The sequence below is a fragment of the Erythrobacter sanguineus genome (genome assembly GCF_900143235.1).
Classification (GTDB): domain Bacteria; phylum Pseudomonadota; class Alphaproteobacteria; order Sphingomonadales; family Sphingomonadaceae; genus Erythrobacter; species Erythrobacter sanguineus.
Window position 1 is genome coordinate 54,119 of sequence record NZ_FRDF01000014.1, and the last position, 51,802, is coordinate 105,920.

The following is a 51,802-nucleotide window of genomic DNA, read 5'->3' on the forward strand; positions in this document are numbered from 1 at the left end:
GGCTGGCCTTCATGGCGGGCGAGGGGCCGAAATTGTCGCCCACCCTGCTGGAAACCGATCTTGCCAGTTTCACTCCCGCGCCCGACCGGTTCGAACCGGTCTATGAAACCGTGCGCCGCACCCGCGCGCTGATCGGGCCTGAGGTGACGATGCTCGGCTTTGCGGGCAGTCCGTGGACCGTGGCGACCTACATGATCGCTGGCGAAGGGTCGAAGGATCAGGGCCCGGCGCGGCTGCTGGCCTATCGCGATCCGGCGCACATGCAGGCGATCATCGATGCGATCATCGAAGTCTCCGTCACCTATCTGCGCGGCCAGATCGATGCAGGGGCCGAAGCGGTGCAATTGTTCGACAGCTGGGCGGGGAGCCTCGCGCCTGACCAGTTTGAACGCTGGGTGGTCGCCCCCAATGCCGTGATCACCGCGCAGCTCAAGGCTTCGCATCCCGATACGCCGGTGATCGGTTTCCCCAAGGGTGCGGGCGCGAAACTGCCCGCCTATGCCCGTGAAACGGGTGTCGACGCGGTTGGGCTGGATGAGACGCTCGATCCGGCCTGGGCGCATGCCAGCCTGCCCGAAGGCATGCCGGTGCAAGGCAATTTCGATCCGCTGCTGCTCGAAGCGGGCGGCCCCGCGGTCGCCCAGCGGGTGCGCGCCATCATCGCGGCCTTCGAAGATCGCCCGCATGTCTTCAACCTTGGTCACGGGATCGGGCAATTCACCCCGATTGCCCATGTCGAGGAACTGCTTGCGGCGCTCAGGGGTTAAGGCGCCATGCAATCGACCCTCCTCACCATCTACCCCTTCCTCAAGATCGGACACGTGATCTTCATGGTGTTCTGGCTGGCAGGCCTGTTCATGCTGCCGCGCCAGTGCATTTACATGCTTGATCACGCGCCGGGTTCCGAAGGCGAGGCCAAGTGGGCCACCCGGATGGACAAGCTGCGCAAGATCATCCTGACGCCCAGCCTGATCATCGTGTGGGTGCTGGGGTTGACGATGGCGATCGCGATGGGCTTTTTCAGCCAGGGCTGGCTGCATGCCAAGCTGACGCTGGTGGTGGTGCTGACCGGCTATCATGGCTGGCTGGTCGGGCAGACCAAGAAGATGGCCCGTGGGGAACGTCCTTTGACCGAAGCCCGCCTGCGGCTGATCGGCGAGGTGCCGGGCCTGCTGCTGGTGCTGATCGTCGCGCTGGTCTATCTCAAGCCGTTCTGACAGCGGCGTCACCCTTCGCATATTTCCGCGATTGACCGCGCTCGATTGCGCTTCTATTTCGCGTTTCACCTATCCGGTAAATCGGAGCGTTTGTTCGCTTCGGCAGGTCTGCTTTCTCCAAGCCCAGCCCCGTCCGTCCTGTATCGTCCAAGTGCAGGCATGATCCGTCGGGGCGCCTCTTTTCCCAAGAGGTACTGACCATCCGGCCACCCTTGCTTTCGGAAAAATTCACAATGCATTTGAAAGACCTCAAGCGAAAGACCCCGGCCGAACTGGTCCAGATGGCCGAAGAACTGGGCGTCGAAGGCGCCTCGACCATGCGACGTCAGGATCTGCTGTTCAGCATCCTGCGCGAACTGGCCGAGGATGAGGAATACGAAGAAAAGATCATGGGCATCGGCACCATCGAGGTGCTGCAGGATGGTTTCGGTTTCCTGCGCTCGCCCGAAGCCAACTATCTTGCCGGGCCGGATGATATTTATATCTCGCCCAATCAGGTCCGCCGCTGGGGCCTGCGCACCGGCGATACCGTGGAGGGGGAGATCCGCGCGCCGCGCGATGGCGAGCGTTATTTCGCGCTGACCAGCCTCGCCAAGGTCAATTTCGACGATCCCGATGCGGTGCGTCTGCGCACCAATTTCGATAACCTGACGCCGCTTTACCCGGATTCGAAGCTGACACTCGACAGCCTTGATCCGACGGTGAAGGACAAAAGCGCGCGAGTGATCGACATCATCGCCCCGCAGGGCAAGGGCCAGCGCGCGCTGATTGTCGCCCCGCCGCGCACCGGTAAGACCGTGCTGCTCCAGAACATCGCCAAGGCGATCACGGACAACCACCCCGAGGTGTTCCTGATCGTGCTTCTGGTCGATGAACGGCCCGAGGAAGTCACCGACATGCAGCGCAGCGTGAAGGGTGAGGTCGTCTCCTCCACCTTCGATGAACCCGCGCAGCGCCACGTGCAGGTCGCCGAAATGGTGATCGAAAAGGCCAAGCGTCTGGTTGAACACAAGCATGACGTGGTGATCCTGCTCGATTCGATCACGCGTCTGGGCCGTGCCTACAACACCGTGGTGCCGTCTTCGGGCAAGGTGCTGACCGGCGGTGTCGATGCCAATGCGTTGCAGCGGCCCAAGCGGTTCTTTGGCGCGGCGCGCAATATCGAGGAAGGCGGCAGCCTTTCGATCATCGCCACCGCGCTGATCGACACCGGCAGCCGCATGGACGAAGTGATCTTTGAAGAGTTCAAGGGCACCGGCAACAGCGAAATCGTGCTCGATCGCAAGGTCGCCGACAAGCGCATCTTCCCCGCGCTTGATGTTGGCAAGTCCGGTACCCGCAAGGAAGAACTGCTGGTCGAAAAGGACCGCCTGTCCAAGATGTGGGTGCTGCGCCGCATCCTGATGCAGATGGGCACCGTAGATGCGATGGAGTTCCTGCTCGACAAGATGAAGGATTCCAAAACCAACGACGATTTCTTCGATACGATGAACCAGTAGGATCGCGCGCGCCGGGGGGTGGGCGTCAGACAGACGGACAAGGGACGGGTCGGGACAAGTGCTTAGCCAGTATCTCTATATCAGCACCGCGCCGACATTGCTGCGCGAAGAGGTCGATTCGATTCTCGCCACCAGCGCGCGCAATAATCCGGCGCGCGGCATCACAGGGCTGCTGCTGTTCAACGGTCGCAATTTCCTCCAGCTGCTCGAAGGCGCGGAGGGCGAGGTTAACGCGCTGATGGAAACGATCACCGCCGATCCCCGTCACAGCGGGGTTTCGGTGCTCGATCGGCGCGGGATCCACGCGCGCACCTGTCCCGATTGGGCCATGAAACGGGTGATGATTGCTGAAAGCATCGCCAGCCGGCGTGAGATGCTCGAAAGCGATCTGCCCGAAGGACTCGACCCTGAAGTGCGCAAGATGATCGTCAATTTCGCGGTGCTGAATTAGTCTGACGCTCCACGCACGTGGTCACCATTGCCATCATCGTGTCACGGGTCGAAGCGATGGTGGCGGCACAGATGCTCGAAGGCTAAGGCATCCCGGTGCGGCTGCGCAGGCGCGCGCAGATTACGATCTTGCGCCGCCGGCAGAGCAATAGCGGCTATCGCGCCGCACGTTCCAACTGCGCGCCCATCATCTCCCAGACTGCGTTGATCGCCTTCAATGGGCGCACCATAACCTTGAAATCGCTGATTTTTCCGCCATCATTGAGGCGGATGATATCGACCCCGTTGATGGTGATGCCATCCAGCTCGGTGACGAACTCAAGCATCATCTCGTTGCCGTCCACCAGCTCGCGGATATAGCGGAAGCTGTCATTCCCCAGCACGTGGGAAGCGGCGACCAGATAGGCCATGACCACTGGCTTGCCGACCTGCGGCGTGTGCACCACGGGTGAATGGAACACGGCATCGTCGGCCAGCAGGTCGGAGAGGAGGGCCGGATCGCTCCCGCCCTCCATATAGGCGTGCCAGCGGGCGAGGCCTTCGTGTTCCCGAGCGGCGGCGCTCACCCCAGATGCTCGGCGAAAAAGGCGGCGGTGCGGCTGTCGGCGAGGGTGGCGGCGGCATCATCGCGGCGCTTGCCGGTTTCCGTGGCGAAGCCGTGGTCCAGCCCTTCGTAATCATGCAGCGTCACCCGCGGGTGATCGTCCAGCCCTTCGTGCATCGCCTGCTGGGTTTCAGGACCGACAAAGCCATCTGCGGTGGGGATGTGCAGCATCAGCGGATTGGCGATGGCGTGTTTTTCGCCCAGCAGCCCGTCGATGCCGACCCCGTAATAGCCGACGCTGGCGTCGATATCGGTGCGTGCCGCGGTCATATAGGCGAGCCGCCCGCCGAGGCAGTAGCCGACACAGCCGACTTTGGCGACGCCCAGCGTGCGGCGGATGTGGTGGATCGTCGCTTCGATATCGCGGATTCCGGCGTCCTGGTTGAACTTGCCCATCATATCGAGCGCGGTCTGGAACTCGGCTTCGACATCGGGATCGAATTCCACGCCCGGTTCCAGACGCCAGAACAGATCGGGTGCGACCGCCAGCCAGCCTTCGGCGGCCAGCTTGTCACATTTCTGGCGGATGCCGGGGTTCACCCCGAAGATCTCCTGAATGACGATGATCGCACCTTTTGGCCTGCCTTCGGGCCGCGCGACATAGGCTTGGAAGCTGGCGTCACCGTCAAGGGTGGGAATGGTTTCATTCAGGCTCATGGTGTCTCTCTCGCTTTCGGGGAAGGGATGTCGGGCGAGTCCTATCTATTGCCTTGCCCGCTTGCCAAGCCCAAATGGACTAGGTGGCAGGAGGATACCCCATGAAGATCAACATCGAAATCGAATGCACGCCCGAAGAAGCCCGCAGCTTCATGGGTCTGCCCGATGTCAGCGCGGCCAATAACGTCTATGTCGAAAACATTGCCAAGGCGATGCGCGGGGTTTCGAACCCTGAACAATTGCAGGAATATGCCTCGGCGCTCGCGCCGATGGGGCAGGTCGGGCTGAAGCTGTTCCAGAGCTTTGTTGAAGGCGGGATGAAAGCGGCATCGAAGCGCGACGAAGGGCCAAAGGACTCGGACTGAATTTTCTGGCGTGACTGACAACCCAACCATTTTCGCCCTGTCCAGCGGCACGGTGCCATCCGCCATTGGCGTGATCCGCGTGTCAGGCCCGCAGGCTGGCGCGGCACTGGCGGCGCTGGCCGGGCGGATGCCGACCGCGCGCCGCGCGTCGCTGGCGCGCCTGCGCGATGGGGCCGGCGCGCTGCTGGATGAGGCGTTGGTGCTGTGGTTTCCGGGGCCGAACACAGCGACTGGTGAGGACCTGGCGGAAATGCACTGCCATGGTGGCCGCGCCGTGATTACGGCGGTGGAGGGGGCCCTGGCCGCACTGCCGGGCCTCCGCCCTGCCGAGCCGGGCGAATTTACCCGCCGCGCCTTTGCCAATGGCCGGATCGATCTCGCCGAGGCGGAAGGCTTGGCCGATCTTCTTTCGGCCGAAACCGAACTGGCCCGCGCCGCCGCGCTCGCCAATGCGGGCGGGGCGCTGTCGCGGCAGGTCGAGGCGTGGCGCGAGCGGGTGCTGGTTCTCTCCGCCGAGGTCGAAGGCGTGCTCGATTTCTCCGACGAGGAAGATGCGAGCGGCTTGCCGGAATGTTTCACGTGGAACATTGCCGCGCTCGCCGAAGAATTGCGGACATGGCTCGCCCGCCCGCGGTCAGAGCGGCTGGGAGAGGGGTTCCGGGTGGTGATCGCCGGGCCGCCCAATGCCGGGAAATCAACCCTTTTCAACGCTCTGGTGGAGAGCGAAGCGGCGATCACCTCGCCGATTGCGGGGACCACCCGCGATGTGATTGAACGCACCGTGGCGATTGGCGGGGTGCCCTTTACTCTTGTCGACACAGCGGGCCTGCGTGACGCGGCGGTGGCCGACGCGATTGAAGCTATCGGCATTGATCGTGCGAAAGGCGCGTTGGCGCGCGCTGATCTGGTGCTGTGGCTGGGGCCGGAGGGTATTGGGCCTCACGATGCGTGGGAGATCGCCGCACAGGCGGACCGACCCGGCTTCACCCCCAAGGACTCAGCGCGCTTTACGGTCTCGGCGATGAAGGGAGAGGGCCTGTCTGCGCTCAAGACGGCGCTGGTAGACAGGGCGCGCGCAGCCTTACCCAAGCCGGGCGAAGCTGCGCTCAATGCCCGCCAGCACGCACGGCTTGGCGAGGCGGCGGCGGCGCTTGAAGCGGCGAAGGCGCTTTCCGACCCCTTGCTCATTGCCGAGGAACTGCGCCGCGCTCGGCTTGCTTTCGATCGGTTGATCGGGCGGGCGACGACCGAAGACATGCTCGACACGCTGTTTGGGCGCTTCTGCATCGGGAAGTGATGGTGCTGAAAATGTTTCACGTGAAACATTGGCGGCACTGAATCATCTTTGACCTTCCGCATCCTGCGTCCTATCTGCCGCCCTATGCATTCCTTTGATGTCATCATCATCGGCGGCGGTCACGCCGGGGTCGAAGCCGCCTGCGCTTCGGCGCGGATGGGTGCGCGCACGGCGCTGGTCAGTTTTGACCTCGATGCGATTGGCGCGATGAGCTGCAATCCGGCGATCGGGGGTTTGGGCAAGGGCCATCTGGTGCGCGAGGTCGACGCGCTGGATGGCGTGATTGGCCGCGCGGCGGATGCAGGCGCGATTCACTACCGGATGCTCAACCGTTCCAAGGGCAGCGCCGTGTGGGGCCCGCGCGTGCAGGCTGACCGGGTGCGGTTCAAGGCGGCGGTGCAGGCAATTGTGCGGGCGCAGACGAACTTGACGCTGGTGCAGGGCGAGGCGGCAGCACTGAAGCTTGAAGCTGGGCGGGTCGCAGGGCTGGAACTCGCGGACGGCACGATCCTTGACGCGCGGCGCGTGGTGTTGTGCACCGGCACCTTCCTCGGCGGGGTGCTGTTCCGGGGCGAGGAGCGCTTTGAAGGCGGGCGCATTGGTGAGAACGCGGCCAGGCGGCTGGCGCAGCAGTTGCGCGGGGCCGACCTGCCGATGGCGCGGCTCAAGACCGGCACGCCTCCGCGAATCGATGGGCGCACCATTGATTGGGCCGCGTTGGAGGAGCAGCCTTCCGATGGTGAGGCCTGGACCATGTCCCCGCTCACCCCGCGCCGGATCAACCCGCAGGTGTTCTGCGCGATCACCCGCACTACGCAGGCGGGGCATGACGCGATTCGTGCCAATCTCCACCGCTCGCCGTTATTCTCTGGTGCCATCGGGGCCGCTGGCCCGCGTTATTGCCCCTCGATCGAGGACAAGATCCACCGTTTCGGCGACCGTGAGGGGCATCAGGTGTTTCTGGAGCCGGAGGGGCTCGACACCCATATGGTCTATCCCAATGGCATCAGCACTTCGCTGCCGGTGGATGTGCAGGAGACAGTGGTGCGCACCATGCCGGGCTGTGCGCGGGTGGAAATCGTGCAGCCGGGCTATGCGGTCGAATATGATCACATCGATCCGCGCGCGCTGACGCCCGATCTGCAGGTGCGGGCGATCCCCGGCCTCTATTGCGCCGGGCAGATCAACGGCACCACCGGTTACGAGGAAGCCGCTGCGCAGGGCCTTGTTGCGGGTCTCGAAGCGGCCGCTGCTGCGCTCGGCAAAGCAGCGCCGGTGCTCGACCGGGCCAATGCCTATATTGCGGTGATGGTCGATGATCTGACCTTGCAGGGCGTTTCGGAACCCTACCGCATGCTGACCGCCCGCGCGGAATATCGGTTGCGGCTCCGTGCCAATAATGCCGCAACGCGCCTGACCGGGCTGGGCATTGCGGCAGGTTGCATCGGCGAGGAGCGTCGGGCTTGGTGGGAGCGGCGCGAGGATCTGCGCGAAATGTTTCACGTGAAACATTCGCAGAAGGTCCACGCCCGCGAACTCGCCGATGCGGGCTTGCCGGTGCGGCGCGATCATGGGGAGAAGGCGCTGGCGGAATGGCTCCGTTATGATGGGGTAACGCCCGAGACGCTGACCCCGTGGTTGGGAGAGGCGACGGCGCTCGACCCGCTGCTGGCCGAGGAAATGGCCGAGGATGCGGCCTATGCGCCCTATCTTGCGCGGCAGGATGCCGAACTGCGCGATCTGCGTGCGAGTGAGGCGCTGCCGCTCGCGGCGGATTTCCCTTTCGCGCAGGTGCCGGGCCTCTCCCACGAGATGGTCGAACGCCTGACCACAGCTGCACCGGCGTCGCTGGCGGCGGCGGGCCGGGTGCCCGGGGTGACGCCCGCGGCGCTCTCGGCGTTGCTGGTCCATGCGCGCCGCCTGGTTAGCGGGCAGGGCGCGGCGTGATTACCACCGAAGCCGAAGCCCGCGCTTATGTTGCCGGGCTGACCGACGAAACTGGGATGGCGCGGATCGAGGCCTTTGCTGCGCTGGTGCTGGCGGAGAACCAGCGCCAGAACCTGATCGCCAAAGCCACCGAACCCCACATCTGGCAGCGCCACATTGCCGATTCGGCGCAGCTTATCGAAAATGTTTCACGTGAAACATTGGGCCCTAATGCGGTCGGACCGTGGCTTGACCTTGGCAGTGGGCCGGGCTTTCCGGGACTGGTGATTGCGGCGCTGTGCCCGAACATGCCGGTGGTTCTGGTTGAATCGCGGGCGCGGCGGGCGGTGTTTCTCGAATCCGCGATTGCCGCGCTCGGACTCACCAAATGCCGCGTCGAAGGCCAGCGGCTTGAGCGCGTCACACCGTTTCCGGCTCGGGCCATTTCGGCACGCGCCTTTGCGCCCTTGCCAAAGCTCCTCAGCTTGTCCGCACCCTTCTCCACAAGGGCGACCGCCTATGTCTTGCCCAAGGGACGTTCGGCGGCGCAAGAGTTGGAAGCAGTGAAGCCTGCGATTCGGGCAATGTTTCACGTGAAACATTCCTTGACCGATCCCGAGGCCGGGATCATCGTGAAGGCCTGACACGAAAAGGCGCTTTGGATTCAACCGGAATCCGGCTGCGGGAAGGACGGGTTACGCCATGCTCACCATCGCGATTGCCAATCAGAAGGGCGGCGTGGGCAAGACCACCACTGCGATCAACATCGCCACGGCCATGGCCGCGACCGGGTGGCGCACGCTGCTGATCGACCTTGATCCGCAGGGCAATGCCTCGACCGGGCTTGGGGTGCATTCGTCGGCGCGCGAAGTGTCCAGTTATGATCTGCTGGTTGATGAGGTTGCGCTGGAAAGTGCCATCGTGCCCACCAGCATCCCACGGTTGGATATCGTTCCGGCGACGGTCGATCTGTCCGGCGCTGAGGTTGAGCTGGTTTCGGTTGAGGAGCGCACCGCAAGGCTGCGCCGCGCGCTGGAAAACCACACGGGCCATGATATAGCCTTTATCGACTGCCCGCCTTCGCTCGGCCTGCTGACGCTGAATGCGCTGTGCGCCGCCGATACGCTGCTGGTGCCGCTGCAATGCGAATTTTTCGCGCTCGAGGGGCTGAGCCAGCTGCTGCAGACCGTCGATCAGGTGCAGCAGCGCTTCAATCCGCAGCTCGGTATTATCGGGGTGGCGCTGACGATGTTCGACCGGCGCAACCGTTTGACCGATCAGGTTTCGGATGACGTGCGTGATTGCCTCGGCAAGCTGGTGTTCGACACGGTGATCCCGCGCAACGTGCGCCTGTCCGAAGCGCCGAGCCATGGCTTGCCCGCGTTGATCTATGATCAGCACTGCGCCGGCAGCCGCGCCTATATGGCACTGGCGCGCGAATTGATCGGGCGCTTTCCCGCAGAAAGGCAGGCGGCATGACCGACGATACAACGCAACCGATTGATTTGGGTGCTCCTTCTCGCATGGCGGCGGAAAAACCGCGGCGGCTTGGCAAGGGTCTGGGCGCGCTGTTGGGGGAAACCCGGCGCGAGGAACCGCTCGCTCGGCGTGATGAGCCTGAAGATGCGCCTGCATCGGGCGGTCCAGTGCTGCGGATGCTTGCGCTGGCCACGATCAAGCCGCTGCCGGGCAACCCGCGCCAATATTTCGATGAAGCGGCGCTGGAGGAATTGGCGGCCTCGATTGCCACGCGCGGGGTGATCCAGCCGATCATTGTCCGCCCGCATCCCCAGGGTCAGGGGTATCAGCTGGTCGCGGGTGAGCGCCGCTGGCGCGCGGCCCAGAAGGCGCGGTTGCACGAAATTCCGGCGCTGGTGCGGACCCTGACCGATCGCGAAGTGATGGCGCTCGCGCTGATTGAGAACCTGCAGCGCGAGGATCTCAACCCGGTCGAGGAAGCGCGCGCCTATCAGCGGCTTTCGGACGACGAGGGCATGATTCAGGCCGATATCGCAAAGATGGTCGAAAAGTCGCGCAGCCATGTTGCGAACATGCAGCGGCTGCTGACCCTGCCCGATATGGTGCTCGACCTGGTTGAGCAGAGCAAGCTGAGCGTCGGCCATGCCCGCGCTCTGGTCGGGCGCGACGATGCTGCGCAGCTGGCGGAAATTGCGGTCAAGGAAGGCCTCTCGGTGCGCGATATCGAGGTGCTGAGCCGCAAGCTGGCCAAGGGTGGTGATGCCACCGGCAGCGGCGCTGGCAAGAGCCGCGGCGAGACCGTCGAAAACGCCGATATTCTGGCGGTTCAGCAACATCTTGAGGAATTTCTTGGGCTTGGCGTGCGCATCAAGCCCGAGATTGATCCGCGCAAAGGGACGATTACGATCCGCTACACTACGCTCGATCAGCTCGATCTGTTGTGTCAGCGGCTTACCGGGGGTGAGTTCTGAACCCTTTCGCCGGGTAACCGGATAGCAAAGGCCTCGGAAGTCGCGCTCCGTTTTGGAGGCTGCTTCCGGGGCCTTTGCTTATCCGCCATCCAGCCCCAGGCCGGGGGCAAGGCAGGAGCTGGGGCGCCTTAACGGCCGGTCTTGATCATCTTGGGCGAAGGCCGCGGCGCGGGGCGCGCGGGCGGCGCACCGGGGACGGTATAGGTTTCCTCGCGCACGGTCTCGCGCACCACCACCCGCTGCTGCTGTTGGCCGCGCACCGGCACCATCACCATCTGCGGCGGCGGGGCATAGGAATAGCCATAATTATAGCCGCCCGGATAGCCATAGCCATAGCCCGGGCCTTGCTGATACGGGGCATAGGGAATCTCGCGCGCGGCGATCCGGGCGCCCGGCGCGCCATATTGCGACAGGTAGCTGTCCAGCGCAGCCTCGCAATCATAGAAGTTTTTGCGCTTGTTGCTGTTGAACAGGCTGCCGATCAGACCGCCGATCAACCCGCCGCCTCCAACCCCGAGCACGGTGCCAAGCACCCGGTCGCCGGCCCCGGCAATCTCATAGCCCCCAAACCCGCCCGCGATCGCGCCGAGCAATCCGCCGATGATGGTTCCGGTGTCGTTCTTGTTGCGCCCGCGGGTGCGGCGGCGGCATTCATCGATCCACTGGTCACGCTCGAACACGGGCGGGGCCGGGGCATAGGCCATCGGCGCGGCATGGGTGTGGGTATAGCCTTGCCCCATATGACCCTGCGGGGTGGCGGGGAGCGGCGGCGGGCCGTCAATCCGGCGGGTGCGGGTGATGGTTTCAACCCCGTCAGCGCCGATCGTGGTCTGGGTGGTCGGATTCGCGCTCATGGCCGGGGCAGTGCGGTACTCCAGCGGCAGCGTGCGCACTTCGTCCACGCTCATCGGGGCGAGCGGCGGCATGTCGCTGTAATTCTGGGCGGCCGCGGCGACCGGAAGGGCCAGTGCGGGCAGCGCAATGGCCAGCGCGGTGAAAGGTCGGATCCGAAGACGGGTGGACATTGGCAATTTTCCCTTAAACAGCCAATCCCGACAGGCGGCGCGGCTGATGGTTAGCAAATGCTTACCATCCACCACCCCTTGTTCCCAAGCGATGCTGTGGGCGCTGTCCCGTTTCGGGCCGGTCAGACGCGCGCATCTGTCAGATGCGGTCGGCCAGCAGCGCGGCGAGCGCCTCGATCCCGGTCGCATCGGCTTGCGTGAAGCGTGCCGGGGAGGGGCTGTCGCAATCGATCACAGCAATCACCGCGCCATCGCGCAGCACCGGCACCACCAGTTCCGATCGGCTGGCCGCATCACACGCAATATGGCCGGGAAAGGCGTGGACATCCGCGACACATTGCGTGGCGCGGGTTTCTGCCGCCGCCCCGCACACGCCTGCGCCAAAGGGGATGCGGATGCAGGCCGGACGGCCCACGAACGGGCCAAGCACCAGTTCGCTGCCCGCGCCGTCCTTGCTTGGCGCGACGCGGTAGAAGCCCGCCCAGTTGAGATCGGGCAGGAAATCCCACAATAGCGCCGCGACATTGGCCATGTTGGCAACCGCGTCCGGCTCGCCCGCGGTCAGCGCGTCGGCGGCTTCGCACAGCTGGCGGTGCGTCTCTGCCGGATCGAGCGCGGGATCGGGCTTGAAATCATACATCGGACAAGGGGCCTTTGCTGTCTTGCAGGTTGCCGCCGGGGCGGGGCGGCTCTATCTCCCTTCACATGGCATTATCCCGCAAAATCGCAATCGCTGTCCTTGTCGTCGTCCTGTTGGTCGGAGGCGGACTATTCTGGCTTTCCCGTGGCGACACCGCGGATCTGACGGTTGAGGAGGTCGCTGGCACCGATCCCGTTCTGCAGGAACCTGCGGCGGAAAGTTTCCCGACGGTCAAGATCGCCGAGCCGGTGGGCTGGAAAGCGGACGAGGCGCCAGTTCCGGCCGAGGGGCTTGAGGTTGTACGCTTTGCCGAAGGGCTGGATCATCCGCGCACCCTCTACACCCTGCCCAATGGCGATGTGCTGGTGGCGCTAACCCGTGCGCCCAAGCGAGACAGCGGGAATGGCGGGATCATGGGCACGATCCGCGGCTGGATCGAAGGCTTCCTGTTTTCCAAGGCCGGATCGGCGGGCGAATCGGCCAACCAAATCGTGCTGCTGCGCGATGCCGATGGGGATGGCACCGCCGAAACGCAGAAGGTGCTGCTTGAAGAAGGGCTCGATTCCCCTTCGGGGATGAGCTGGCAGGACGGCACGCTCTATGTCGCCAATCACAATGCCGTGCTGGCCTTTGCCTACACGCTTGGCACCGACAAGGTCACCAGCACCCCGCGCAAGCTAATGGATCTGCCCGGCGGGGGCGGCCACTGGATGCGCAACGTGGAGCTGGCGCCCGACGGCAAGAGCCTGTTCGTTGCGGTCGGATCGGTCAGCAATATCGGCGAGGCCGGGATGGAGGCCGAAGAAGGCCGCGCCATGATCTGGGAATATGATCTGGAGGCCGGTCGCCAGCGCCAGTTCGCTGTCGGCCTGCGCAATCCGAACGGGATGGATTTCAGCCCCTGGACCGGCGAGCTGTGGACCACGGTGAACGAACGCGACATGCTTGGTTCGGATCTGGTGCCGGATTATCTCACCAATGTGCCGGTGGGCGCGCAATACGGCTGGCCGTGGATCTATTTCAAAAACAATATTGATCGCCGGGTCGAAACGCCGATGCCGGCCTATCTGATGGAATATACCCGCAAGCCCGAATATGCGCTCGGCTCGCATGTCGCGGCGCTGGGCATGGTGTTCGCGCGTGAAGGCCATGTGATGGGCGATGATTTCGCCAGCGGGGTTTTCGTGGCGCGGCACGGATCGTGGAACCGCAAGCCGCCCTCGGGCTATGACGTGGTCTATGTGGCGTTTGATGCGCGCGGCAATCCGGTGGGCAAGCCGCAGCCGGTGCTGACCGGGTTCCTGACCGGCGAGGGCACCACCCGCGGTCGCCCGACCTGGGTCGAATGGGCGGGCGACGGCGCCTTGCTGGTGTCGGACGATACGGCGGGGATCATCTGGCGGGTGCGTTCGCCCTCGGCCTCGCCGGCCGCGGCGATTGCACGGCTGACCAGCGAACGCCTGCCGCCCCAGCGCGAGCTGCGCGATCCGCGCGCGGTGTTCGAGGAGGATTACCTGCGCCAGCAGGCCGGGCAGCAGAACTAAAGGGAAATACCAGCGCGCCCCGCCAGTTCGGTGGCGAATTGCAGCGCGGTGCGGCCTGACCGGTTGCCGCGCTGGATGGCGAAGGCCATGGCCTCCTCCGCGTCGAAGCTAAGCCCGAGCGGCGCGGTATAGCCTTCAAGGATCGCGAGATAGGTGTCCTTGTCCGCCGGGTGGAACCCCAGCGTCAGCCCGAAACGATCCGCCAGCGCCAGCGCATCGTCACGCTCGTCACGTTCGTGCAGCGCGGAGCTGGTATCTTCGCGCATGGTGATGGCGCGGCGGTTGGCGGTCACGATGATGCGGATATGCGGCGGCCGCGCGGCAACCCCGCCATCCAGCAGGCTGCGCAAGGCCAGCATCTCGGCCCGGCCATCCGCGCCGAAGCCAAGATCATCGATCAACAGCAGGACAGCGCGGCTCTGCCCGGCAAGCTCTGCGATCAGCGTGGGGAAGGTCGGCAGTGCGCCGGGGGCAAGCTGCACCAGCGCCAGCGCCTTGGGTTTTTCCGCCTGCACGTCGGCCACAGCGGCGCGCACCAGCGCGGATTTGCCCATGCCCCGCGCGCCCCACAGCAGCACATCATGTGCCGCAGCGCCATGCGCCAGCCGGGCGCAATTGTTGCGCAGCGCGACTTTCTGCGCGTCGATGCCGTGCAGCCGACCCATCGGCAATGCATCCAGCACCGGAACGTTGCGCGCCCACTCGCCCTCCCACACATAGGCGGGGTGGGAAAGCCAGTCTGTCGGCCGCACCGGGGCGGGGGCGAGCCGTTCGAGCGCGGCCGCGATCCGTTCCCAGACCTCGTCCCCGCCCGTCATGTCAGCCGACCAGCGCTTCGGCAGGGAGATCGTATAGCCCCTCGGCCCCGGCGGTTGCGCCTGCCTTGAGGCCCGCTGCTTCGGGCACGATCCGGTCGAGGAAGAAGCGCACGGTCACCGGCTTGGTCGATGCCAGCGCGGGCGCGGCGCCTTCGGCCACGGCTGCGGCCTGCTTCATCAGCTGCCATCCGGCGACCGTGACGGCGGCCATTGTGCAAAACGGCACACTGCCTGCGAGCCGATCATCGAGGCTCGCCTCGTCGCGCATCCACCGGGCGATCCCGGCGCAATCCTGTGCGAGGCTGGCCAGCGCGGCTTCTCCTGCGGCTTCGCGCGCGATCATGTCGAACAATGCGACCATTGCCTCACCGCCATCAAGGCCGAGCTTGCGGGTCACAAGATCGGCGGCCTGAATCCCGTTGGTGCCTTCGTAAATCGGGGCAATGCGGGAATCACGCCAGTGCTGGGCCGCGCCGGTTTCCTCGACAAAGCCCATGCCGCCGTGGATCTGGATGCCGAGCCCGGCCACTTCCACCCCGATATCCGTGCCCCACGCCTTGATCAGCGGCACGATGATGTCGGCGCGGTTCTTTGCCGCCTCGTCCCCCAGATTGCCGCGATCGACCTGGCCTGCGCAGTAATAGAGCAGCGCGCGGCTGCCCTCGGTCAGGGCCTTCATGCGCAGGATCATGCGGCGCACATCGGGATGTTCGATAATCGCCACGGGGGTCTTGTCGGGCGACCCGGCGCGCGCCGATTGCACCCGGTCGCGGGCATAGGCCATCGCCTGCTGGGTCGCCCGCTCTCCGATCTGCACGCCCTGGTTGCCGACATTGATGCGGGCATTGTTCATCATCGTGAACATCGCGGCGAGGCCCTTGTTCTCGTGGCCCACCAACTCGCCAATGCAGTCCCCGTTGTCGCCATAGGACATGACGCAGGTGGGCGAGGCATTGATGCCCAGCTTGTGTTCAAGGCTGACGCAGCGCAGATCATTGTGGGGGCCGAGCGTTCCGTCGGCATTCACATGATATTTCGGCACCACGAACAGGCTGATCCCGCGCGAACCCTCCGGCGCACCGGGCAGGCGGGCGAGGACGAGGTGGATGATGTTGTCGGCAAGATCATGCTCGCCCCAGGTGATGTAGATCTTCTGGCCAGTGATCCTGTAGTTTCCGGCGTGGGGGCCTTCCGTGATCGGTTCCGCCGTGCTGCGCAGCGCGCCGACATCGCTGCCTGCGCCCGGTTCGGTCAGGTTCATCGTCCCCGACCACCGTCCGCTGACAAGGTTGGGCAGGTATTTCGCCTGCTGGCCCTTGCTGCCGTGATGTTCCAGCGCCTCGATCGCGCCGACCGAGAGCATGGGGAGCAGCGTGAACGCCATATTGGCCGCGCCGAGGTTCTCCAGCACGTTGCACGACAGGGTGAAGGGCAGGCCCTGACCGCCGAAGGCTTCGGGCGAGGCAATCGCGTTCCAGCCTTGCTCGACATAGGCGTCGTAAGCTTGCCGGAACCCGTCGGGCAGGCGCACCACGCCGTTTTCAAGGCGAGCGCCCTCCAGATCACCGATGCGGTTCAAGGGCGCGAATTCTCCGGCGGCGAATTGGCCGACTCCCTCGACGATGGCTTCGACCAGATCAGGTTCGGCATGGGCGAAGCGATCCGACTGGGCAAGCTCCTCGATCCCGGCATTGACGCGGATGGCGAGCAGCTGGTCGGCGGTGGGCGGGGTAAAGGGGGTCACGGCAAGGAATCCTGTGGGGCTGGCGTGAAGGAGAGGCGATGCGCCGCACACTTGGCAGGGCGCGCGCCAGTCTATAGCGCTTGGCCCATGAGCGGCAAGAACGTTACGGAAGTGGTGCTGGCAGATGCCGCAGGAATCGCAAAAGCGGTGCAAATCCTCGAATCGGGCGGGCTGGTCGCGGTGCCGACCGAAACGGTCTATGGCCTCGCCGCAAGGGCCGACAGCGCCGAGGCGGTGGCGAAGATCTATGCCGCGAAGGGACGTCCGGATTTCAATCCGCTGATCGTGCATGTGCGCGATGCGGAGCAGGCGGCGGAATATGCCGAGTGGCTCGACGAAGCAGATCTTGCCGCAGGGATCCACTGGCCCGGCCCGCTGACGCTGGTTCTGCCGAAAAGGGACGAGGCCGTTCTGGCCGAGGCTGTGACGGCAGGCCTCCCGACAGTCGCGCTGCGCGCTCCGAGTCACCCTGTGATGCGCGCGCTGCTTGAGGCCGTGCCGTTTCCGCTCGCCGCGCCTTCGGCGAACCGCTCGGGCTTCATCAGCCCGACGACGGCGCAGCATGTGCTTGCCTCGCTCGATGGGCGGATTGATCTGGTGCTTGATGCCGGACCGACGTCGCAGGGGTTGGAATCGACAATTCTGGCGATCGACCGTCACGGGACGTGGAGGGAGCTGCGGCCCGGGCCAGTGGATAGCGACGCTCTCCACCGCCACCACTTCGACACGGGCCTGCCGGTGAGTGGTCAATCCGGGAGGGCCAAAGCGCGCATCGAAGCGCGGATAGAGGCTCCGGGCCAGCTCGCCAGCCATTATGCGCCGGGCAAACCCGTGCGGCTGAATGCGCAAGGGGCCGCGCCGGACGAATTCCTGATCGGCTTCGGCGCGGTTCCCGGTGACTGCACGCTGTCGGCGAGTGGTGACGTCAACGAAGCGGCGACGCAGCTCTATGCCTGCCTTCACCAAGCCGCTCGCGCCGATCAGCGCCGGATTGCCATCGCCCCAGTGCCGGACAAGGGCGTGGGCCGCGCGATCAACGACCGCTTGCGGCGGGCGGCCGCCCCGGCGGGCTAATCGCGGTCAGGCTCTACCGGCACACCCTGCATCAGCGCCTTCTGCTCGGCGCGGATCGCCTGAGCGCGCTCGCATGCCGCATCATCATCATTACCGCAGCGTTTCATCGCCCTGGTGTAATCGCGTTCGAGCGCGCCAATCCGCTCCTCGCGCTTGCGAAGCTTTCGCCCGCGCTTTTCATCCGCTTCGGACTGGCTGGTGGTCGCCGCATCCACCCCGGCGCTGACCGCCTTCACCGGCAGGGTGACAACATCGACCGCCGCACGGGCAAGACAGCCTTGCAGGGCAAGCGAGGCAAGCCCAAGGGCGAGAAGCTGAGGAGCGCGCATGCATGGTGTGTCGCGCGCTCCCCGGCGAAATGCAAATCTATTCTGCGGGTTCTTCGGCAGGCAGGGCGGACGGTGCGGTTTCTGCCGCTGCCGGATTGCAGGTCAGTGTGCCCGACCCGAAGGCGTTGACGGTGCATTTGGCGCTGCCTGTCACCTTCACGTCACCCGCGCCGGCGATACTGGCTTCGACCGTGCCGTCAGAGGCGAAGGCGACATCGCCTGAACCACCGATCGCCACTTCGGCGCGGTCGGCCTTGAGCCCGGCCAGATCGACATCGCCCGAACCGCCGATATTGATTTCCAGCCGCTGGGCCGTGCCTGCGCCCTTGATCTTGCCGCTGCCGCCGATGTTCACCTCGAAGGTCTCGGCAGCGACACTCGCGAATTCGACGGAACCCGAACCGCCGATATTGATCGACGAGGTGTTGGCGAGCGATTGCGCCTTCACGCTGCCACTGCCGGCGATCACCAGTTCTTCGGGCGGGGGCATGGTGATGCGGATCGTGGCCTGGCCGCCATCCTTCCAGCCATCCTCGCGGGCGATGCCGATCAGCTTGTCGTCGCGCACGAAGCGCAAGCTATCGGTGCTTTCGCCTTCGACCGTGAGATTGAACGCCGCGCCTTCGGTGAGGATCACCTGGTCGCCAGAGGACAGCACCAGTTCGGTCGGCGCCGGGCCGCTCATGTCGAGTTCGGCCAGCGGCACGCCTTCCTTGCCGTTGATCCGGATATTTGTGCCGTCGCATCCCGAAAGGGCAGTGCCGAGTGCGAGCGCGGCGAGCGGGGCCATGCGCTTGAAGAACGGGTTGATCATGATTTTCTCCGAGGCGTGTTTAGCGTGTTGCCGATATAATACACTAATCCGGGTGGCGCAAGCCGGACAAACAAAAAGGGCTGCCCCGGCGGGGGCAGCCCTTGATGTGTTCACAATGCGGTGAAAGCGTCAGCCTTCCTCGGCGCTCTCGTAATATTGCGGGGCGTGTTCGCGCAGCACGTCGAGAATCTTGTTCAGCGCGGCCGGCTCGTCCGTTTCTTCCATCGCTGCCAGTTCACGCGCGAGGCGGCTGGAAGCGGCCTCGAAGATCTGGCGTTCCGAATAGGACTGTTCGGGCTGGTCTTCGGGGCGGAACAGATCGCGGGTCACCTCGGCGATCGACACCAGGTCGCCCGAGTTGATCTTGGCTTCGTATTCCTGGGCGCGGCGCGACCACATGGTGCGCTTGACCTTGGGCTTGCCCTTCAAGGTTTCCATCGCCTGCTTCAGGGTCTTGTCGGAAGACAGCTTGCGCATCCCTATCGATTCGACCTTGTTGACCGGCACGCGGAGCGTCATGCGTTCCTTTTCAAAGCGCAGCACGTAGAGTTCGAGCTGCATTCCGGCGATTTCCTCGCTCTGCAGTTCGATCACCCGGCCCACGCCGTGCTTGGGGTAGACAACATAGTCACCAACGGTGAATGCGTTTGCGGTGCTTGCCATGCAAGTTCCTTTCTATGGGCCATACCGGCAGGGGGAGAGGGACGATCTGCCGGGCGGCGCGACCTTGTTCCGGATGGAACGAAAGCGCCGGGATCGGATCGTCCGGAGGGGGTTGCTGGTATGTGGCCTTCCTGGTTTCAACGCCTGCGCCAGCCCTTGATTATCGACCCAAGACCGCGCGGTGTGACTTCCATATAGCACGCCCGCAACAAAATTGCGAGTCGGCGTTTGCCTGCGCCTGCGTAAAGCTGCGGATTCGCAGCTTCGCAGGCAAAATCAATCACCCTCGCCGGGTTCGGTGCTGAAATACTTCTGGAACTTGTCCTTTTCGCCCTTGTGCTCGTCGGCATCGTCGGGCGGGGATTTCTGGCTGGTGATGTTGGGCCACTGAGCCGAATATGTCGTGTTCAGTTCGAGCCACTTCTCCAGCCCGTCCTCGGTATCGGGCAGGATCGCCTCGGCCGGGCATTCCGGCTCGCACACACCGCAATCGATGCATTCGCTGGGATTGATCACCAGCATGTTTTCGCCTTCGTAGAAACAATCGACCGGGCAGACTTCGACACAGTCGGTATATTTGCACTTGATGCAGTCTTCGGTGACGACGTAGGTCATTGCGGCTCTTTCACGGGAAATCTTCGGGTTGATCGGGCTGCACATCAGCCTCGTGAGGCGACGCTGCTAGGGACATTTGCCCTTTAGGGTCAAGATTGCCATCGTCAACCTCACGATAATGGGAACGGGCGTGCGCTGGCGGGCCGCGCCGGTCGGGCAGAGCGAGCAGTTCGATCACCCGCACACGGTCGCCCAGCGCAATCGTCAGCACATCCCCGGTACGCGCCTGTTCGCTGCCGCGCAGCACATGTTTTCTGTTGCGGCGCAAAGCGTGGGTGTCGATCAACGCCTGCGCGGCGGAGCGGGTGCGGGCAAAGCGCAGATAGACCAGCAGCCGGTCGATGCGGATCGAAGGGCCGCGAATCGGCCCCTCGCAGCCGGTCGCGCCGGCCCCGATCATCCGCGCAGCAGATCCGCCAGCTTGTCGAACGCGCCGCCCGCGCGCGCCGGGCCGGTATCGGGTTTCGGCGCCGGTCGCGCCGGCCGATCGGGGCGACGCTCGCCTTTGCCGGGCCGCTTTTCAGGGCGCTTATCGGGAATGCCATTATCCTTGGCCTTATCCTTCTCGTGGTCCCTGGAGCCGGGCGCGCGGGCCTCCGGAGCCTTGCCTCGCCTGTTGCCTTGCCGATCGCCGCGGTTCTGGCCGCGCTGTTCGCCGCGCTCGCCCGGGCGGCGCGGACGCCAGTGCCAGCGGTCTGGGGCCGGAGCGCCATGCGCCCCTTCGGGAAGCGGGCGGGCACGGTCGCAATGGAAGCCTGCGTTGCCCAACAGCCGCCGGGCGTTTTCGGCCTCCAGCCCGATCGAGACAGCCAGCGCCAGATCGAGCGGGAAGCGGACATTGCGGTCCTTGGGATGGGCCGCTGCAACGCCAGCGCGCGCGTCGAAGGCGGCGCGCAGGATTTTCTCGGCCAGATCTACCCGGATCGCCTGTGTCCCGGCAAACCGGTATCCGGCGGGCAGCCGGCCTTTTGTCCACGCACCTTCGGCCAGCACCGGTAGCATGGCTTCATTGACCGCCCGCTGGTCGAGGCCGAGTGCGTGCAGCAAGCGGCGCGGCGCGGGCTTGAGCAAGGGCGCGGCAAAGATATCGAGCGCGCCGAAGGTCACCCCCAGCTTGCGCAGGAAGGGACGCATTTCCTTGGGCAGATGCTCCAGTCCCGCTTCTTCGCGGCTGACCACGCCGCGGGCTTCGATCAGGGTGATGATCAGCGCGCGCGCCTGCGACCCGGCCTCGGGGTCGCGCGCGGCCTCGGCCAGCTTGCGCAAGGGGGCGAGCGGTTCGAGTTGCGCTTCCAGCCATGCAGCAAGGCCTGCCTCGAGGCTCGCGCGCGACACCTCGGGCAGCAGCGCCAGATCGCGCGATAGCGCCAGCCGGGGCGAACCGAACTGCCCCGAACCAGCTTGGCCCGAACCAGCTTGGCCCGGAAAGGTGATCTCGGCCAGCGCCCGTCCTTGTCCTTGGCCCTGCCAGCGGATCGCGCCGCCCGCAATTTCCAGCTCGCCCAGACCTTGCGTCAGCAACCATTCGGCGCGGCTGGCAAGCAGCGCGGGCAGGGCCTTTTCCCCCGCCGCCAGCAGCATCCGCCGGTCCGCCACCCCCGCCGAAGGATCGACATGGAAGCGGAAGCCTTCAAGCCTGCCGATGCTTTCGCCCTCGACCGTCAGATGACCATCGGGCTCAAGGGTGACTGGCAGCGCGCTTGCGTCCTGCCCCAGCGATTTCATCAAAAGTGTCGTCCTCCGGTTGACGAAGCGTTCGGTCAGCCGCGCGTGCAGCGCATCCGAAAGCTTCGCCTCGACCGCGCGAGCCCGCGCTGCCATTTCGTCGCGCGCCAGCACCCAATCGGGCCGCTGGCAAATGTAAGCCCAAGAGCGAACCGCCGCGATTCGCCCTTGCAGCGTGTCGATGTCGCCCTGCATCCGGTCAAGCTCGGCAATGCGCGCGGCGACGAAATCTGCGCCCAGATAGCCCTGGCCGAGGTCTTGCCACAGCCGCGCGACGAAGCGCGCGTGCTGTTCCACCCCAAGGCTGCGGAAATCGGGGAGTGAGCAGGCTTCCCAGAACCGCCGCACTGCTCCGGCGCCGCCCACGCCTTGCGCCACCGGGTCTTCGGCGAGGCGTTTCAGCACAGCCAGATCAATCGCCTCGGGCGCGCCGCGCAAGACTGCATGGTCGGGGCGGGATTCCAGATCGGCGATCAGCATTCCCAGCGTATCGAACCGGGGCTCTGCCTCGCGCCAGAACAGGTGGGTCAGCGGCGCGAACCTGTGTTCTTCGGTCGCGTAGATTTCTTCATCGGTGAAGGCGAGCGGTTCACCTTGTTGCACCGCACTCATGCCGGACAGCGTGCCGAAGGTGCCGTCGCGCTGGTGCCGCCCGGCACGCCCGGCGATCTGCGCCATTTCCGACGGGGTGAGCCGCCGCTTGCGCCGCCCGTCGAACTTGGCAAGCGCGGCAAAGGCCACGTGATCGAGATCGAGGTTCAGCCCCATGCCGATGGCATCGGTGGCGACGATGTAATCGACCTCGCCCGACTGGAACAACTCAACCTGTTTGTTGCGGGTTTCGGGCGAGAGCGCGCCCATCACCACCGCCGCCCCGCCGCGGAAGCGCCGCAGTGCCTCGGCCATGGCGTAGACCTGCTCGACCGAAAAGGCGACCACGGCGGAACGTTTGGGCAGGCGCGAAAGTTTGCAGATACCCGCATGGGAAAGCGTTGAAAATCGCGGCCGGGTGGTGATTTCGGCCTTGGGAATCAGTGCCTTGATCATTGGTTCGAGCGTGGCCGAACCGAGGATCATCGTCTCTTCGCGCCCGCGGGCATGCAGCAGCCGGTCGGTGAAGATGTGCCCGCGTTCGGGGTCCGCGCCCAGTTGTGCCTCGTCGATGGCGACAAAGGCGTGTTCGCCCATCGTCCTTGGCATGGCCTCTGCGGTGCAGAGGAAATAGCGCGCTTGCGGAGGCTCGATCCGTTCTTCGCCGGTGATCAGCGCCACGGCCTTGTCGCCCTTGATGCTGCGCACCCGGTCATAGACCTCGCGCGCGAGCAGGCGCAGCGGAAAACCCATCATGCCGGACGAATGGCCGCACATCCGCTCGATCGCGAGGTGGGTCTTGCCGGTGTTGGTCGGGCCAAGCACCGCGCGCACCCGATCATCCGCAGAGCTGCGATCTCGCGCTGTGGCGGGACGGGGATGGGCGGGGAAGGTCACGGCCCCGCGGTTGTGTCAGGCTTGGCGGGGCGGAGCAAGGCCGCGCACGAGCCGCGCCGGGGCATAAGGGAAACAACTTATCGCACCCTTGATGCGTTTGGTCGCTGGTTAACGCGGACTTTACTTTGATCGGTGTAGGAAATGCGACAAGCCTGAGCCCGGCACGCCGGTGACGGGTGCGGCTCTCGGGGCAATGATGTTGGACCATGCGCGCAATCTGAGCGATCTGCCCGAGGCAGAGGACGGCCCTGCCGAGGGCCCGTCGTCGCCTGTCGACCCGACCCCCGCGCTCGATCCGGAAACCGCGCGCGGTCTGCTGCCCTATCTGCGCAATTCGCAGAAGCTCGCCCAGCCAGGCCCGGCGCAGGAGGCCAGACGCAAGGTGGTCGCGCGGGTCAATGGTTTCAGCGAACGCCATGACGAATGGAAGCTCGCCGCCTCGCGCTGGTTTGACGGGATCGATCTCGCGCCTGATCTGGCCGAGGATATCGGCAGCCGCCGCTGGTTTCGCGGGCTTGGCACGATGATCGGCCTTGGCGCGCTGGCGCTGGCGTTCTGGCCTGACCTTACTCCGCTGGAAGCGCGCCCTGCCATGCCGCAGGACGAGGAAGTCACCAGCGAGTTGCGCAGCCAGATGATCCTGCCGCTGGCGCTGGGCGCGGATTCGGGCCGCCGCATGGGGCCGACGGGTCAGGTGATCCCGCTCAAGAACGCGCCCGAACGCCCGCAGATCCAGCTGATGGTCACGCTTGCCCCAGGGGACAGTTTCGCCACCATGCTGCGCCGTGCCGGTGTTGCGGCCAGCGACATTGATCGCGCCGCCGCACTGGTCGGTCAAACGGTGCCGCTGGCCGACATTACCCCCGGCACGCAGATCGACGTGCTGCTCGGTCGTCGTCCCGCTCCGGGTGAACCGCGCCCGCTTGACAGTCTCGCCTTTCGCGCGCGTTTCGATCTGGAACTTGAACTGACCCGCCCCGGTGTGGGTGAAACCGCCGAGGACGGCACCCCTGTCATCCCGAGCGGACCCCTCGCGCTGAAACGCAACATCATTCGCGTCGATGAAACCCCGCTGCGCGTGCGCGGCACGGTCGGTTCCAGCCTGTATCGCTCGATGCGGCAGGCGGGCGTCCCGGCCAGCGCGGTGCAGGAATACCTGAAGGCGCTCGATGCCCAGGTCGACATGGAGCGCGAGGTGCGCGCCAGTGACGAATTCGACATCATCCTTGCCTATCGCCGCGCCGCCACCGGCGAACGGCAGGCGGGACAATTGCTTTATGCCGGGGTCGATCGCGGCGGCAAACCGCGCGCGCAGTTGATGCGCTGGGGCAAGGACGGGCGGTTTTACGAGGCTTCGGGCGTGGGTGAACAGCGCAACGGCCTGCTGGCACCGGTGCCGGGGGCGATTACCTCGGGCTTCGGGATGCGCCGCCACCCGATCCTTGGCTATCGCCGGATGCATGCGGGGATGGACTTCAAGGCGCGTCATGGCACGCCGATCGTCGCAGCCAGCGATGGCCGGGTCAGCGCTGCGGGGCGCGCGGGCGGCTGCGGTATCGCGGTGCGGCTGGAGCATGGTGGAGGCCTTGCCACCCGCTATTGCCACATGAGCCGCATGGCGGTGAGCCGCGGCCAGCAGGTGCGGCGCGGGCAGGTGATCGGCTATGTCGGTTCCACCGGCCTTTCGACCGGCCCGCACCTGCACTACGAGATGTATCGCGGCGGGCAGGCGATCAATCCGGCCAGCGTCGCCTTTGTCACCCGCGCCGAGCTGACCGGCACCGAGCTGATCGATTTCCGCCGCCAGCTGATCCGCCTGAAGGAGGTGGAAACCGGCGCGGCGCTCAAGGATCTCGAACCGCTACCGACCGAGGTCGAGGAGCCGGTGCGCGAGATCGAGAAAATCGACCTCGCCAAGCGGACCGGACAGCCACGCTCGCTGTAACGAGAGCTTGTCGGGCGCGGCCGATTGCGCCTAAACCTTGCGCCCATGACCGGAAGCTATCCCAACACCCGCCTGCGCCGCAGCCGCGCCCATGGCTGGAGCCGTGCGCTCCACCGCGAAACCATGCTCACCCCTGCCGATCTCATATGGCCGCTGTTCGTGACGGCAGGAGAGGGCGTGGAGGAACCGATCGCAACGCTGCCCGGCGTCTCGCGCTGGTCGGTCGATGGCATCGTCGCCCGCGCGAAAGAGGCGGCGGCGCTCGGTATTCCGGTGGTGGCCTTGTTCCCCAACACCCCGCGCGAATTGCGCAGCGACGACGGGGCCGAAGCGCATAATCCCGACAACCTGATGTGCCGCGCGATCCGTTCGATCAAGGATGCATGCGGGGATTCGGTCGGCGTGCTGACCGATGTCGCGCTCGATCCCTATACCTCGCACGGGCAGGATGGGCTGGTGGATGATGCCGGCTATGTCGTGAATGATGAAACGGTGGCGGTGCTGGTCGATCAGGCGGTCAACCAGGCCAATGCCGGGGCGGACATCATCGCCCCGTCGGACATGATGGACGGGCGCATCCACGCGATCCGCATGGCGCTGGAGATTAACGGGCATTCCAATGTCCAGATCATGTCCTACGCTGCCAAATATGCCAGCGCCTTTTACGGCCCGTTCCGCGATGCGGTGGGTTCGGGCGGGTTGCTGAAAGGCGACAAGAAGACCTACCAGATGGACCCCGCCAATGGTGACGAGGCGCTGCGTGAAGTCGCAATGGACATTGCCGAAGGTGCCGACAGCGTGATGGTGAAGCCGGGTCTCGCCTATCTCGACATCATCTACCGGGTGAAGCAGCGGTTTGACGTGCCGGTTTTCGCTTACCAGGTCAGCGGCGAATACGCGATGATCGAGGCCGCGCAGGCGGCCGGGATTGGCGATCGTGATGCGCTGGTGCTGGAAAAGCTGATCGCCTTCAAGCGCGCCGGATGCAGCGGGATCCTGACCTATCACGCCGCGCATGTCGCGCGTCTGCTGAATGGGTGAGGTGGTTCTCGTCACCGCGCGGCTTGAACTGCGGCGCATCGTGCCGGACGACATCGACCGCCAGCTGCGATTGCTCAACACGCCATCGGTGATGAAGCATCTGGGTGGGGTGAAGACCCGCGAACAGGTCGCTGAAAAGCACGCCCGCACCCAGGCATTGTGGCAGAGCGACGGCTTCGGCTTCATGATGATGTGGGAACGGGACACGGGCGAAATGGTCGGTCATTGCGGGATGAAGCGAGTCGACAATCCGCTCGCGGCGAATATCGGCGATCACGAGATCGGCTGGCTGGTGTGCGAGGAACGCTGGCGTCGGGGCTATGCTCATGAAGCGATGTCTGCGGTGGTCGACTGGGCGTTCTTGCAGCATGGCGCACCGCACCTCGTCGCCTTGACCTCACTGGCCAATCGCGGCAGCTGGCGGCTGATGGAAAAGCTCGGGATGGAGCGGCGCGCAGACCTCGATTTCACCGACCCTGCGTTCCCTCCGGCCGACAATCCGATGATCCAGTATTCGCTCAACCAAGAGCAATGGGAGGCCCAGTCATGATTCATCGCCCCGGCGTCAACATCATCCCGATCCATGGCAAGACGCCGCAGATCCACGACACCGCCTTCATCGCCCCGGGCTGCACCATCATCGGCGATGTGGTGATCGGCGCAGGGTCTTCGATCTGGTACAATTGCGTGCTGCGCGCCGACGTGTTCAGCATCCGCATTGGCGAGCGCAGCAATGTGCAGGACGGCAGCATCCTCCATTGCGACCCGCCGCGCCCTGGTGATCCCGATGGCTGCCCGCTGGTGATCGGCGATGATGTGCTGATCGGCCACATGGCGATGGTTCACGGTTGCACGATCCACGATCGCGGTTTCGTGGGGCTGGGCGCGATCGTGATGAACAAGGCCGTGATCGGCAGCGACGCGATGCTGGGCGCAGGCGCGATGCTGACCGAGCGCAAGGTCATGGAGCCGCGCGAATTGTGGGGCGGGCGTCCGGCGCGCAAGATGCGCGATCTGGATGACGCTGCGATTGCGGGGATGCGCATCGGCGTGGCGCATTACGCCGAAAACGCGAAGCATCATGCCGAGGCGGTGGCAGCGGCGCTAGACTAGCTTGCCGGCTGCTTGAGATATTTCAGCATGTAGCCGACGTAATCGATCTTCCCGATCGCAAGGCCTTCCATGCGCAGGATCGCATAGGCGCTCATCAGGTGGAAATAGACCTGCGGCGTTGCCCAATCACGGCAATATTCGTGCGCCTGCATCGCGAAGGCCATGCCGTTGGGGACGGTGAACTCCACCGTGTCGCCGCTCGCAGGCCAGGTGGCGGCATCGGTTGCGGCGACCATCGCTTGTGTGGCGGCAATCCGCGCACGCGCATCGGCGAAGCTGGTAATGTCGCTTTCGTCCGAGGTGAGATCCACTGACCCGAGCCGCTTGAGAGCGGTCACCACCTGATCCAGCGTGAAGCGGATCTGGGTGTGGAGCGGGAACATGTCCTCGGCCAGCCGCGCTTGCAGCAGTGCTTCGCCCTTTTCGTGGCTCTCCGCCTTGGCGACGAGGTTGTCGAGCGTGCCGAGGGTATTGGCGTAAGTGGCCAGCGCTGCGGTGGCGTAGGACATGGTTCTCTCCCGTTGATCTGCGGGTGAGGTAGGCTGCGGTCAGTCCTTTATCAATGCGCGCAGCGCAGCGATCTTGTCCGCCTCGTGCGCGGGCTTGTCCCAGCGGATGCGGTGGATGCGGGGGAAGCGCATGGCGATGCCCGATTTGTGGCGTTTGGAGGTGTGGACAGAATCGAACGCGACCTCGAACACCAGTTCACGCTTCACTTCGCGCACCGGGCCAAAACGGTTCAGCGTGTTCTGCCGCACGAATTTGTCGAGCTGCTTCAATTCGGCATCGGTGAAGCCGGTATAGGCCTTGCCCACCGGCAACAGTTCCGCACCCGCATCGGGATCGCCGTCCCAGCAGCCGAAAGTAAAATCCGAATGGAAGCTGCTGCGCTTGCCGCTGCCACGCTGGGCATACATCACCACGCAATCCACCAGCAGCGGATCGCGCTTCCACTTGTACCACAGCGCCGCCTTGCGCCCCGCCACGTAAGGGCTGTCGCGGTGCTTGAGCATCAGGCCCTCGATCGCCGCGTCACGCGCGCTTTCACGGATGCGGGCGAGGTGGGCAAAATCATCGGCCTCGACCAATGCGGACAGGTCAAAGTGGCTGGCGGGCAGGTGCGGCATCAGGGCTTCCAAAGTCGCGCGGCGCAACTTCCATGGGGCCTCGCGCCAGTCAGTGCCTTCACACAGCAGCACATCATAGAGCCGCACGAAGGCAGGGGACTCCTTGAGCATCTTGGCCGACACCGTCTTGCGGCCGAGCCTTTGCTGGAGCGCATTGAAACTCGCCGCGCCGCCTGCTTCACCGCCTTGCGCGGAGCCGCGCACCAGCAATTCGCCATCCAGCACAGCGTCCACCGGCAGCGCGCCCAGCAATTCTGGGAAGGTCGCGGAGATATCGTCGCCCGAGCGTGAATAGACCCGCGTTTCGGCGCGCCCTTCATGATTGGTGGTGCGCACCAGTTGCACGCGGATGCCGTCCCATTTCCACTCGGCGGCATAGTCTGAAAGATCGATCTCCCCGTCCTCCAGCGGATGCGCGAGCATGAAGGGCCGGAAGCGCGGTACGCCTGCCAGATCGGGCGGGGTTGCGCCATCCGCGGCCCAATCAAACAATTCGGCATAGGGCGGGACGAGCGCGTGCCAATATTCCTCGACCTCCTCCACCGCGACATCAAAGGCCTGCGCAAAGGCGGTCTTGGCCAGCCGCGCCGACACGCCCACGCGTATCCCGCCGGTGGCGAGCTTGATCAGCGCATAGCGGCCCTTGGCGTCCTTCCGGTCGAACAGGTCGGCAAGCTCTTTCGGGGCGGTGGCGCGGGTGAGGTCGGACAGGCGCTCTACCACCTCCGCCAGCGACAGAGGGGTTTGCGGCGCGGCATCCTCCGGCCCGGGCCACAGCAGGCTGGCTGTCTCCGCCGTATCGCCGACAAAATCGCGGGAGAGCGCCCACAACACCGGGTCGATCCGTTCCATCATCAGATTGCGGATGGTCGAGGATTTGACCGCGGGGAAATTCAGCCCCTCGGTCAATCCAGCCAGCGCCCAGCCGCGATCGGGATCGGGCTGGCTGCGCAGATAGGCAGCGATCAGCGCCAGCTTGCGGTTGCGGCTGGTGGTATAGACCAGGGCATCGAGAAGCGCGGCGAACTCCTCCATCAGTCGTCCTCGTCCTCATACCCCACCAGCGCCAGCGCGCGGGCGCGGCGCTGATTGAGCTGGCACCAGCGCAGCAGGGCTTCCTCGCGTCCGTGGGTGATCCAGGTTTCCTGCGGGTTCACAGCTGCAATGGTGGTGGTCAGCTCGTTCCAGTCGGCATGGTCGGAAATCACCAGCGGCAGCTCGACCCCGCGCTGGCGGGCGCGGCCGCGCACCCGCATCCAGCCGCTCGCCATTGCGGTTAGGGGCGCGGGCAGGCGGCGGCTCCAGCGGTCATTGAGGGCGGATGGCGGCGCGAGCACGATGGCCCCGCGCATTGCGTCCTTTGACGGCGCATCGCTGACCAGCCGAAGATCGCCGAGCGCCACGCCCTGTTCTTCATAAAGGCGGCACATGGCCTCCATCGCGCCATGCAGAAAGATGGTGTCATGATGTCCCGCTGCGCGCAGTTCGGCGATCACCCGCTGCGCCTTGCCCAGCGCATAAGCGCCGACAAGCACGCTGCCTTCCGCATTTTCCGACAGTGATTTCAATAGCTTGGAGATCTCCTCTCCGATCGGTGGATGGGTGAATACCGGCAGGCCGAAGGTCGCCTCGGTGATGAAGATGTCGCAGGGGGTGACTGCGAAGGGCGCGCAGGTGGGATCGGGTGCGCGCTTGTAATCGCCGGTGATGATGACCCGCTCGCCTGCGCGCTCCAGCAGGATTTGCGCCGAGCCGAGCACGTGACCGGCGGGGAGGAAGGTGGCGCGCACCCCGCCGCCAATCGCGATGCTCTCGCCGTAATCCACCGGGACTGCGCCTGCCTGCGTGTTGTAGCGCAATTGCATGATCGCCAGCGTTGCCGGGGTGGCCAGCGTCTCGCCATGCCCGCCGCGCGCGTGATCGGCGTGGCCGTGGGTGACAAGCGCGCGCGGCACGGCGCGCGAGGGATCGACCCACGTATCGGCGGGGACGATATGGATGCCCCACGGTTCGGGCCGGATCCAGGCAAAGGGGGCGCTCACGCTTGTTCAAACGAAAAGGGCGCGGACAGGTTTCCCCGACCGCGCCCCTTGTTTCGGATGTGCGCCGCTCAGCCTTCGCCCGCCTCGGGCGCGGGTTTCTTTGCAGCGGGTTTCTTCTTTGCTGGCGCTTTCCGCTTGGGCTTCACCTTGGGCGGGGCCGGGGTCATTTCGAAGCTCGGCTTGCCGTCCTTCACGGTGACATGCACCTCGCCGCCGTCGGACAGCTTGCCGAACAGCAGTTCCTCGGCGAGCGGCTGCTTGATCTTGTCCTGGATCAACCGGCCCATGGGGCGCGCGCCATAGAGCTTGTCGTAACCCTTGTCCGCCAGCCAGCTGCGGGCATCGCTGTCGAACTGGATATGGACGTTCTGTTCCGCCAGTTGCAGTTCGAGCTGGAGGATGAACTTGTCGACAACGCGGGCCACCGTGCTCTTGCCGAGATAGGCAAACGGCACGATCGCATCGAGCCGGTTGCGGAATTCCGGCGTGAACATCTTCTGCACTGCCTCGGTTCCGGCGTCTTCCTTGGACACATCGCCGAACCCGATTCCGCTGCGCGCCATGTCGGACGCGCCGGCGTTGGTGGTCATGATCAGCACCACGTTGCGGAAATCGACCGTCTTGCCGTGGTGATCGGTCAGGCGGCCATTATCCATCACCTGCAACAGGATGTTGAACAGATCAGGGTGCGCCTTTTCGATCTCGTCCAGCAGCAGCACGCAATGCGGGTTCTGATCGACCGCATCGGTCAGCAGCCCGCCCTGATCATAGCCGACATAGCCCGGAGGCGCGCCGATCAGGCGGGAGACAGAATGACGCTCCATATATTCCGACATGTCGAAGCGCTTCAGCTCAATCCCCATGATGCTGGCGAGCTGGCGCGCGACTTCGGTCTTGCCGACGCCGGTCGGGCCGGAGAACAGGAACGAGCCGATCGGCTTGTCCGGATCACGCAGACCTGCGCGGGACAGCTTCATCGCGGTCGAAAGCCGCTGGATCGCCTCGTCCTGCCCGAACACGACATGTTTCAGATCGCGTTCGAGGTTTTCGAGCGCCTTCTTGTCGTCCTTGCTGACCGATTTGGGCGGGATGCGCGCCATCGTCGCGATCACCATTTCGATCTCGCGCGCGGTGATGGTTTTCTTGCGGCGGCTGGGCGGGACGAGCATCTGCATCGCGCCGACTTCGTCGATCACGTCGATCGCCTTGTCGGGCAGCTTGCGATCATTGATATAGCGCGCCGACAACTCGACCGCCGTCTTGATCGCATCGGGGGTGTATTTCACCTTGTGGTGATCCTCGAACGCAGAACGCAGACCTTTCAGGATCTTGATCGTGTCCTCGATCGTGGGCTCGTTCACGTCGATTTTCTGGAACCGGCGCAGAAGGGCGCGGTCCTTTTCGAAATGGTTGCGGAATTCCTTGTAGGTGGTGCTGCCAATACAGCGGATCGCGCCGCTCGAAAGGGCGGGTTTCAGGAGGTTGGAGGCATCCATCGCCCCGCCGCTGGTCGCGCCTGCACCGATCACGGTGTGAATCTCGTCGATGAACAGCACCGCGTGCGGCATCGCCTCCAGTTCGGTGACGACCTGCTTCAGGCGTTCTTCAAAATCGCCGCGGTAACGCGTGCCGGCCAGCAGCGCGCCCATGTCGAGCGAGTAGATCACCGCTTCCTGCAGCACCTCGGGCACGTCGCCTTCGATGATCTTGCGCGCAAGCCCTTCGGCAATTGCGGTTTTGCCGACGCCGGGATCGCCGACATAAAGCGGGTTGTTCTTCGACCGGCGGCACAGGATCTGGATCGTCCTGTCAACCTCCGGCCCGCGTCCGATCAGCGGATCGATCTTGCCCGCTTCGGCTTTGGCATTGAGGTTGACGGTGAACTGGTCGAGCGCGGTTTCCTTCTTGTTGGCGCTGTCCTTGGTCTGTGCCGGTTCGTCCGCCTTGTCGGCGCCTTGCGGGGTCTTGCCTTCGATCTGGCGGCCGCCCTTGCCGATGCCGTGGCTGATATAGCTCACCGCATCCAGCCGGCTCATGTCCTGCTGCTGGAGGAAGTAGACCGCGTAGGAATCGCGTTCGGAAAACAGCGCGACCAGCACATTGGCACCCGTGACGGTGTCCTTGCCCGATGATTGCACATGCAGGATCGCGCGCTGGATCACCCGCTGGAAACCGGCGGTGGGCTGCGGATCGGCCCCGTCCTCCGTCTTAAGTGATTGATATTCCTGATCGAGGTACTGTTTCACCACCTCGCCCAGTTCGGCAAGGTCCACCCCGCAGGCACCCATCACCGCGGCGGCATCCTCATCATCGATCAGCGCCAGCAGCAGATGCTCCAGAGTCGCATATTCGTGCTTGCGCTCGGACGCGTTGCCGAGCGCGTTGTGCAGGGTCCGTTCGAGGTTCTGTGCGAAGCTGGGCATGGGAAATCTCTATGGGAGGGCGAGGGATGCTCGTGACGAGCGAGCGGGGGGAGTCGTTGCGGCAGTATATGGGATGGTCGCTGCAAATTGCGAATCCCATTGTACGGGTGCCGGAGGAAAACCGGGTTGGCTCACCCGGCAGGCTTTCCGAACAGCGCGTCGGCGGCGGCGCGGTGGGCGGCGGCTTTGCCGCGATGCGCCGTAACCCGCGCGATTTCCGCTTCGAGCAGGGCGATGCGATCATCCAGCTCGGCCTGCGAATAGGGGCCGAGATCTTCGGCGGCGAGGCGCGAGGCTGCGTCGCCTTTGGGTCTGGGGAGATCGGGTTCTTCCATTCGAACGCAGCATCGCAAGCCAAGCGGCTTGCTGTCAATCGGCAAGGCGGTTATTCGCGCCTTCGATGTGGTTAACAGGCCACATGTTTATCGGGGCATGTTCAGGGGGACAAGATAATGGTCGCAGGGTCGGGGACAGACCTTCCCAAAACAATGGCTGCAATCGGATTCAGCGCGCCCGGCGGGCCGGATGTGCTGCAGGTCGAGACGCTGCCCTTGCCGCTCCTGCGCCCTGATGATCTGCTGATCCGTGTTGCCTATGCCGGGGTCAACCGCCCCGATTGCCTTCAGCGTGCCGGGGTCTATCCGCCGCCGCCGGGCGCATCGCCGCTGCTGGGGCTGGAAGTGTCGGGAGAGGTCGTTGCGGTCGGCAGCGAAGTCCCGCGTGAAATGATCGGGCAGTTTGTCGCCGCGCTGACGCCGGGCGGGGGCTATGCCGAATATTGCGCCGCGCATTGGCAGCATTGCCTGCCGGTTCCCCAGGGCATGCTGCTGGCCGAGGCTGCGGCCATCCCCGAAACCCTGTTCACCGTATGGCACAACCTGTTCGAGCGCGGATTGGCCCGCGATGGCGAGCGGGTGCTGGTGCATGGCGGCACATCGGGCATCGGGACAATGGCGATCATGCTGGCCAAGGCGTTCGGGATGGAGGTGATCGTCACCTGCGGCGACGCGGCCAAATGCGCCGCAGCGACGCGGATCGGGGCCGATCTGGCAATCAATTACCGCGAGACCGATTTTGCCGAGGCGGTGATGGCGCACACGGCGGGCAAGGGCGTGAACATCGTGCTCGACATGGTTTCGGGCGATTATGTCGCGCGCAATTGCAAATGCCTTGCCGAAGATGGCCGCCATGTCACCATCGCGGTGCTGGGCGGGGCCAAGGCCGATATCAATATGGCGCTGGTGATGATGCGGCGGTTGACGCTGACCGGATCGACCCTGCGTCCGCGCACCGACAACTTCAAATCCGCGCTGGCTGACGAGATCGCCGATAATGCTTGGCCGCTGTTTGCCGATGGCGAGCTGTCGCCGGTGATGGACATGACCCTCCCCCTGGCCGAAGCTGCAGCCGCCCATGCGCGGATGGAAGCGGGCGAACATATCGGCAAGATCGTGCTGGAGGTCGCTGGCGGATAGGCGAATGGTTCGCCGCAGCGGCCAAAGCCCCGACTGAATTATTGGAGAATGACGCGAAACCGTCATTCGCCTGCTCAACCCCTGTAACATTTCCCTGTCATGGCGTCTTGCGAGCAAGACATGACATCCAGGGATTATGCCATGACCGGTTCCGATCTGTCTGACCTGATCAGCACAAATGTCGCCAGCTTTCCGCTGACCGCCCCCAAGACCCCCGAACCCGAGGTGCCTGAACTGGGTGGCCCTGAACGGCGGCGCTATCGCACCATCTGGATCAGCGATGTCCACTTGGGCACCAAGGGCTGCAATGCCGAGCTGCTGATCGACTTCCTCGACAATACCGACAGCGAGGTGATGTACCTGGTCGGCGATATTATCGATGGCTGGCGGCTGAAAAAGAAGTTCTACTGGCCCGCCGCGCATAATGACATCGTCTGGCGGATCATGAAACGCGCCCGGCGCGGAACGCGGGTGGTCTACATCCCCGGCAACCATGACGAGATGTTCCGCCAGTTCACCGGCTTGAACTTCGGCGGGATCGAGATCCGCCGTGCGGCCTTTCACGATACGGCCGACGGGCGGCGGCTGATGGTGCTGCATGGCGACGAATTCGACGCGGTGATGCTGTCGCACCGCTGGCTCGCCTTCGTGGGCGACCATGCCTACCACCTGATGATGAAGCTCAACCTCACGGTCAACGCGTTCCGCCGCTGGCTGGGAAAGCCGTATTGGTCGCTGTCCAAGGCTGCCAAGCACAAGGTCAAGAACGCGGTGGAATTCATCGGCAAATACGAGGAAGTCGTCGCCCGTGCCGCTGGCGAGCGCGGGGTCGACGGGGTGGTGTGCGGCCATATCCACACCGCCGAATTCCGGATGTTCGACCATAATGGCAAGGCCATCGAATACTGGAATGATGGCGACTGGGTGGAAGGTTGCAACGCGCTGGTCGAGCATCACGACGGGCGGATGGAGATCCTCCACTGGCCCGAGGAAATGAAGCGGCGGCTTGCGGCAGAGGCCCCGGCCACCACCTCTGAAACCGGTACTGCGCGCGAGGCGGCGTGAACCGGCTGAGCTCCATCTTGCCGGAAACCGCGCACGCCGCGATCGCCCCCTCTTCCATCGCCCCCGCCTCCATCGCAATCGTCACCGATGCGTGGCACCCGCAGACCAATGGCGTGGTGCGCACGCTGTCGACCACCTGCGATGTGCTGCGCGGCTGGGGGCATGAGGTCACGGTGATCTCGCCCGAGGGATATCCTGCGATCCCCGCGCCGACCTATCCGGAAATCCGCCTTGCCCTGACAGCGCCGGGCGCAGTCGGACGGCGGCTGGCCAGTATCGCGCCCGAAGCGGTGCATATCGCCACCGAAGGGCCTTTGGGCTTTGCCGCGCGGCGTTACTGCCTGCGCCGCAAGCTGCCGTTCACCACCGCCTATCACACCCAGTTCCCCGATTACCTCGCGCGCCGGACGGGGCTGCCCGCGCGCGCGTTCTGGCCTTATATCCGCTGGTTCCACCGCCCGGCACAGGCCATCATGGTGGCGACCGAGACGATTCGCGCCCAGTTGCGCGAACAGGGCCTGACCCAGCTCATCCACTGGAGCCGCGGGGTCGATCTGGTGTCATTTTCTCCCCAGGCCCCGCCGCCGCCCGAATATGCCGATATCGCAGGCCCGATCCTGCTCTACGTCGGGCGCATCGCGGTGGAAAAGAACATCGAGGCTTTCCTGGCCTGCGACTATCCCGGCACCAAGGTGGTGGTCGGTGACGGCCCGGCCCGCGCAGGCCTGGAGGCGAAGTTCCCCAAGGCGCGCTTCCTTGGCAAGAAGACCGGGACGGCGTTGGCGGGCTGTTATGCCGGGGCCGATGTGTTCGTGTTCCCAAGCCGCACCGACACCTTTGGCCTTGTCATGATCGAGGCGCTGGCCTGCGGCACCCCGGTCGCCGCCTTCCCGGTGGCAGGGCCGATCGACATCGTCACGCCCCAGGTGGGCGCCCTGTCGGAAGACCTCGCCCGCGCCATCGACGCCGCGCGGTATTGCGATCGCACGGCCTGCGCGGCCTATGGCGCAAGCTATTCATGGGAAGCGGCGACACACCAGTTCCGATCGGGGCTGGCGGCGCTGGAGGAAGAGCGCAGTTTGCCCTTCGCAGCAGCGCCGGCGTTCTGAATCAAGGTTTGCTTGCCGTTTGGCAGGCAATCGCCTATCTAGGCCGGCAAGGTGGCCGCTCCGAAAGGGGCGGCCCTTCTATTTTGAACGGAGATTTCCCTCATGGCTATCAAGGATCAGCCCAAGCCGCTGATGCCGCACGCCACCGCGACCTGGCTGGTGGACAACACCGGATTGTCGTTTGAACAGATTGCAGAATTCTGCGGGCTGCACATTCTTGAAGTGCAGGCGATGGCCGACGATCTGGCGGGCAGCAAATATACCGGGCGCGACCCGGTTCATTCGGGCGAGTTGACGCAAGGCGAGATCGAACTTGGTCAGGCCGACCCGTCCTATTCGCTCAAGATGCACAAGGCCCCGGTCGAAGTGACCCGCACCAAGGGCCCGCGTTACACCCCCGTGTCGAAGCGGCAGGACAAGCCCGATGGCATCGCGTGGATCCTGCGCAGCCATCCCGAGGTGTCGGATGCGCAGATTTCCAAGCTGATCGGCACCACCCGCAACACCATCGGCGCGATCCGTGAGCGGTCGCACTGGAACATCCAGAACATCCAGCCCAAGGATCCGGTGACGCTGGGCCTGTGTTCGCAGCGCGAGCTTGACGCAGTGGTCGCCAAGGCCGCCAAGCGCGCAGGCGTGACCGAGGATGTCGAAGCCCCGGTCAAGGGTGAGCGCAATGACCGCGAAAAGCTGATCGAGGAACTGCGCGCCGAACGCGATGCGACCCACAAGGCCGCTGCCGAAGCCGCGCAGGAAGCCGAGGCCGAAGCCTGGCTTGCCGCACGCCGCGCAGCCGAAGCTGCCGAGGAAAAGATCGACCCCGAAAGCGGGTTCATCAAGGACTGAGCGCGGCTGGCCGGGGTGCTGTGATCACTCCGGCCGCCGCGCCCTCCCGCGCGCGGCGCAACCGCTTCGCGCCATTGCGAAAAATCAGCGCTGCGGGCACGAGTTTTGCTTGTGCACGAGGGCATTGTCAGCCACAATTACTGACATGTCTGTCAGTAACGTCGCCTACCATCACCCGACCCCGCAAGGCACCCTGTTCGAAGCGTTGAGCCTGCCGGCCATGTTTGAGCGCACCATGCGTGCCGATCCGCAGGCACCATTCCTGCATTTCCTCGGGCGCACCTATTCCTATCGCGAAATCTTCGAGGATGCGCAGCGCTTTGCCGCAGGGTTGCAGGCGCTTGGCATTGCCCGCGGCGACCGGGTGGGCCTGTTCCTGCCCAATGTCCCGATCTACGCTGCCGCTTATTACGGGGCGATGATGGCCGGTGCAATCGTGGTCAATTTCTCGCCGCTCTATTCGGTCGAGGAGCTGAACTGGCAGGTTGAGGATAGCGGCACCCGCGTGCTGGTGACGCTGGATGTGCCCGAACTCTATCAGACCGCGCACAAGGTGCTGGCCGCCTCCTCGCTGGAAACGTTGGTGGTCGGCCGCCTCGCCGACATGCTGCCGTGGTACAAGGGCATCGCATTGAAGCTGCTGAAACGCAGCCAGATTGCCGATGTCGGTTATGGTCCCGGCGTGCGCAGCTGGGCCGAGATGACGCCCGACCGGGCTTTCACCCCCGCCGATGTGACGCCGCAAGACCTCGCCCTGCTGCAATATACCGGCGGCACCACCGGGCGGCCCAAGGGAGCGATGCTGGGGCATGACCAGCTTTCGGTGAACGCCCAGCAGGTTGCGGCGATCAATCCCTTTGATGATGTCCGCAATGAAGTTTTCATGGGCGCGCTGCCGTTTTTCCATGTCTTCGCCAACACCGCGCTGCTCAACCACGCGGTCGCGACCGGCGCGTCAATCGCGATGGTGCCGCGGTTCGAGACAAAGCAGGTGCTGGAAACGATCGAGCGCTATCGCTGCACCGGCTTTCCCGGCGTGCCGACCATGTTCCAGGCGATGCTCGATCACCCCGATCTGGCGAAAACCGACTTGTCGAGCCTCAAGGTCTGCATTTCCGGCGGCGCGCCGATGCCCGGCCCCGTCCATGCCCGCTTTGAAGCCGCGACCGGGGTGAGGCTGGTCGAAGGCTATGGCCTCACCGAAAGCGCCGGCGTGGTCTCGGTCAACCCCTATGAAGGCACCCGCAAGCGCGGCACCATCGGCCAACTCGTTCCGGGAACCGAAGTGATCCTGCTCGACAAGGAGCACCCCGAAAACCTCGCTCCGGAAGGCGAGCCGGGCGAACTGGCGGTGTGCGGCCCGCAGGTGATGCGCGGCTACTGGAACCGGCCCGAAACCGATGCCGACACCTTCGTCGAACGCGATGGCAAACGCTATCTGCGCACCGGCGATGTCGCGCGGATCGACGAAGACGGGTTCCTCGAAATTGTCGACCGCATCAAGGACATGATCGCGGTCGGCGGGTTCAAGGTGTTCCCGAGCGTGGTCGAGGACGTGATCCTTGAACATCCCGCGGTGAAGGAGGCGCTGGTGATCGGCGTGCCCGAAGAATATCGCGGCGAAGTGCCCCGCGCCTATGTCGCGCTGCAAAGCGATGCGGGCGCCACAGCCGAGGAGCTGGCCAGCTGGCTCAACGCCAAGATCGGCAAGCACGAACGCGTCGATCAGGTGGTGATCCGCGAAAGCCTGCCCAAGACGATCATTGGCAAGCTCGACCGCAAGGCCTTGCGCGCCGAGGTGCTGTAACCCGCCTTATTCCGCCGCTTCGACGCTTGCCGAAGGCACGGCCTTGACCGGCTGGCGCGCATTGGGGGCAAATCGGCCATCGACCTGTGCGCCCTGTTCGATCGTCAGCGCATCATAATGGACATCGCCTTCGATCACCGCGCTCTTGAGGATCACCAGTTCGCGTGCAGTGATCGAACCGGCAACGCGGCCCGCGAGCCGCGCGCTCTCGGCGGTGACGGCGCCGTTGATGTTGCTCGATTCGCCTTGCACGAGGCTGGCGCACTTGATGTCGCCCTCGATCGTGCCGTCGACGTGAAGATCGGCGGTGGCGCTGATATCGCCCTTGATCACCACATCCGCGCCAATCACCGAAAAGGTCGAACCCGAAGCCATCGTGCTGCCTCTACTGGCCGGCCGGCTGGGCGGGGGTGCGGTCCGGTCCGGCTCTGCGGACTTCTTTGAGAACATCGGAGGCGGTCTCCAGAAAGGGGCGCGGATTGACCGCGCGGTCATTGATGCGGACTTCGAAATGCAGATGCGGGCCGGTCGAACGCCCGGAATTGCCAAGCCCGCCCAGCGTTGCGCCGGTCTCGACCAGCTGGCCGGGCTTCACATCGATCCGCGACAGGTGGGCGTAACGGGTCATCATGCCATTGGCGTGGGTGATTTCCACCACCTTGCCATAGCCGCCCTTGCGCCCGGCAAAAGTGATGCGGCCCTCGGCTGCGGCAAAGATCGGCGAGCCAACCGCGCCCTTGAAATCAAGGCCCGAATGCATCGCTGCGCGGCCATTGAACGGGTCGCGCCTGTAACCGAAACCCGAGGTGATATTCTCGACCGTCGCCGGCACGACCTGCGGAATGCCATCCAGCGCTCGTTCCAGCACGGCCATGCGCGACAGGCTCAGCCCGAGCCGTTCGAACCGCGGGTCGATTTCGCCATTGCCTGACGGTGAAATCGCCTCAAACGGGCCGCCCATTGCCGCACGGGTCTGGCGGCTGAGTGCGGCGGGATCGAGGTTGAGCTTGCGCATCGCAGCCTCGGCGCGGCGGGCGCGGGCATCGGCGAAGCGGGTGAGCCGTTCGACCACGGCGATCTGGCGGGCTTCGACCTCGGCCAGGCCGCGCGCCTGCGGGATCAGGGCACCGACCTTCTCCACCGTCTTGGCAGCCTCGGCGCTGGAATCGGTGACGGTGCCGGCGCCGCCGCCTTCGGCGATGATGTCCTCAGGCAGCATCCGCGCCATTTCTTCGAGGAAGTCCTGACGCTGTTGGAGATCGTCCACCACCCGGTCAAGATCGCCGCCATAGGCATCAAGCCGTTCGCGGGCCGTCGCCACGCGCACCTTTTCCTGTTCGAAGGAGGCCAGATCAGCCTCGGCGCGGTACTGGCCCCAGGCCATCACAGCGAGCGAAACAAGCCAACCCAGCACCACGACCAATGCCAGCGCGGCTGCGCGCATCTGGAATCGGGCGGAGATCCTGATGAACCGCACCTGCCCCTGAGAGCGCATGAAAAATTCGCGCTCGGGAAACCAGCGACGTAGCTGTTCGCCCCAATTGCGCGCCGAAATTCTGTCTGACACTGCGGCCCCGATTTTTTATCTATGCCTCACCTCCAGGCGCTATCAGGGCAAATGCGGGGGGTCGAATCGCGCGCCGCAGGCAAGGGGTGAACCGAAGCGGAATCGCGGCGAGCGGTTCATCGCGGAGACATCTTCCACATCCTGTCGGCTGTCTTATCGGAAATTGCGTATCGACGCGTGCAATGTTCCTGATTCGTGCCGAAGGGCGAGCCCCGCCGTTTGCGGCAGGCCTGACAGCGGGCCATGCGGCTGCTAAGGCCCGCGCATGACTCAGACAGCATCCCGCAATACCCGTCCCGAATCCGAAGACCCTCAGACGCTGGTCGAGACGCTCGCGCGCGAAGCACGGCTGGCGCAGCGCCAGCTTGCCGCCATGACCAGCGCGCAGCGCGCGGCGGCGCTGCATCTTGCCGCCGACCGGCTCGAAGCCGCCGCCCCGGCGATCCTCACCGCCAACGCGAGGGATATTGCCGCGGGCGAGGCGCGCGGCCTTGCCAAAGCGATGATTGACCGGTTGGCGCTTGACGAAGCGCGCCTTGCCGGGATTGCCGCCGCGGTGCGCGCGGTGGCCGATCTGCCTGATCCGGTGGGCCAGGTGATCGACCAGTCCGAACAGCCGAATGGCCTCAGGTTCCAGCGCATCCGCGTGCCTGTAGGCACCATCGGGATCATCTATGAAAGCCGCCCCAACGTGACCGCCGATGCCGCTACGCTGTGCGTGCGGGCGGGCAATGCAGTGCTGCTGCGCGGGGGCAGCGAGGCGGTCTTTTCGAACCGCGCGATCCATGCCGCGCTGGTCGAAGGGCTGGTGGAGGGCGGCGTGCCCGCCGAAGCCGTGCAACTGATTCCGACGCAGGACCGCGCGGCGGTGGGCGCGATGCTGGGGGCAGCAGGCCTGATCGACATGATCGTGCCGCGCGGGGGCAAAAGCCTCGTCGCAAGGGTGCAGGCCGACGCGCGCGTGCCGGTGCTCGCGCATCTCGATGGCATCAACCACACCTATATCCACGCCGCCGCCGATCCGGTCATGGCGCAGGACATCGCGCTCAACGCCAAGCTGCGCCGCACCGGCATTTGCGGGGCGATGGAGACGCTGCTGGTGGATGCCGATTATCCCAAGGCGGCGGAACTGGTCGCCGCGCTGATCGACAAGGGCTGCGAAGTGCGCGGCGATGAACGCATTCGCTTGCTAGACGACCGCGTGATCCCGGCCAGCGCGAATGACTGGGACACCGAATATCTCGACGCCGTGCTGTCGGTGGCGATGGTCGATGGCCTCGACGCTGCGCTGGCGCATATCGCCCGCCATTCCTCGGGCCATACTGATGCCATCGTGACGTCGGATGATGCGGCGGCCGAACGCTTCCTGACCGAAGTGGACAGCGCGATCGTGATGCACAATGCCTCCTCGCAATTCGCCGACGGGGGCGAATTCGGCCTCGGCGCGGAAATCGGCATCGCCACCGGGCGGCTGCACGCGCGCGGGCCGGTCGCGCTCGAAGGGCTGACCACCTACAAGTGGCAGGTGCGCGGGCAAGGCCAGACGCGTCCATGACGATCAGGCCCTGAGACCGGCGGACCGGCGCGCTTGCGTTCTCCCCCCCAATTGACCGGGCTGCTCGGGGGCAGCTTCAACCCTGCGCATGGCGGGCACCGGCGCATCAGCCTGTTCGCGGCCCAGGCGTTGGGGCTGGACGAGGTGTGGTGGCTGGTCTCCCCCGGCAATCCGTTGAAACCGCGCGCGGGCATGGCCCCGCTCAAGGCCCGGCTGCGTTCCGCCCGGCAGCAGGCCCGCCGCGCCCCGATCGTGCCGACCGCGATCGAACGGCAGCTTGGCACACGCTACACCATCGATACGCTCCGCTCGCTGGTCCGGCGCTATCCGAAACGGCGGTTCGTGTGGCTGATGGGGGCCGATAATCTCGCCCAGTTCCATCAGTGGAAAGACTGGCGCCAGATCGCCCGGACAATGCCGATTGCGGTGATCGCCCGCCCCGGCTATGATGCAGCCGCCATGACGAGCCCCGCCATGGCCTGGCTCAGGCGCTACCGAGTGCCCGCCGCCAGTTTTCGGAAACGGGGGCAATGGAGCGCACCGGCACTGGTGTTATTGCGTTTCGATCCGGATCACCGCTCGGCCACGGCTATCCGCCGTGCCAATGCCGGGTGGGCTGAAGCTTTGGCTGGGCCGGATCGGAACGACGACAAACACGATACGCCGCTGCGCGACCGGCTGACATTTCGCAGCATCCGGACAGAGGAAGGGGCATGATTCGCGACCCACGCGTTTCGGCTTCCTCACCTGCCCGTCTGCGTGTTGCCGGCCTTCATCGCCCTGAACTCTGGAGATACAAGATTGCCGATTACCGAGGCCTTTGTCGCATCCATTCCGCTTGGCCCGGCGCACGCCGCGGCCAAGGCGGGCCAGTCGCTCGTGCAGCCTGACATGGCAGACCATCCGCTGCACCAACTGGTGATGACCCAGCTTGATGATGATCAGGCGCAGGAAATCGTGTCGATCCCGCTCGAAGGGAAAAGCTCGATTGCCGATCACATGGTGATCGCCAGCGGACGTTCGACCCGGCAGGTGGCAGCGATGGCGCAGAAGCTGGCCGAGAAGATCAAGCAGGCCGGATTCGGCCATGCCCGGATCGAAGGCCTGCCCGCTGCCGACTGGGTGCTGATCGACGCGGGCGACGTGGTGGTGCACCTGTTCCGCCCCGAAGTGCGCAGCTTCTACAACCTTGAACGCATGTGGTCGTTCGAGGGGGGCGAGGCCACGCAAGGCAGGGCCTGAAGCTTTTTCCTGTTTTGCGCGCCCGCCTCCGCGGACGCGTGTCCTCGGTGCTGTTTCAAGCCCTACGGGCCTGAGCACCTGCGGGCGGGCGTTTTTGTTGGCCTATCGCTTCGCTACATGAGGCCATCCGCCCTTGCGGCCACTGCGTGACCGTTCCAATGCGAAACGGGCCGTGACGCGGACCGCAAGGGCGACTGCCCGCCGGCCGGTAGGCCGCCCCTCGGAGGCAAGGCCAAGCCTTGTGCCGTGAGAGAAAAGGACACCGCTATCCTCCTCCACATCATCGCGCGCGGGAAGATTGGCCGGTCGCCGGAGGGCGATCTGCTGGATCGCTATGCCAAGCGTCTGACGTGGCCGGTGAAGTTGACCGAATGGCCCGATACCGGGGCGGGCAAGGTTGCTGAGCCGATGACGCCATGCCGCACCGTGCTGCTCGATGAACGCGGCAAAGCCCTGCCTTCCGAGGATTTCGCCGCCATGCTCGGGCGCTGGCGTGATGAAGGCGTGCGCGAGACGCGCTTCATGCTTGGCGCGGCGGACGGCCATTCCGATGCCGAACGGGCGAACGCCGACCTCCTTCTCGCCTTTGGCCCCGCCACCTGGCCGCACCTGATGGCGCGGGCGATGCTGATGGAACAGCTTTACCGCGCCACCACCATCCTTGCCGGGCATCCCTATCATCGGGCAGGATAGGCGCATGACCCGTCCGGTGATCCTTGCCTTGCTGACCACCGTCGCCGCTTGCGCCGCGCTGGTCGTTGCCCTGCCGGAAAGCCGCGCCCGCACCGATGTGCTGCTGATTGCGCCGGATGATGCCGAGGCCCGGCTGGCCCGCGCCGCGCGCGAAAGCCGCCGCGCCGAACAGCGCGTGGCCCGCCTGACCCGCGAGGCCGAAGCCGCGACCGAGGCGGCCGAGCACGTTGCGGCTGAAACCGCCGCCCTCGCCGCGCGAATCCAGCAGACCGAAGCCGATATCGAAGTCGCCCGTGCGCAGTTGACCATCACGCGGGCCGAGCGCGCTGAACTGACCGCCCGACTGGCCGAACAGCAGGAGCCGACCGCCCGCCTGGCCGCCGCCCTGCAAACCGCATCGCGCCGCCCACTTGCGCTTTCTGCGCTGCAGCCCGGATCATTGAAAGAGGTCGTCTATGTCCGCGCCGTGCTCGACAGTGCGGTGCCGCAGATCCGCGCGCGCACAGCCAATTTGCGAGCCGAGCTGGACAAGGGCCGCATGCTCGAAGCCGAAGCCGCTGCTGCGCTGGAGAGCCTGCGCGATGGGGAGCAAGCCTTGCGTCAACGCCGCGCACAACTCGCCGCGCTTGAAAACCGGCAGCGTGTCGCATCGCGCACGGCGCGCGGCGCTGCTGTGCGGGAGGCCGAGCGTGCGCTGGCGCTGGCCGAGGAAGCGCGCGATCTTGATGGGCTGGTGGCGCGGCTGGATGATATTGCGGCCCTGCGGCGCGAATTGGCGGCGCTGCCCGGCCCCGTCCTGCGCCCGGCAGACCTCGCCGCTGCTTTGCCCACTGCGTCGCAACCCGTCGCAGCCGCCACCAGTAGCGCCAAGCCACCGCGCGATTTCCAGCTCCCGGTCGATGGGCGCACGCTGGTCGGCTTCGGCGCGAAGCGCGACAGCGGCCTTGCCAGCACCGGCCTTGTGCTTGCCCCGGTCGCAGGCGCGCAGGTGGTCGCCCCGGCGCGTGGGCGGGTGGCTTTCGCCGGGCCCTATCGCGGCTTCGGGCGAATCGTCATCATCGAACATGATGGCGGCTGGACGAGCCTGGTCACCGGCCTTGCGCGGGTCGATGCCGCGGTCGGCGACACTGTCATCGGCGGCAGTCCGATCGGGGTCGCGGGTGGGCGCGAGGAGCCGGTCACGATCGAACTGCGGCGCCATGGAGAGCCTGCCAATCCCTTGCAATTCCTGCGCTAGGCCCGATCTTGACAACACGGATGCAGGTTTGGCTGTCCCGTCCGGATACGCTGTTTCAGGCCGCCCGCGCGACTATCTGGTGTTAAGCTGGCCGAACCTGTACATTCGCCGCCCAAAGGAGCCTTGCACGTCCCATGAAATTCGCCGCTCTCCTGCGCAGCGCCGCGCTTGTCACCGCGGTGGCGCTGATCCCCGCCACCACTGCCACCATGGCGCAGGTCGATGGCCGCGCCGGCCCCGAATTTGCAAAGCTGTTCGCGGTGTTCCAGCGGGTGAAGGCAAGCTATGTCGAGCCGGTTGAGGATGACGTGCTGATCCGCGGCGCGATTGATGGCATGCTGGCCGCGCTCGATCCGCATTCGGCCTATCTCGATGGCGGCGATCTGCAGCGGCTCGAAACCATGATCGACGGGAATTATTCGGGTCTCGGCCTGTCGGTCGTGATGGAGGATGGCGCGGTCAAGGTCGTCTCCCCCTTCCGCGGCAGTCCGGCGGATTCAGCCGGCATCAAGGCGGGCGATTTCATCACGCATCTTGATGGCAAGCTGATCTATGGCGGCAGCCTTGATGATGCGGTGGCGCAGATGCGCGGGCCTTCGGGCACCGCGATCAAGCTGACGATCTTCCGCCCGGGCCGTGACGAGCCGATGGAAGTGGACGTGACGCGCGGCGTGATCGAACTCGAACCGGTCACCCACGAAGTTGCGGCGGGCAATATCGGGGTCATCACCGTCAACGAATTTTCCGCCGATGTCGGCGCGGATGTGTTCTCCGCCTGGCAGGAAATCCGCAAGGATGCCGCCGGGCGCCCTAACGGTCTGGTGCTCGACCTGCGCAACAATCCGGGCGGCAGTCTGGATGAATCGGTGGCGCTGGCCGATCTGTTCCTGACCTCGGGCCGGATCGTCAGCCAGCGCGGCCGCGCGCGGGGCGAGACGATGCTCTATGATGCCGAGACCGTCTATCGTGGCGACATGGCCGAAGGTGTGCCGATGATCGTGCTGATCAATGCCGGTTCGGCCTCGGCCTCGGAAATCGTCGCGGGCGCATTGCAGGATCACCGCCGCGCGCTGATCATGGGCGAACGCAGCTTCGGCAAGGGTTCGGTCCAGTCGCTGCTGCCGCTGGGCCGCGACGCGGCGCTCAAGCTGACGACGGCGCGCTATTTCACTCCGGCGGGCAAATCGGTGCAGGAAGGCGGGATCAAGCCCGACATTGCGGTGCCGCAGATCTCCGACCCCGATTTTGCGCTGCGCCAGAAATACCAGACGCGCGAGAGCGATCTGCGCGGCCACCTGATCAACGAACTCGGCATCAAGGACGAGGAGATGGAGACCGATACCGTCGCCGATCCGCGCTTCCAGCTGACCGCCGACGAGCTCAAGGATCAGGGGGTCGAGGATTTCCAGCTGCATTACGCGATGGAAACCCTGCGGCGGACGACCAAGAGCACCGTGGCCCTTCGGCCCGCCAGACCTTAGGGCGCGCAAGCCATGGATGGTCTTGGCAAGGCGCGGCTGCTGGCCGTGCTGGTTCCCGCAGCGCTGCTGGCCGGGGCGTATATTTCGCAATATGTCTTTGGCCTGTTCCCTTGCGAGATGTGCTGGTGGCAGCGTTACCCGCATTTCGCCGCGCTCGGCCTCGCGGGCCTTGCTTTCGTGATGCAGCCCGCGCGGGTGTGGACGGCGCTCGCGGGGCTGGCGATCATCACCTCGGGCCTGATCGGGGGCTTTCACGCCGGGGTCGAATATGGCTGGTGGCCGGGGATCACTGGCTGTTCCACCCTGCCATCGGGGACCGACGTGATGAATGTCTCCGCCGCGCCGCTGGTGCGCTGCGATGTCGCCCCGTGGAGCCTCTTCGGGATTTCGCTGGCGGGGTTCAATTTCCTGATTTCCTGCGGGGCGGGTGCGGCCATTGTGGCGCTCGCCGCGTATAGGAAGTAAGGGCGAAAGCATCGCGCCGAAAAGTGGGCACCGGTTTTCGGCCTAAAGCGATGCGACAGCAATGCTTCACGCAAAGGAGCCGATGATGGAACGCGATGAACTCCACCGCATGATCCGGGTCGATCAGGCCGGCGAATTCGGCGCGACCCGGATCTATGAAGGCCAGCTTGCCGTGATGGGCGACCGCGGGCCGCATTCGGCGGAAATCCGCCACATGGCCGAACAGGAAAAGGATCACCGCGCCAAGTTCGATGCGCTGCTGGTCAAACGCGGGGTGCGCCCGACGATGCTCCATCCGTTCTGGTCGGCGGCGGGCTATGCCCTGGGCGCGGGCACGGCGCTGCTTGGCCCCGAAGCGGCGATGGCTTGCACCGCGGCGGTCGAAACCGAGATCGACAAGCATTACAGCGAGCAGCTTGACCGGTTGGCTGACAGTGGGGCTGACCCCGAACTGGCCGACATGATCGAGGCCTTCCGCGAGGATGAACGCGAACATCGCGACGCCGCGCTGGCCAATGGCGCCGAACGGGCGCCCGCCTATCCGCTGCTGGCAGGCGCAATCCGGCTCGGCTGCCGCCTTGCGATCAAGGTGAGCGAGCGCTTCTGACGCACGGAGCGGGTCGCCTCATCGCTTGTCGATCGGGGTGCGCTGACCCACTGGTTGCCAAGGCTGGCCAATCTGCCTCGCCAGACCATCGCGCACGCGCCATACCAGTCCGACCCGCCGCTCGGCGATACCCGGCAGGCTGCTCGGATCACCGCCGAGCCATGGCAGGAATGGGTTGCGCCGGGCGTAAGACCACAGTTCCACTCGCTCGCCCGGCCGCAGCGATGGCCCCCGAGCGTGGAAGCCCACGGTATCGGCAACTACCAGCGTATTGGCATCGACCGCCAGCGCGCTGGCCGGGGGAAGCTTCATCGCCGCCAGCTCGCTGGCTCCGACGCGCGGCGATCCACGTGCGGAAAGACGGTCGATGGCGCGGGGGTCAGCAACACTGCGCGCCCGCTCCCAGGCGAGCCTTTCGGGCGTAAAGCGGTGTGATCCGGCCACATAGGTGAACGGCCCTTCCTCCACCGCCACCGGATTAAGGAACAGCCATGCTTTAAGTGAGGAATGGAAGCTGTCGGCGTGCAGCGTCTCCTGGGGGTCGACTTCGTTCCCGCCTGTCTTGCTTACGATCGTCTGGACGTAGTGTAGCGGGGTGATGCGGTAGCTGGCGACATAGTGGAACAGCGCAAGGATGTCCTTGCGTTCCAGCAGATATTGCAGTTGGGGAATGGCGCGCAGCATGGCGGGATCGATTGCCATGCGCCGTGTGATCGCATCGCCTTGCCGCATTTCCCGCGCCGGGCCTTCGTAGCCGAGGATCGCTTCGCGCAGCGCGGCAAAATGTGCGGGCGGGATGATGTCGGGGATAGCAACGAAGCCGTCGCGGTCGAAGGCTGCGCGCCATTCGGGCCGAACCATTGCGGCGAGGCGCCGGCGTCGCCAAGCGGAGAGGGCTGCCGCGAGCCTGACCCGCGCAACATGCAACCCGCGCTGGTTGAGCCGCCGCGAACCGATCCACGGGTTGTCGAGGAAGCTCTTGGCTCCGGTAGCCAGCTGGAGCATCCAGATCGGTGCCATAAGGGCCCTGCGAATGATCATGGCCTGTCTGCGTGAAAATCGAGCATTGCAAGCTTTGGGCTTAGACCGCGAGCATCGCCTGTCCAAGCGGATTTTCCTGCTCCGCATCAAGGCTTGTGGTCTCGCAGCAAACGCTTGAGGGTTTCGGGCAAGCGAGTTCTTCTGGTAATTTGGCGTGAACCAGCGCGTCTTTTTGATCCACCAGCGCGCGGCGCGCAGTGATGCCCATGCGGCCAGAGCATATCGATTTTCTGCCAAACCCGGCAAACAGAGCCTGCTTGCCCGGGCTTCACCGGCGGTTCAGCGCTTGCGGTCTAGACAAAGCCCCCCGTGCACAGGCATTGCAGCGGCATTGCCGTGCTCGCCACAAGGATCATTCGCTATGATGCATCTTTTTGCCCCTGCCCTTATCGCTGTCGCTGCTGCCGTGGGTGCCGCCAATCCTGCGAGTGCTCAGAGCACTAACGAGAAGATCAACATGGTGATCGCCTACAGCGAGGATGAATGTCCGGTCGCCCAGCCCGGCGAGGTGGTGATCTGCGAGATTCTGGTCGAGGCCGAACGCTATCGCATTCCCACCAATCTGCGCCACAGCGATTCGCCCCAGAACAATGCCTGGGCGAATCGGGTCGAGGAAATCAAATATGTCGGCGATTTCGGCGCGATGAGCTGCAGCCCGGCGGGCGCGGGCGGCTTTACCGGCTGCAACCAGAAGTTCATCGAGGCCGCCTACAAGGATCGGGCCGAAGCCGACAATGTGCGCTTCAGCGCGCTGATCGAGGAGGCGCGGCGGGAACGCCTCTCCACTATCGATGCTGAGGCCGCTGCCGAGCAGGAGCGGGTCGAGATGATCGAGCGCGAATATATGGAGCGGCTCGAGCGTGAACGGCAGGCTGAACTGCCAGGCGAGGGCGATCTTCCATCGCCGACGCAGCCCCGCAGCGATCAGCCCGAGTAGTACCTACACCCGGTAATAATCTCGGTACCACGCGACAAACCGCGCCACGCCTTCGCGGAACGGGGTCTGCGGGGCGTAGCCGGTCAATGATTTGATCAAGGACGCATCGGCCCATGTCGCAGGCACATCGCCCTGCTGCATCGGCATGAAGTTCTTGATGCCCTCGCGTCCGCATTCCGCCTCGATCGCGGTGATGAAATCCATCAGCCGCACTTTCTCGCCATTGCCGATATTGACCACCCGGAAGGGGGCAACGGGCGAAAGGCTGTCGCCCTCGGCGATGTCCTCTGGGCCGTCGGGCCGCACCGGCGCGGCGTCGATCAGCAGCCGGATACCGCGCACGAGATCGCTCACATAGGTGAAATCGCGGTACATTTCCCCGTCATTATAGATGTCGATGGGCGTGCCTTCGAGGATCCCGCGGGTGAACTTGAACAGCGCCATGTCGGGCCGCCCCCACGGGCCATAGACAGTGAAGAACCGGAACATCGTGGTCGGCAGGTTCCACAGGTGGGCATAGGAATGCGCCATCGCCTCGTTCGCCTTCTTGGTCGCGGCGTAGAGGGTCAGCGGCGTGTCGCATTTCTGCGTCTCGCCAAACGGCATGTCGGTATTGGCGCCATAGACCGAACTGGTCGAGGCCATCAGCAGATGATCGACGGCAAGCTCGCGCGCGCATTCCATCACGTTGAAGGTGCCGATCAGGTTGGCATCCACGTAAGCGCGCGGGTTTTCCAGAGAATAACGCACCCCGGCCTGCGCGGCCAGATGCACGATGACGTCAGGCTTTTCCGCGAGCGCCAGGGCGTGCAAGCGATCGAAATCCTCCAGCATCCCTTCGACGCATGTGAAATGCGGGTGTTGCAGCAGCATCTGGTGGCGCCGCTGCTTGATCCGCACGTCATAGTAATCGATCATCCCGTCATAGCCGACGACGCGAAAACCTTCGTCGAGCAAAGCCTGCGAGAGGTGATAGCCGATGAACCCGGCCGAACCGGTAACGAAAATGGTGCGCATGATGCGTGATGTGGACGCGGAACCGGTGCAAATAAAGTCTTTTTGGGATGTGTCTGCACGTGCCACCAGGCGCCCCGCTGCGAAGCGGGCGCACGGGCGGGTGGACAGCGCGGCAATTTCTCTTCCGCTGGCGAGCAGGCGATTGTAGAAGCAGAGACAGTCCCAAAGAAGTTAGCGCGGGCACCTAAGAAGGAGATGGCATGATGGCATGGGGACGTTTGGTGCTTGCGGCGCTAATGAGCTTGGCGGTGTCGGCTTGCTCGAGTGGTTCGGCCCTGCAGCCTGATCGCTCCATCTTCAGCCTTGATAACAACTATCAGCGATACGCCTATAATGCGCCGATCGAGACGACTTTCGAGCAGACCGTCGCAGTCTTCAAGGAGGCAGGCTACAAGCTCGACGTAATTGACCGTGCAACCGGGCAGATCAGCGGCACGCGCGGTGCAAGCGGCGATAAGGGCTCACCTTCGGACAAGGACCTCAAGTTTTATGCCTTAGTCTTGCCCAAGGGTCCCGGGAGTGAGTTGGGCATCAAAATCGTTCAGGTTTTGCGCCGTGGGCCCTTGGGTTCTTCGCGCGCTGAGCTGATTGTGGATGACGCGGTGATGTATCAGTATTTGTTCCGGCGTGTAGAGAATGCGTCATATCTGGTGCCTGCGATGGGGCAGAGCGATGGCATGGGCGGCGCGTTGGACTATCGAGAATTTTAACGGCTGCTGCGCGCCTGCTGTTGGTGAATGGGAGCCTTGGGTGCTCTTCATGATCAACAGTGTTGCCGAAAGTTCAAAGGAAACGCTGCGCCTAGTAGAAGGGATCCGCGCGTTGATGGCAGAGGCTGTCCGTCGTCAGAACATTTGGCACAACTTGCGGCGTAGATTAGCGGAGTGCGGACCTCGTCTGGGGGTTGGTTTTAGGCGGCGAGCTTGCGGTGTTGCAAGCGCCGATGTTCGATGGTGTGTCGCTTGATCCTTTCACGCTGATTGAGGATGGAAGCCGCCCTGCCGAGGTAGGCGTCGGCGGGCG

Annotated in this window: 53 protein-coding genes and 1 pseudogene (1 of these 54 only partly in view); 31 read left to right on the forward strand and 23 right to left on the reverse strand. The window is 64.9% G+C overall.

Annotation, left to right across the window (positions count from 1 at the left end; genetic code table 11):
* The 4 genes from hemE to BUA05_RS11895 form a co-directional block, all read left to right on the forward strand.
* Nucleotides 1-767, forward strand: partial view of a uroporphyrinogen decarboxylase gene (gene hemE / locus BUA05_RS11880; RefSeq protein WP_072675229.1) — the 3' portion only. The gene continues 250 nt to the left of window position 1, outside the view; the window shows 767 of its 1,017 coding nt (coding positions 251-1,017); its start codon lies off the left edge, out of view; the stop codon is at nucleotides 765-767.
* A gap of 6 nt (nucleotides 768-773) precedes the next feature.
* Nucleotides 774-1,217, forward strand: a complete 444-nt coding sequence (locus BUA05_RS11885; protein ID WP_072675230.1) for a CopD family protein — start codon at nucleotides 774-776, stop codon at nucleotides 1,215-1,217.
* Nucleotides 1,218-1,450: 233 nt separating this feature from the next.
* On the forward strand, nucleotides 1,451-2,716 hold the full coding sequence (rho, locus tag BUA05_RS11890; RefSeq protein WP_072675231.1) for a transcription termination factor Rho: 1,266 nt from the start codon (nucleotides 1,451-1,453) through the stop codon (nucleotides 2,714-2,716).
* 58 nt (nucleotides 2,717-2,774) lie between these two features.
* Nucleotides 2,775-3,167 carry a BLUF domain-containing protein gene (locus BUA05_RS11895; RefSeq protein WP_072675232.1) on the forward strand — a complete coding sequence of 131 codons (393 nt, stop codon included), beginning with the start codon at nucleotides 2,775-2,777 and terminating at the stop codon, nucleotides 3,165-3,167.
* A gap of 154 nt (nucleotides 3,168-3,321) precedes the next feature.
* On the opposite strand, the gene BUA05_RS11900 is transcribed toward BUA05_RS11895, so the two are convergent.
* Both BUA05_RS11900 and BUA05_RS11905 read right to left on the reverse strand, forming a co-directional pair.
* A complete protein-coding gene (locus tag BUA05_RS11900; protein ID WP_072675283.1) occupies nucleotides 3,322-3,681 on the reverse strand; it encodes a nuclear transport factor 2 family protein in 360 nt (119 codons plus the stop codon).
* A 47-nt stretch (nucleotides 3,682-3,728) separates the two neighbouring features.
* Entirely contained in the window at nucleotides 3,729-4,427 is a 699-nt protein-coding gene (locus BUA05_RS11905) for a dienelactone hydrolase family protein (RefSeq protein ID WP_072675233.1), read from the reverse strand.
* Between the two features lie 101 nt (nucleotides 4,428-4,528).
* Here BUA05_RS11905 and BUA05_RS11910 point away from each other — a divergent pair, with 101 nt between their 5' ends.
* The 6 genes from BUA05_RS11910 (at nucleotide 4,529) to BUA05_RS11935 (ending at nucleotide 10,465) form a co-directional block, all read left to right on the forward strand.
* A complete protein-coding gene (locus tag BUA05_RS11910; RefSeq protein ID WP_178139182.1) occupies nucleotides 4,529-4,792 on the forward strand; it encodes a DUF6489 family protein in 264 nt (87 codons plus the stop codon).
* Between the two features lie 10 nt (nucleotides 4,793-4,802).
* Complete coding sequence (mnmE, locus tag BUA05_RS11915) at nucleotides 4,803-6,089, forward strand: tRNA uridine-5-carboxymethylaminomethyl(34) synthesis GTPase MnmE (RefSeq protein WP_072675234.1); 1,287 nt, start codon at nucleotides 4,803-4,805, stop codon at nucleotides 6,087-6,089.
* An 84-nt stretch (nucleotides 6,090-6,173) separates the two neighbouring features.
* On the forward strand, nucleotides 6,174-8,036 hold the full coding sequence (mnmG, locus tag BUA05_RS11920; RefSeq protein ID WP_072675235.1) for a tRNA uridine-5-carboxymethylaminomethyl(34) synthesis enzyme MnmG: 1,863 nt from the start codon (nucleotides 6,174-6,176) through the stop codon (nucleotides 8,034-8,036).
* Nucleotides 8,033-8,659 (forward strand): 16S rRNA (guanine(527)-N(7))-methyltransferase RsmG, encoded by a 627-nt coding sequence (rsmG, locus tag BUA05_RS11925; protein WP_072675236.1) that lies wholly within the window; start codon nucleotides 8,033-8,035, stop codon nucleotides 8,657-8,659. The genes mnmG and rsmG overlap by 4 nt, the downstream gene beginning before the upstream one ends.
* Nucleotides 8,660-8,717: 58 nt before the next feature.
* Complete coding sequence (locus tag BUA05_RS11930) at nucleotides 8,718-9,494, forward strand: ParA family protein (RefSeq protein ID WP_072675237.1); 777 nt, start codon at nucleotides 8,718-8,720, stop codon at nucleotides 9,492-9,494.
* A complete protein-coding gene (locus BUA05_RS11935) occupies nucleotides 9,491-10,465 on the forward strand; it encodes a ParB/RepB/Spo0J family partition protein (protein WP_084662646.1) in 975 nt (324 codons plus the stop codon). Before BUA05_RS11930 ends, BUA05_RS11935 begins: the two co-directional genes overlap by 4 nt.
* A gap of 128 nt (nucleotides 10,466-10,593) precedes the next feature.
* Here the strand turns inward: BUA05_RS11935 and BUA05_RS11940 are convergent, their stop codons facing one another.
* Entirely contained in the window at nucleotides 10,594-11,490 is an 897-nt protein-coding gene (locus tag BUA05_RS11940; RefSeq protein ID WP_072675239.1) for a hypothetical protein, read from the reverse strand.
* 139 nt (nucleotides 11,491-11,629) lie between these two features.
* Complete coding sequence (locus tag BUA05_RS11945) at nucleotides 11,630-12,130, reverse strand: GAF domain-containing protein (protein WP_072675240.1); 501 nt, start codon at nucleotides 12,128-12,130, stop codon at nucleotides 11,630-11,632.
* Nucleotides 12,131-12,195: 65 nt separating this feature from the next.
* Between BUA05_RS11945 and BUA05_RS11950 the strand changes: the two genes are divergently transcribed.
* Nucleotides 12,196-13,674 (forward strand): PQQ-dependent sugar dehydrogenase, encoded by a 1,479-nt coding sequence (locus BUA05_RS11950; protein WP_072675241.1) that lies wholly within the window; start codon nucleotides 12,196-12,198, stop codon nucleotides 13,672-13,674.
* Here BUA05_RS11950 and BUA05_RS11955 read toward each other — a convergent pair.
* Both BUA05_RS11955 and BUA05_RS11960 read right to left on the reverse strand, forming a co-directional pair.
* Entirely contained in the window at nucleotides 13,671-14,492 is an 822-nt protein-coding gene (locus BUA05_RS11955) for a DUF815 domain-containing protein (RefSeq protein ID WP_072675242.1), read from the reverse strand. The genes BUA05_RS11950 and BUA05_RS11955 overlap by 4 nt on opposite strands.
* Before the next feature lies 1 nt (nucleotide 14,493).
* The gene (locus tag BUA05_RS11960; protein ID WP_072675243.1) at nucleotides 14,494-16,236 is read right to left on the reverse strand and encodes an acyl-CoA dehydrogenase family protein; all 1,743 of its coding nucleotides are present in this window, start codon (nucleotides 16,234-16,236) and stop codon (nucleotides 14,494-14,496) included.
* A gap of 87 nt (nucleotides 16,237-16,323) precedes the next feature.
* Between BUA05_RS11960 and BUA05_RS11965 the strand changes: the two genes are divergently transcribed.
* Complete coding sequence (locus BUA05_RS11965) at nucleotides 16,324-17,310, forward strand: L-threonylcarbamoyladenylate synthase (RefSeq protein ID WP_072675244.1); 987 nt, start codon at nucleotides 16,324-16,326, stop codon at nucleotides 17,308-17,310.
* Here BUA05_RS11965 and BUA05_RS11970 read toward each other — a convergent pair.
* The 6 genes from BUA05_RS11970 to BUA05_RS11995 all read right to left on the reverse strand — a co-directional run bounded on the left by BUA05_RS11970 (nucleotide 17,307) and on the right by BUA05_RS11995 (nucleotide 22,824).
* Nucleotides 17,307-17,639 (reverse strand): hypothetical protein, encoded by a 333-nt coding sequence (locus BUA05_RS11970; RefSeq protein WP_072675245.1) that lies wholly within the window; start codon nucleotides 17,637-17,639, stop codon nucleotides 17,307-17,309. The genes BUA05_RS11965 and BUA05_RS11970 overlap by 4 nt on opposite strands.
* A 37-nt stretch (nucleotides 17,640-17,676) precedes the next feature.
* The gene (locus BUA05_RS11975) at nucleotides 17,677-18,453 is read right to left on the reverse strand and encodes a head GIN domain-containing protein (RefSeq protein ID WP_072675246.1); all 777 of its coding nucleotides are present in this window, start codon (nucleotides 18,451-18,453) and stop codon (nucleotides 17,677-17,679) included.
* Nucleotides 18,454-18,582: 129 nt separating this feature from the next.
* A complete protein-coding gene (locus BUA05_RS11980) occupies nucleotides 18,583-19,116 on the reverse strand; it encodes a CarD family transcriptional regulator (protein WP_072675247.1) in 534 nt (177 codons plus the stop codon).
* Nucleotides 19,117-19,392: 276 nt separating this feature from the next.
* Nucleotides 19,393-19,731 (reverse strand): ferredoxin FdxA, encoded by a 339-nt coding sequence (gene fdxA, locus BUA05_RS11985; RefSeq protein ID WP_072675248.1) that lies wholly within the window; start codon nucleotides 19,729-19,731, stop codon nucleotides 19,393-19,395.
* A 10-nt stretch (nucleotides 19,732-19,741) separates the two neighbouring features.
* The gene (locus tag BUA05_RS11990; RefSeq protein WP_245790185.1) at nucleotides 19,742-20,131 is read right to left on the reverse strand and encodes an RNA-binding S4 domain-containing protein; all 390 of its coding nucleotides are present in this window, start codon (nucleotides 20,129-20,131) and stop codon (nucleotides 19,742-19,744) included.
* Complete coding sequence (locus tag BUA05_RS11995) at nucleotides 20,128-22,824, reverse strand: helicase-related protein (protein WP_084662656.1); 2,697 nt, start codon at nucleotides 22,822-22,824, stop codon at nucleotides 20,128-20,130. The genes BUA05_RS11990 and BUA05_RS11995 overlap by 4 nt, the downstream gene beginning before the upstream one ends.
* Nucleotides 22,825-23,137: 313 nt before the next feature.
* On the opposite strand from BUA05_RS11995, the gene BUA05_RS12000 reads away from it, so the two are divergent.
* From BUA05_RS12000 to BUA05_RS12015, 4 genes are read left to right on the forward strand one after another with little or no spacing between them, the layout of a single operon-like run.
* The gene (locus tag BUA05_RS12000; protein ID WP_245790186.1) at nucleotides 23,138-24,889 is read left to right on the forward strand and encodes a M23 family metallopeptidase; all 1,752 of its coding nucleotides are present in this window, start codon (nucleotides 23,138-23,140) and stop codon (nucleotides 24,887-24,889) included.
* Nucleotides 24,890-24,934: 45 nt separating this feature from the next.
* Nucleotides 24,935-25,930 carry a porphobilinogen synthase gene (hemB, locus tag BUA05_RS12005; protein WP_072675250.1) on the forward strand — a complete coding sequence of 332 codons (996 nt, stop codon included), beginning with the start codon at nucleotides 24,935-24,937 and terminating at the stop codon, nucleotides 25,928-25,930.
* Nucleotides 25,923-26,480, forward strand: a complete 558-nt coding sequence (locus BUA05_RS12010; protein WP_072675251.1) for a GNAT family N-acetyltransferase — start codon at nucleotides 25,923-25,925, stop codon at nucleotides 26,478-26,480. The genes hemB and BUA05_RS12010 overlap by 8 nt, the downstream gene beginning before the upstream one ends.
* Nucleotides 26,477-27,043: a gamma carbonic anhydrase family protein gene (locus BUA05_RS12015; protein ID WP_072675252.1), complete on the forward strand. Its 567-nt coding sequence runs from the start codon at nucleotides 26,477-26,479 to the stop codon at nucleotides 27,041-27,043. The genes BUA05_RS12010 and BUA05_RS12015 overlap by 4 nt, the downstream gene beginning before the upstream one ends.
* Here BUA05_RS12015 and BUA05_RS12020 read toward each other — a convergent pair.
* The 5 genes from BUA05_RS12020 to BUA05_RS12040 all read right to left on the reverse strand — a co-directional run bounded on the left by BUA05_RS12020 (nucleotide 27,040) and on the right by BUA05_RS12040 (nucleotide 32,970).
* On the reverse strand, nucleotides 27,040-27,552 hold the full coding sequence (locus BUA05_RS12020; protein WP_072675253.1) for a DUF1993 domain-containing protein: 513 nt from the start codon (nucleotides 27,550-27,552) through the stop codon (nucleotides 27,040-27,042). The genes BUA05_RS12015 and BUA05_RS12020 overlap by 4 nt on opposite strands.
* Before the next feature lie 39 nt (nucleotides 27,553-27,591).
* Nucleotides 27,592-29,205 carry a cisplatin damage response ATP-dependent DNA ligase gene (locus BUA05_RS12025; RefSeq protein ID WP_072675254.1) on the reverse strand — a complete coding sequence of 538 codons (1,614 nt, stop codon included), beginning with the start codon at nucleotides 29,203-29,205 and terminating at the stop codon, nucleotides 27,592-27,594.
* Nucleotides 29,205-30,212, reverse strand: coding sequence for a ligase-associated DNA damage response exonuclease (locus tag BUA05_RS12030; protein WP_072675255.1), 1,008 nt, complete (start codon nucleotides 30,210-30,212; stop codon nucleotides 29,205-29,207). Before BUA05_RS12030 ends, BUA05_RS12025 begins: the two co-directional genes overlap by 1 nt.
* Nucleotides 30,213-30,280: 68 nt before the next feature.
* Nucleotides 30,281-32,635: an ATP-dependent Clp protease ATP-binding subunit ClpA gene (gene clpA / locus BUA05_RS12035; protein ID WP_072675256.1), complete on the reverse strand. Its 2,355-nt coding sequence runs from the start codon at nucleotides 32,633-32,635 to the stop codon at nucleotides 30,281-30,283.
* 131 nt (nucleotides 32,636-32,766) lie between these two features.
* Nucleotides 32,767-32,970 (reverse strand): DUF1192 domain-containing protein, encoded by a 204-nt coding sequence (locus tag BUA05_RS12040; protein WP_072675257.1) that lies wholly within the window; start codon nucleotides 32,968-32,970, stop codon nucleotides 32,767-32,769.
* 153 nt (nucleotides 32,971-33,123) lie between these two features.
* On the opposite strand from BUA05_RS12040, the gene BUA05_RS12045 reads away from it, so the two are divergent.
* The 5 genes from BUA05_RS12045 to BUA05_RS12065 all read left to right on the forward strand — a co-directional run bounded on the left by BUA05_RS12045 (nucleotide 33,124) and on the right by BUA05_RS12065 (nucleotide 38,937).
* A complete protein-coding gene (locus tag BUA05_RS12045) occupies nucleotides 33,124-34,110 on the forward strand; it encodes an NAD(P)H-quinone oxidoreductase (RefSeq protein WP_072675258.1) in 987 nt (328 codons plus the stop codon).
* A gap of 120 nt (nucleotides 34,111-34,230) precedes the next feature.
* Nucleotides 34,231-35,175 carry a UDP-2,3-diacylglucosamine diphosphatase gene (locus tag BUA05_RS12050; protein ID WP_425429522.1) on the forward strand — a complete coding sequence of 315 codons (945 nt, stop codon included), beginning with the start codon at nucleotides 34,231-34,233 and terminating at the stop codon, nucleotides 35,173-35,175.
* Between the two features lie 17 nt (nucleotides 35,176-35,192).
* Nucleotides 35,193-36,284, forward strand: a complete 1,092-nt coding sequence (locus BUA05_RS12055; protein WP_178139184.1) for a glycosyltransferase family 4 protein — start codon at nucleotides 35,193-35,195, stop codon at nucleotides 36,282-36,284.
* Between the two features lie 102 nt (nucleotides 36,285-36,386).
* Nucleotides 36,387-37,130 (forward strand): DUF1013 domain-containing protein, encoded by a 744-nt coding sequence (locus tag BUA05_RS12060; RefSeq protein ID WP_072675259.1) that lies wholly within the window; start codon nucleotides 36,387-36,389, stop codon nucleotides 37,128-37,130.
* 145 nt (nucleotides 37,131-37,275) lie between these two features.
* The gene (locus BUA05_RS12065) at nucleotides 37,276-38,937 is read left to right on the forward strand and encodes a long-chain-fatty-acid--CoA ligase (RefSeq protein WP_072675260.1); all 1,662 of its coding nucleotides are present in this window, start codon (nucleotides 37,276-37,278) and stop codon (nucleotides 38,935-38,937) included.
* 6 nt (nucleotides 38,938-38,943) lie between these two features.
* On the opposite strand, the gene BUA05_RS12070 is transcribed toward BUA05_RS12065, so the two are convergent.
* Entirely contained in the window at nucleotides 38,944-39,312 is a 369-nt protein-coding gene (locus tag BUA05_RS12070) for a bactofilin family protein (protein WP_072675261.1), read from the reverse strand.
* A gap of 10 nt (nucleotides 39,313-39,322) precedes the next feature.
* A complete protein-coding gene (locus BUA05_RS12075) occupies nucleotides 39,323-40,504 on the reverse strand; it encodes a peptidoglycan DD-metalloendopeptidase family protein (protein ID WP_281247023.1) in 1,182 nt (393 codons plus the stop codon).
* A 265-nt stretch (nucleotides 40,505-40,769) separates the two neighbouring features.
* On the opposite strand from BUA05_RS12075, the gene BUA05_RS12080 reads away from it, so the two are divergent.
* The 8 genes from BUA05_RS12080 to BUA05_RS12115 all read left to right on the forward strand — a co-directional run bounded on the left by BUA05_RS12080 (nucleotide 40,770) and on the right by BUA05_RS12115 (nucleotide 47,784).
* The gene (locus BUA05_RS12080) at nucleotides 40,770-42,059 is read left to right on the forward strand and encodes a glutamate-5-semialdehyde dehydrogenase (protein WP_072675263.1); all 1,290 of its coding nucleotides are present in this window, start codon (nucleotides 40,770-40,772) and stop codon (nucleotides 42,057-42,059) included.
* A 33-nt stretch (nucleotides 42,060-42,092) separates the two neighbouring features.
* Complete coding sequence (locus BUA05_RS12085) at nucleotides 42,093-42,776, forward strand: nicotinate-nucleotide adenylyltransferase (RefSeq protein ID WP_072675264.1); 684 nt, start codon at nucleotides 42,093-42,095, stop codon at nucleotides 42,774-42,776.
* 174 nt (nucleotides 42,777-42,950) lie between these two features.
* The gene (gene rsfS, locus BUA05_RS12090) at nucleotides 42,951-43,301 is read left to right on the forward strand and encodes a ribosome silencing factor (RefSeq protein WP_072675289.1); all 351 of its coding nucleotides are present in this window, start codon (nucleotides 42,951-42,953) and stop codon (nucleotides 43,299-43,301) included.
* 267 nt (nucleotides 43,302-43,568) lie between these two features.
* The gene (locus tag BUA05_RS12095; protein ID WP_072675290.1) at nucleotides 43,569-43,994 is read left to right on the forward strand and encodes a 23S rRNA (pseudouridine(1915)-N(3))-methyltransferase RlmH; all 426 of its coding nucleotides are present in this window, start codon (nucleotides 43,569-43,571) and stop codon (nucleotides 43,992-43,994) included.
* A gap of 4 nt (nucleotides 43,995-43,998) precedes the next feature.
* Nucleotides 43,999-45,231 carry a murein hydrolase activator EnvC family protein gene (locus BUA05_RS12100; RefSeq protein WP_072675265.1) on the forward strand — a complete coding sequence of 411 codons (1,233 nt, stop codon included), beginning with the start codon at nucleotides 43,999-44,001 and terminating at the stop codon, nucleotides 45,229-45,231.
* A gap of 134 nt (nucleotides 45,232-45,365) precedes the next feature.
* On the forward strand, nucleotides 45,366-46,712 hold the full coding sequence (locus BUA05_RS12105) for a S41 family peptidase (protein ID WP_072675266.1): 1,347 nt from the start codon (nucleotides 45,366-45,368) through the stop codon (nucleotides 46,710-46,712).
* A 12-nt stretch (nucleotides 46,713-46,724) separates the two neighbouring features.
* Nucleotides 46,725-47,177 carry a disulfide bond formation protein B gene (locus tag BUA05_RS12110; RefSeq protein ID WP_072675267.1) on the forward strand — a complete coding sequence of 151 codons (453 nt, stop codon included), beginning with the start codon at nucleotides 46,725-46,727 and terminating at the stop codon, nucleotides 47,175-47,177.
* Between the two features lie 85 nt (nucleotides 47,178-47,262).
* Nucleotides 47,263-47,784 (forward strand): demethoxyubiquinone hydroxylase family protein, encoded by a 522-nt coding sequence (locus tag BUA05_RS12115; RefSeq protein ID WP_084662659.1) that lies wholly within the window; start codon nucleotides 47,263-47,265, stop codon nucleotides 47,782-47,784.
* 18 nt (nucleotides 47,785-47,802) lie between these two features.
* Here BUA05_RS12115 and BUA05_RS12120 read toward each other — a convergent pair whose 3' ends face one another.
* Together BUA05_RS12120 and BUA05_RS14815 are read right to left on the reverse strand one after the other, a co-directional pair.
* Nucleotides 47,803-48,825, reverse strand: coding sequence for a phytanoyl-CoA dioxygenase family protein (locus BUA05_RS12120; protein WP_072675268.1), 1,023 nt, complete (start codon nucleotides 48,823-48,825; stop codon nucleotides 47,803-47,805).
* Nucleotides 48,826-48,865: 40 nt separating this feature from the next.
* Nucleotides 48,866-49,033, reverse strand: a complete 168-nt coding sequence (locus BUA05_RS14815; protein WP_158093714.1) for a hypothetical protein — start codon at nucleotides 49,031-49,033, stop codon at nucleotides 48,866-48,868.
* 153 nt (nucleotides 49,034-49,186) lie between these two features.
* Between BUA05_RS14815 and BUA05_RS12125 the strand changes: the two genes are divergently transcribed.
* Entirely contained in the window at nucleotides 49,187-49,762 is a 576-nt protein-coding gene (locus BUA05_RS12125) for a hypothetical protein (protein ID WP_072675269.1), read from the forward strand.
* A 3-nt stretch (nucleotides 49,763-49,765) separates the two neighbouring features.
* On the opposite strand, the gene BUA05_RS12130 is transcribed toward BUA05_RS12125, so the two are convergent.
* Nucleotides 49,766-50,779 carry an NAD-dependent epimerase/dehydratase family protein gene (locus tag BUA05_RS12130; RefSeq protein ID WP_072675270.1) on the reverse strand — a complete coding sequence of 338 codons (1,014 nt, stop codon included), beginning with the start codon at nucleotides 50,777-50,779 and terminating at the stop codon, nucleotides 49,766-49,768.
* A gap of 200 nt (nucleotides 50,780-50,979) precedes the next feature.
* On the opposite strand from BUA05_RS12130, the gene BUA05_RS12135 reads away from it, so the two are divergent.
* Nucleotides 50,980-51,489 carry a hypothetical protein gene (locus BUA05_RS12135; RefSeq protein WP_143150312.1) on the forward strand — a complete coding sequence of 170 codons (510 nt, stop codon included), beginning with the start codon at nucleotides 50,980-50,982 and terminating at the stop codon, nucleotides 51,487-51,489.
* A gap of 200 nt (nucleotides 51,490-51,689) precedes the next feature.
* Here BUA05_RS12135 and BUA05_RS14605 read toward each other — a convergent pair.
* Nucleotides 51,690-51,802: pseudogene (locus BUA05_RS14605) on the reverse strand (PEP/pyruvate-binding domain-containing protein); the annotation flags it as partial.

Bases quoted from the DNA above. Each gene is read 5' to 3' on its own strand.
- BUA05_RS11885 (WP_072675230.1), top strand. From the start codon at position 774: ATGCAATCGACCCTCCTCACCATCTACCCCTTCCTCAAGATCGGACAC.
- rho (WP_072675231.1), top strand. From the start codon at position 1,451: ATGCATTTGAAAGACCTCAAGCGAAAGACCCCGGCCGAACTGGTCCAG.
- BUA05_RS11900 (WP_072675283.1), bottom strand. From the start codon at position 3,681: ATGGAGGGCGGGAGCGATCCGGCCCTCCTCTCCGACCTGCTGGCCGAC.
- BUA05_RS11905 (WP_072675233.1), bottom strand. From the start codon at position 4,427: ATGAGCCTGAATGAAACCATTCCCACCCTTGACGGTGACGCCAGCTTC.
- BUA05_RS11910 (WP_178139182.1), top strand. From the start codon at position 4,529: ATGAAGATCAACATCGAAATCGAATGCACGCCCGAAGAAGCCCGCAGC.
- mnmG (WP_072675235.1), top strand. From the start codon at position 6,174: ATGCATTCCTTTGATGTCATCATCATCGGCGGCGGTCACGCCGGGGTC.
- BUA05_RS11930 (WP_072675237.1), top strand. From the start codon at position 8,718: ATGCTCACCATCGCGATTGCCAATCAGAAGGGCGGCGTGGGCAAGACC.
- BUA05_RS11935 (WP_084662646.1), top strand. From the start codon at position 9,491: ATGACCGACGATACAACGCAACCGATTGATTTGGGTGCTCCTTCTCGC.
- BUA05_RS11940 (WP_072675239.1), bottom strand. From the start codon at position 11,490: ATGTCCACCCGTCTTCGGATCCGACCTTTCACCGCGCTGGCCATTGCG.
- BUA05_RS11945 (WP_072675240.1), bottom strand. From the start codon at position 12,130: ATGTATGATTTCAAGCCCGATCCCGCGCTCGATCCGGCAGAGACGCAC.
- BUA05_RS11950 (WP_072675241.1), top strand. From the start codon at position 12,196: ATGGCATTATCCCGCAAAATCGCAATCGCTGTCCTTGTCGTCGTCCTG.
- BUA05_RS11955 (WP_072675242.1), bottom strand. From the start codon at position 14,492: ATGACGGGCGGGGACGAGGTCTGGGAACGGATCGCGGCCGCGCTCGAA.
- BUA05_RS11965 (WP_072675244.1), top strand. From the start codon at position 16,324: ATGAGCGGCAAGAACGTTACGGAAGTGGTGCTGGCAGATGCCGCAGGA.
- BUA05_RS11970 (WP_072675245.1), bottom strand. From the start codon at position 17,639: ATGCGCGCTCCTCAGCTTCTCGCCCTTGGGCTTGCCTCGCTTGCCCTG.
- BUA05_RS11975 (WP_072675246.1), bottom strand. From the start codon at position 18,453: ATGATCAACCCGTTCTTCAAGCGCATGGCCCCGCTCGCCGCGCTCGCA.
- BUA05_RS11980 (WP_072675247.1), bottom strand. From the start codon at position 19,116: ATGGCAAGCACCGCAAACGCATTCACCGTTGGTGACTATGTTGTCTAC.
- fdxA (WP_072675248.1), bottom strand. From the start codon at position 19,731: ATGACCTACGTCGTCACCGAAGACTGCATCAAGTGCAAATATACCGAC.
- BUA05_RS11990 (WP_245790185.1), bottom strand. From the start codon at position 20,131: ATGATCGGGGCCGGCGCGACCGGCTGCGAGGGGCCGATTCGCGGCCCT.
- BUA05_RS11995 (WP_084662656.1), bottom strand. From the start codon at position 22,824: ATGTGCGGCCATTCGTCCGGCATGATGGGTTTTCCGCTGCGCCTGCTC.
- BUA05_RS12000 (WP_245790186.1), top strand. From the start codon at position 23,138: ATGATGTTGGACCATGCGCGCAATCTGAGCGATCTGCCCGAGGCAGAG.
- hemB (WP_072675250.1), top strand. From the start codon at position 24,935: ATGACCGGAAGCTATCCCAACACCCGCCTGCGCCGCAGCCGCGCCCAT.
- BUA05_RS12010 (WP_072675251.1), top strand. From the start codon at position 25,923: ATGGGTGAGGTGGTTCTCGTCACCGCGCGGCTTGAACTGCGGCGCATC.
- BUA05_RS12015 (WP_072675252.1), top strand. From the start codon at position 26,477: ATGATTCATCGCCCCGGCGTCAACATCATCCCGATCCATGGCAAGACG.
- BUA05_RS12020 (WP_072675253.1), bottom strand. From the start codon at position 27,552: ATGTCCTACGCCACCGCAGCGCTGGCCACTTACGCCAATACCCTCGGC.
- BUA05_RS12025 (WP_072675254.1), bottom strand. From the start codon at position 29,205: ATGGAGGAGTTCGCCGCGCTTCTCGATGCCCTGGTCTATACCACCAGC.
- clpA (WP_072675256.1), bottom strand. From the start codon at position 32,635: ATGCCCAGCTTCGCACAGAACCTCGAACGGACCCTGCACAACGCGCTC.
- BUA05_RS12040 (WP_072675257.1), bottom strand. From the start codon at position 32,970: ATGGAAGAACCCGATCTCCCCAGACCCAAAGGCGACGCAGCCTCGCGC.
- BUA05_RS12045 (WP_072675258.1), top strand. From the start codon at position 33,124: ATGGCTGCAATCGGATTCAGCGCGCCCGGCGGGCCGGATGTGCTGCAG.
- BUA05_RS12050 (WP_425429522.1), top strand. From the start codon at position 34,231: ATGACATCCAGGGATTATGCCATGACCGGTTCCGATCTGTCTGACCTG.
- BUA05_RS12060 (WP_072675259.1), top strand. From the start codon at position 36,387: ATGGCTATCAAGGATCAGCCCAAGCCGCTGATGCCGCACGCCACCGCG.
- BUA05_RS12065 (WP_072675260.1), top strand. From the start codon at position 37,276: ATGTCTGTCAGTAACGTCGCCTACCATCACCCGACCCCGCAAGGCACC.
- BUA05_RS12070 (WP_072675261.1), bottom strand. From the start codon at position 39,312: ATGGCTTCGGGTTCGACCTTTTCGGTGATTGGCGCGGATGTGGTGATC.
- BUA05_RS12080 (WP_072675263.1), top strand. From the start codon at position 40,770: ATGACTCAGACAGCATCCCGCAATACCCGTCCCGAATCCGAAGACCCT.
- rsfS (WP_072675289.1), top strand. From the start codon at position 42,951: ATGGCAGACCATCCGCTGCACCAACTGGTGATGACCCAGCTTGATGAT.
- BUA05_RS12100 (WP_072675265.1), top strand. From the start codon at position 43,999: ATGACCCGTCCGGTGATCCTTGCCTTGCTGACCACCGTCGCCGCTTGC.
- BUA05_RS12105 (WP_072675266.1), top strand. From the start codon at position 45,366: ATGAAATTCGCCGCTCTCCTGCGCAGCGCCGCGCTTGTCACCGCGGTG.
- BUA05_RS12110 (WP_072675267.1), top strand. From the start codon at position 46,725: ATGGATGGTCTTGGCAAGGCGCGGCTGCTGGCCGTGCTGGTTCCCGCA.
- BUA05_RS12115 (WP_084662659.1), top strand. From the start codon at position 47,263: ATGGAACGCGATGAACTCCACCGCATGATCCGGGTCGATCAGGCCGGC.
- BUA05_RS12120 (WP_072675268.1), bottom strand. From the start codon at position 48,825: ATGATCATTCGCAGGGCCCTTATGGCACCGATCTGGATGCTCCAGCTG.
- BUA05_RS14815 (WP_158093714.1), bottom strand. From the start codon at position 49,033: ATGGGCATCACTGCGCGCCGCGCGCTGGTGGATCAAAAAGACGCGCTG.
- BUA05_RS12125 (WP_072675269.1), top strand. From the start codon at position 49,187: ATGATGCATCTTTTTGCCCCTGCCCTTATCGCTGTCGCTGCTGCCGTG.
- BUA05_RS12130 (WP_072675270.1), bottom strand. From the start codon at position 50,779: ATGCGCACCATTTTCGTTACCGGTTCGGCCGGGTTCATCGGCTATCAC.
- BUA05_RS12135 (WP_143150312.1), top strand. From the start codon at position 50,980: ATGATGGCATGGGGACGTTTGGTGCTTGCGGCGCTAATGAGCTTGGCG.